This is a genomic window from Amycolatopsis dongchuanensis (assembly GCF_039542405.1).
Lineage (GTDB): Bacteria > Actinomycetota > Actinomycetes > Mycobacteriales > Pseudonocardiaceae > Amycolatopsis_E > Amycolatopsis_E sacchari.
Genome location: NZ_BAABIB010000119.1, coordinates 1 through 56846 on the forward strand (window position 1 = coordinate 1; position 56846 = coordinate 56846).

The 56846-nt window shown below is 70.4% G+C and carries 54 protein-coding genes and 2 pseudogenes (1 of these 56 running past the window's edge); 41 read left to right on the forward strand and 15 right to left on the reverse strand.

The features are described from left to right. Positions 1–231: 231 nt before the first annotated feature. Positions 232–1872, forward strand: coding sequence for a recombinase family protein (locus ABFX51_RS30225; RefSeq protein ID WP_245783323.1), 1641 nt, complete (start codon positions 232–234; stop codon positions 1870–1872). Here ABFX51_RS30225 and ABFX51_RS30230 read toward each other — a convergent pair. Then, positions 1826–2104: pseudogene (locus ABFX51_RS30230) on the reverse strand (SDR family NAD(P)-dependent oxidoreductase); the annotation flags it as partial. The gene ABFX51_RS30225 and the pseudogene ABFX51_RS30230 overlap by 47 nt on opposite strands. 215 nt (positions 2105–2319) lie before the next feature. On the opposite strand from ABFX51_RS30230, the gene ABFX51_RS30235 reads away from it, so the two are divergent. After that, the gene (locus ABFX51_RS30235) at positions 2320–3135 is read left to right on the forward strand and encodes a restriction system modified-DNA reader domain-containing protein (RefSeq protein ID WP_091514172.1); all 816 of its coding nucleotides are present in this window, start codon (positions 2320–2322) and stop codon (positions 3133–3135) included. A 42-nt stretch (positions 3136–3177) separates the two neighbouring features. Here ABFX51_RS30235 and ABFX51_RS30240 read toward each other — a convergent pair. After that, a pseudogene (locus ABFX51_RS30240) lies at positions 3178–3561 on the reverse strand (C40 family peptidase); the annotation flags it as partial. Between the two features lie 23 nt (positions 3562–3584). Between ABFX51_RS30240 and ABFX51_RS30245 the strand changes: the two are divergent. Then, on the forward strand, positions 3585–3944 hold the full coding sequence (locus ABFX51_RS30245) for a heme-binding protein (protein WP_245783324.1): 360 nt from the start codon (positions 3585–3587) through the stop codon (positions 3942–3944). Between the two features lie 149 nt (positions 3945–4093). Here the strand turns inward: ABFX51_RS30245 and ABFX51_RS30250 are convergent, their stop codons facing one another. Genes ABFX51_RS30250 through ABFX51_RS30270 form a run of 5 tightly spaced genes read right to left on the reverse strand, consistent with a single transcriptional unit; the run spans position 4094 to position 8892 of the window. Further along, on the reverse strand, positions 4094–4912 hold the full coding sequence (locus ABFX51_RS30250; RefSeq protein ID WP_091514176.1) for an IclR family transcriptional regulator: 819 nt from the start codon (positions 4910–4912) through the stop codon (positions 4094–4096). Positions 4913–4924: 12 nt separating this feature from the next. Next, the gene (locus ABFX51_RS30255) at positions 4925–5794 is read right to left on the reverse strand and encodes a bifunctional methylenetetrahydrofolate dehydrogenase/methenyltetrahydrofolate cyclohydrolase (RefSeq protein WP_091514179.1); all 870 of its coding nucleotides are present in this window, start codon (positions 5792–5794) and stop codon (positions 4925–4927) included. Continuing rightward, positions 5794–6663, reverse strand: coding sequence for a formyltetrahydrofolate deformylase (gene purU / locus ABFX51_RS30260; RefSeq protein WP_091514182.1), 870 nt, complete (start codon positions 6661–6663; stop codon positions 5794–5796). The genes ABFX51_RS30255 and purU overlap by 1 nt, the downstream gene beginning before the upstream one ends. Before the next feature lie 13 nt (positions 6664–6676). Next, positions 6677–7537, reverse strand: coding sequence for a methylenetetrahydrofolate reductase (locus ABFX51_RS30265; protein ID WP_245783325.1), 861 nt, complete (start codon positions 7535–7537; stop codon positions 6677–6679). After that, on the reverse strand, positions 7534–8892 hold the full coding sequence (locus ABFX51_RS30270; RefSeq protein WP_091514184.1) for a glycine cleavage system protein T: 1359 nt from the start codon (positions 8890–8892) through the stop codon (positions 7534–7536). Before ABFX51_RS30270 ends, ABFX51_RS30265 begins: the two co-directional genes overlap by 4 nt. A 126-nt stretch (positions 8893–9018) precedes the next feature. Here ABFX51_RS30270 and ABFX51_RS30275 point away from each other — a divergent pair, with 126 nt between their 5' ends. The 12 genes from ABFX51_RS30275 to ABFX51_RS30330 all read left to right on the forward strand — a co-directional run bounded on the left by ABFX51_RS30275 (position 9019) and on the right by ABFX51_RS30330 (position 21982). After that, complete coding sequence (locus tag ABFX51_RS30275) at positions 9019–9687, forward strand: GntR family transcriptional regulator (RefSeq protein ID WP_091514186.1); 669 nt, start codon at positions 9019–9021, stop codon at positions 9685–9687. Then, positions 9681–10646, forward strand: coding sequence for a VOC family protein (locus ABFX51_RS30280; protein ID WP_245783326.1), 966 nt, complete (start codon positions 9681–9683; stop codon positions 10644–10646). The genes ABFX51_RS30275 and ABFX51_RS30280 overlap by 7 nt, the downstream gene beginning before the upstream one ends. Positions 10647–10714: 68 nt before the next feature. Beyond that, entirely contained in the window at positions 10715–11473 is a 759-nt protein-coding gene (gene folP / locus ABFX51_RS30285) for a dihydropteroate synthase (RefSeq protein ID WP_091514189.1), read from the forward strand. 33 nt (positions 11474–11506) lie between these two features. After that, positions 11507–12823 carry an MFS transporter gene (locus ABFX51_RS30290; RefSeq protein WP_346055694.1) on the forward strand — a complete coding sequence of 439 codons (1317 nt, stop codon included), beginning with the start codon at positions 11507–11509 and terminating at the stop codon, positions 12821–12823. A gap of 9 nt (positions 12824–12832) precedes the next feature. Further along, complete coding sequence (locus tag ABFX51_RS30295) at positions 12833–14053, forward strand: ROK family transcriptional regulator (protein WP_346055695.1); 1221 nt, start codon at positions 12833–12835, stop codon at positions 14051–14053. Between the two features lie 104 nt (positions 14054–14157). Continuing rightward, positions 14158–15432: an MFS transporter gene (locus tag ABFX51_RS30300; protein ID WP_346055696.1), complete on the forward strand. Its 1275-nt coding sequence runs from the start codon at positions 14158–14160 to the stop codon at positions 15430–15432. Between the two features lie 29 nt (positions 15433–15461). Next, on the forward strand, positions 15462–17132 hold the full coding sequence (locus ABFX51_RS30305; RefSeq protein ID WP_346055698.1) for a GMC oxidoreductase: 1671 nt from the start codon (positions 15462–15464) through the stop codon (positions 17130–17132). A gap of 12 nt (positions 17133–17144) precedes the next feature. Next, entirely contained in the window at positions 17145–17609 is a 465-nt protein-coding gene (locus tag ABFX51_RS30310; RefSeq protein WP_091514201.1) for a C-glycoside deglycosidase beta subunit domain-containing protein, read from the forward strand. Next, positions 17609–18733, forward strand: a complete 1125-nt coding sequence (locus tag ABFX51_RS30315) for a sugar phosphate isomerase/epimerase family protein (protein WP_346055699.1) — start codon at positions 17609–17611, stop codon at positions 18731–18733. Before ABFX51_RS30310 ends, ABFX51_RS30315 begins: the two co-directional genes overlap by 1 nt. Continuing rightward, entirely contained in the window at positions 18730–19899 is a 1170-nt protein-coding gene (locus ABFX51_RS30320; RefSeq protein ID WP_346055700.1) for a lactonase family protein, read from the forward strand. Before ABFX51_RS30315 ends, ABFX51_RS30320 begins: the two co-directional genes overlap by 4 nt. Next, positions 19896–20978, forward strand: coding sequence for a Gfo/Idh/MocA family protein (locus ABFX51_RS30325; RefSeq protein ID WP_091514206.1), 1083 nt, complete (start codon positions 19896–19898; stop codon positions 20976–20978). The genes ABFX51_RS30320 and ABFX51_RS30325 overlap by 4 nt, the downstream gene beginning before the upstream one ends. Next, positions 20975–21982 (forward strand): sugar phosphate isomerase/epimerase family protein, encoded by a 1008-nt coding sequence (locus ABFX51_RS30330; RefSeq protein ID WP_091514208.1) that lies wholly within the window; start codon positions 20975–20977, stop codon positions 21980–21982. Before ABFX51_RS30325 ends, ABFX51_RS30330 begins: the two co-directional genes overlap by 4 nt. Positions 21983–22240: 258 nt before the next feature. Here the strand turns inward: ABFX51_RS30330 and ABFX51_RS30335 are convergent, their stop codons facing one another. Both ABFX51_RS30335 and ABFX51_RS30340 read right to left on the reverse strand, forming a co-directional pair. Further along, a complete protein-coding gene (locus ABFX51_RS30335; RefSeq protein ID WP_218153572.1) occupies positions 22241–22699 on the reverse strand; it encodes an ASCH domain-containing protein in 459 nt (152 codons plus the stop codon). Between the two features lie 106 nt (positions 22700–22805). After that, the gene (locus ABFX51_RS30340) at positions 22806–24860 is read right to left on the reverse strand and encodes a GNAT family N-acetyltransferase (RefSeq protein WP_091514212.1); all 2055 of its coding nucleotides are present in this window, start codon (positions 24858–24860) and stop codon (positions 22806–22808) included. 523 nt (positions 24861–25383) lie between these two features. Here ABFX51_RS30340 and ABFX51_RS30345 point away from each other — a divergent pair. The 4 genes from ABFX51_RS30345 to ABFX51_RS30360 all read left to right on the forward strand — a co-directional run bounded on the left by ABFX51_RS30345 (position 25384) and on the right by ABFX51_RS30360 (position 28915). After that, positions 25384–26208: an IclR family transcriptional regulator gene (locus ABFX51_RS30345; protein WP_177228924.1), complete on the forward strand. Its 825-nt coding sequence runs from the start codon at positions 25384–25386 to the stop codon at positions 26206–26208. An 81-nt stretch (positions 26209–26289) separates the two neighbouring features. Then, positions 26290–26469, forward strand: coding sequence for a hypothetical protein (locus ABFX51_RS30350; protein ID WP_346055701.1), 180 nt, complete (start codon positions 26290–26292; stop codon positions 26467–26469). A 235-nt stretch (positions 26470–26704) separates the two neighbouring features. Beyond that, positions 26705–28198 (forward strand): sugar transferase, encoded by a 1494-nt coding sequence (locus ABFX51_RS30355; RefSeq protein ID WP_346055702.1) that lies wholly within the window; start codon positions 26705–26707, stop codon positions 28196–28198. A 66-nt stretch (positions 28199–28264) separates the two neighbouring features. Continuing rightward, positions 28265–28915: a PIG-L deacetylase family protein gene (locus ABFX51_RS30360; RefSeq protein WP_177228925.1), complete on the forward strand. Its 651-nt coding sequence runs from the start codon at positions 28265–28267 to the stop codon at positions 28913–28915. Here ABFX51_RS30360 and ABFX51_RS30365 read toward each other — a convergent pair. Further along, positions 28896–29447, reverse strand: a complete 552-nt coding sequence (locus tag ABFX51_RS30365; RefSeq protein ID WP_091514219.1) for a dTDP-4-dehydrorhamnose 3,5-epimerase family protein — start codon at positions 29445–29447, stop codon at positions 28896–28898. The genes ABFX51_RS30360 and ABFX51_RS30365 overlap by 20 nt on opposite strands. A 37-nt stretch (positions 29448–29484) precedes the next feature. On the opposite strand from ABFX51_RS30365, the gene ABFX51_RS30370 reads away from it, so the two are divergent. From ABFX51_RS30370 to ABFX51_RS30415, 10 genes are all read left to right on the forward strand, one after another. Continuing rightward, entirely contained in the window at positions 29485–30579 is a 1095-nt protein-coding gene (locus tag ABFX51_RS30370) for a transferase (protein WP_346055703.1), read from the forward strand. Between the two features lie 180 nt (positions 30580–30759). After that, on the forward strand, positions 30760–32019 hold the full coding sequence (locus tag ABFX51_RS30375; RefSeq protein WP_346055704.1) for a class I SAM-dependent methyltransferase: 1260 nt from the start codon (positions 30760–30762) through the stop codon (positions 32017–32019). A gap of 4 nt (positions 32020–32023) precedes the next feature. Beyond that, positions 32024–32818, forward strand: coding sequence for a glycosyltransferase family protein (locus ABFX51_RS30380; protein ID WP_091514225.1), 795 nt, complete (start codon positions 32024–32026; stop codon positions 32816–32818). Next, positions 32815–33840 carry an NAD-dependent epimerase/dehydratase family protein gene (locus ABFX51_RS30385; protein WP_091514226.1) on the forward strand — a complete coding sequence of 342 codons (1026 nt, stop codon included), beginning with the start codon at positions 32815–32817 and terminating at the stop codon, positions 33838–33840. Before ABFX51_RS30380 ends, ABFX51_RS30385 begins: the two co-directional genes overlap by 4 nt. Before the next feature lie 64 nt (positions 33841–33904). Further along, positions 33905–34801: a glycosyltransferase family 2 protein gene (locus tag ABFX51_RS30390; protein ID WP_091514229.1), complete on the forward strand. Its 897-nt coding sequence runs from the start codon at positions 33905–33907 to the stop codon at positions 34799–34801. Beyond that, positions 34798–36966, forward strand: coding sequence for a glycosyltransferase (locus ABFX51_RS30395; protein WP_091514231.1), 2169 nt, complete (start codon positions 34798–34800; stop codon positions 36964–36966). The genes ABFX51_RS30390 and ABFX51_RS30395 overlap by 4 nt, the downstream gene beginning before the upstream one ends. A 33-nt stretch (positions 36967–36999) precedes the next feature. Next, a complete protein-coding gene (locus tag ABFX51_RS30400) occupies positions 37000–37365 on the forward strand; it encodes a hypothetical protein (protein ID WP_091514234.1) in 366 nt (121 codons plus the stop codon). Beyond that, on the forward strand, positions 37362–38627 hold the full coding sequence (locus ABFX51_RS30405) for a lipopolysaccharide biosynthesis protein (RefSeq protein ID WP_346055707.1): 1266 nt from the start codon (positions 37362–37364) through the stop codon (positions 38625–38627). The genes ABFX51_RS30400 and ABFX51_RS30405 overlap by 4 nt, the downstream gene beginning before the upstream one ends. Further along, on the forward strand, positions 38624–40612 hold the full coding sequence (locus ABFX51_RS30410) for a hypothetical protein (RefSeq protein ID WP_091514238.1): 1989 nt from the start codon (positions 38624–38626) through the stop codon (positions 40610–40612). The genes ABFX51_RS30405 and ABFX51_RS30410 overlap by 4 nt, the downstream gene beginning before the upstream one ends. Then, a complete protein-coding gene (locus ABFX51_RS30415; protein ID WP_091514239.1) occupies positions 40609–40839 on the forward strand; it encodes a hypothetical protein in 231 nt (76 codons plus the stop codon). The genes ABFX51_RS30410 and ABFX51_RS30415 overlap by 4 nt, the downstream gene beginning before the upstream one ends. 5 nt (positions 40840–40844) lie before the next feature. Here ABFX51_RS30415 and ABFX51_RS30420 read toward each other — a convergent pair whose 3' ends face one another. Further along, positions 40845–42071, reverse strand: coding sequence for a hypothetical protein (locus ABFX51_RS30420; protein WP_346055708.1), 1227 nt, complete (start codon positions 42069–42071; stop codon positions 40845–40847). 83 nt (positions 42072–42154) lie between these two features. Here ABFX51_RS30420 and ABFX51_RS30425 point away from each other — a divergent pair, with 83 nt between their 5' ends. The 5 genes from ABFX51_RS30425 (at position 42155) to ABFX51_RS30445 (ending at position 47414) form a co-directional block, all read left to right on the forward strand. Continuing rightward, positions 42155–43030, forward strand: coding sequence for a glycosyltransferase family 2 protein (locus tag ABFX51_RS30425; RefSeq protein ID WP_346055709.1), 876 nt, complete (start codon positions 42155–42157; stop codon positions 43028–43030). Positions 43031–43082: 52 nt separating this feature from the next. Next, positions 43083–43859, forward strand: a complete 777-nt coding sequence (locus ABFX51_RS30430; RefSeq protein ID WP_346055710.1) for a glycoside hydrolase family 16 protein — start codon at positions 43083–43085, stop codon at positions 43857–43859. A gap of 89 nt (positions 43860–43948) precedes the next feature. Further along, the gene (locus ABFX51_RS30435; RefSeq protein WP_346055711.1) at positions 43949–44566 is read left to right on the forward strand and encodes a malonic semialdehyde reductase; all 618 of its coding nucleotides are present in this window, start codon (positions 43949–43951) and stop codon (positions 44564–44566) included. Between the two features lie 79 nt (positions 44567–44645). Then, on the forward strand, positions 44646–46697 hold the full coding sequence (gene thrS / locus ABFX51_RS30440) for a threonine--tRNA ligase (RefSeq protein ID WP_346055712.1): 2052 nt from the start codon (positions 44646–44648) through the stop codon (positions 46695–46697). 174 nt (positions 46698–46871) lie between these two features. Continuing rightward, entirely contained in the window at positions 46872–47414 is a 543-nt protein-coding gene (locus ABFX51_RS30445; protein WP_091514251.1) for an HIT family protein, read from the forward strand. A 50-nt stretch (positions 47415–47464) separates the two neighbouring features. Here the strand turns inward: ABFX51_RS30445 and ABFX51_RS30450 are convergent, their stop codons facing one another. Then, positions 47465–48013, reverse strand: coding sequence for a YceI family protein (locus tag ABFX51_RS30450; RefSeq protein ID WP_091514253.1), 549 nt, complete (start codon positions 48011–48013; stop codon positions 47465–47467). A 91-nt stretch (positions 48014–48104) separates the two neighbouring features. Between ABFX51_RS30450 and ABFX51_RS30455 the strand changes: the two genes are divergently transcribed. From ABFX51_RS30455 to ABFX51_RS30480, 6 genes are all read left to right on the forward strand, one after another. Continuing rightward, on the forward strand, positions 48105–48614 hold the full coding sequence (locus ABFX51_RS30455; RefSeq protein ID WP_091514255.1) for a MarR family winged helix-turn-helix transcriptional regulator: 510 nt from the start codon (positions 48105–48107) through the stop codon (positions 48612–48614). Between the two features lie 137 nt (positions 48615–48751). Beyond that, positions 48752–49363 carry a phosphatidylinositol phosphate synthase gene (pgsA, locus tag ABFX51_RS30460; protein WP_091514257.1) on the forward strand — a complete coding sequence of 204 codons (612 nt, stop codon included), beginning with the start codon at positions 48752–48754 and terminating at the stop codon, positions 49361–49363. Then, the gene (locus ABFX51_RS30465; protein ID WP_091514259.1) at positions 49360–50277 is read left to right on the forward strand and encodes a phosphatidylinositol mannoside acyltransferase; all 918 of its coding nucleotides are present in this window, start codon (positions 49360–49362) and stop codon (positions 50275–50277) included. The genes pgsA and ABFX51_RS30465 overlap by 4 nt, the downstream gene beginning before the upstream one ends. Continuing rightward, positions 50274–51413, forward strand: coding sequence for a glycosyltransferase family 4 protein (locus tag ABFX51_RS30470; protein ID WP_091514261.1), 1140 nt, complete (start codon positions 50274–50276; stop codon positions 51411–51413). Before ABFX51_RS30465 ends, ABFX51_RS30470 begins: the two co-directional genes overlap by 4 nt. After that, positions 51410–51901, forward strand: coding sequence for an NUDIX hydrolase (locus ABFX51_RS30475; protein WP_091514264.1), 492 nt, complete (start codon positions 51410–51412; stop codon positions 51899–51901). The genes ABFX51_RS30470 and ABFX51_RS30475 overlap by 4 nt, the downstream gene beginning before the upstream one ends. 52 nt (positions 51902–51953) lie before the next feature. Continuing rightward, on the forward strand, positions 51954–52418 hold the full coding sequence (locus tag ABFX51_RS30480; RefSeq protein WP_091514266.1) for an XdhC family protein: 465 nt from the start codon (positions 51954–51956) through the stop codon (positions 52416–52418). 7 nt (positions 52419–52425) lie between these two features. Here the strand turns inward: ABFX51_RS30480 and ABFX51_RS30485 are convergent, their stop codons facing one another. Next, complete coding sequence (locus tag ABFX51_RS30485; protein WP_091514268.1) at positions 52426–53265, reverse strand: hypothetical protein; 840 nt, start codon at positions 53263–53265, stop codon at positions 52426–52428. Between the two features lie 70 nt (positions 53266–53335). Further along, on the reverse strand, positions 53336–55453 hold the full coding sequence (locus ABFX51_RS30490; protein ID WP_346055713.1) for an elongation factor G-like protein EF-G2: 2118 nt from the start codon (positions 55451–55453) through the stop codon (positions 53336–53338). Between the two features lie 223 nt (positions 55454–55676). On the opposite strand from ABFX51_RS30490, the gene pdxS reads away from it, so the two are divergent. After that, the gene (gene pdxS / locus ABFX51_RS30495; protein ID WP_091514274.1) at positions 55677–56585 is read left to right on the forward strand and encodes a pyridoxal 5'-phosphate synthase lyase subunit PdxS; all 909 of its coding nucleotides are present in this window, start codon (positions 55677–55679) and stop codon (positions 56583–56585) included. A 197-nt stretch (positions 56586–56782) separates the two neighbouring features. On the opposite strand, the gene ABFX51_RS30500 is transcribed toward pdxS, so the two are convergent. Further along, a protein-coding gene (locus ABFX51_RS30500; RefSeq protein ID WP_091514275.1) for a hypothetical protein crosses the window boundary here: on the reverse strand, positions 56783–56846 show its 3' end. Its footprint extends 161 nt past the window's final position; the window shows 64 of its 225 coding nt (coding positions 162–225); its start codon lies off the right edge, out of view; its stop codon occupies positions 56783–56785.

Here is a 56846-nt window from a genome sequence, read left to right on the forward strand (position 1 = left end):
CACCCTCGGAGCCGCCATCACCTGCTACAAGAAACTCACCAAGTGAGACAAGCTCTAAGTCAAAACTAGTAGTGATCTAGTAGCCGCGTAGCCGTCCTGTGGCAGCCGGACAAACGGCTACCACAGGGCACGCGGAAATGCCGAACCAAGGGGGGTCGGACAATGGCGCGATCAACAACCGCGCAACGCACCAAGAAAGCAGCGATAACCACACTCGGCGATGACGTGCGAGTGGGGATCTACGTGCGGCGCTCCACTGACGACGAGCACCAGCCCTACTCGATCGAAGCTCAAGATGCGCGCCTGGAAGCCTACATCGGCTCCCAGCCCGGTTGGCGGCTCGTGGCGCGGTTCCCTGATGACGCCTCCGGTGCCACTACCGAACGCGACGGGTTGCAACGCGCGCTCGCCGCCGCCCGTGCCGGGTTGATCGACGTGCTGTTGGTGTACCGGGTGGACCGGTTCTCCCGGAACCTGCGGGACATGGTGATGCTGCTTGACGAACTGGACTCAGCCGGGGTGGTGTTCCGCAGCGCCACGGAACCGTTCGACACCTCGACGCCGATGGGTCGGATGCTGGTGCAGATGCTCGGCATGTTCGCCCAGTTCGAGCGCGACACCATCATCGACCGGGTCATCGCCGGGATGGAACGCAAGCACGCCAAGGGCAAGTGGAAGGGCGGCAAACGCCCATTCGGCTACCAGGTGGACAAGACCTCGCACACGCTGATCGTGGACGAGCACGAAGCGGTGATCGTCAGGATGATCTTCGACCTCTACACCAAAGACCGGCTCGGGTCCCGCGCCATCGCCAAAGTGCTCAACGACCGGGGCCACCGCACCAGCTCGGGTGGCAAGTGGTCCGGCTACCAAGTCATCCGCGCCCTGAACAACCGCGTCTACCTCGGCGAACTGACGTTCCGGGAGACCACCGTGACCGACACCCACGCACCCATCATCGACCTCACCCGGTGGGAGCAGGCCCAAGCCATCCTCGACGCCCGCGGCGAATCCCACGCCCACCGGGCCGCGTCCGGCTCCGACTACGTGCTCACCGGACGCCTGCGCTGCCCCCAGTGCGGCAAAGCCATGATCGGCACCCGCGCCACCGGACGAAACCGCACCTACCGCTACTACACGTGCTGGAACCTCGCCCGCTACGACGCCAGCAAGTGCGACATGTCGCGGCTCAACGCCGACGCCGTGGACGCAGCCGTCCTGGATGCCCTGGCCACCTTCTATCGCACCCGGCACGACCTCATCGCCGACGCCATCACCCACGAACAGAAACAGCACCAGGCGGCGCACGCCGACCGGCACGCCGAACTCGCCGCCGTCGAGAACGAGATCACCAAGACCGGGCAGGCCATAGACCGGTACCTGTCCGCGTTCGAGCGCGGCACGATGGACGAAGAACTCGTCGCCGACCGGCTCACCGAACTACGCGCCAAGACCAAGCAACTCCGCATCCGCCGCGACGAACTCACCCTCGCGCTCGACGACGAGCCCACCACCCCCGAGCCCGCCACCCTGGCAGCGGTGGCCGATCACATCACCGAGATCATCACCAACGGCACCCACAACCAAACCAAGGCACTTGTCGAAGCCCTCGTCGCCAAAGTCACCATCACCGGCCCCGACCGGCTCATCCCGGTCTTCCGCATCCCCCAACCCCGCAACAACGACGGGGCAGCACCCGCCCTACCAACGGAAACGGCCCCGAACGGAGTGGTTCGCACAATGACTAAATCGGTGGGGCGTTTTCCAGGTAGAGCACCGCGTCGACGATGTCCGAGATCTCGCCCATTCGGCGGACCGGGTGCAGGCCGGCCAGCGACTCGTGCGTTTCCGGGGCGTGCATCGGGGTCTTGACGATCCCGGGGGACACCGCGTTGACGCGCACACCGCGGTCGGCGTACTCGATGGCCAGCGCCTTGGTCGCCGACTGCAGACCGCCCTTGGTGAGGGAAGCCAGGGCGGACGGGACGGTGGACAGGGCGTGGTCGACCAGGCTGGTGGTCAGGTTCACGATGTGGCCACCTCCGTTGTCCAGCAGATGCGGGATCGCGCGCCGCGTGAGGCGGAAGAACCCCTCGAGGTTCACGCCGACGTGGACGCTTCGTCACCGCCGCCGTGTCAAGTGATTGTCCAAAAAAGACCGCTGTCGGCATGGTCCCGCCATCCGTTGACAAGGATTCTCTTCCCCGTCAAGCACAATCCGGTCGAAGCAGAAAAAAATGCATAGACGGCTTGACATTCGTGCGTGTATCGAGCGTGGATGGACCCGTATCGCATTGCCATTCATCGAAGGGGGCTGCTGTGCAAGAGAATCTGGTGACTAAGCCGGCCGAGAGTCTTGTCGATCTTCGTGTGCGCGAGGGGCTGCAGCGGGAGGCGGTGGTGTTGATCGCCGACGGCGCTGCCCAGGCCGCGCCGATGGGCATGCCGCCTGGTGCGTGGGGGCTGTTGGTGACCGCTGTCGACCGATCAGCGGCCGACGGCGAGGTGCTGCTGTTCGCCGGGACGTGGTGCGAGCAGGATTTCGAGTCGACTGGCTTCGATGGGGACCTCGTGGTCCAGCTGCAGCATGCCGGTGATGGTCCTGACGACTCGGATGCTGTCGAGGTCCGCATGCTGACGGCCGAGGGCGACGGTTGGGAGGCGGTCCGGACCTGGCCTCGGCTCGACCGTACGTGGCCCGCCACGGCGGGGGCGGAGGCCGCGACCGTCCTTGCCGACGGTGTCGATTCCACACCGATCGAAGTCCGGCTGTCACCGCCGCTGTTGTCGGGTAAGGATCCGGATGCGCGCCTGAGTGTGCGGGACTTGGTCGCTGTCGGCGCGCTTGCGGTGGGCGAGGAGCTGGTGTATGAGCGACCCAGGCTCGGCCTGCACCGCACGGCACGCGTGACCAGCGACGGGAAGCTGCGTTTGGACGACGGTCAGGTGTTCGCGACCCCGTGCGGGGCGACTACTGCGCTGGGTAGTCCACACCAGAACGGGTGGTACTTCTGGTCGCGCGTGAGCGATGGTCGTCCGTTGTTCCAGATCCGCGCATGCTACGCGGAAGTCGTCTACCGTCGGCGGGCTTCGGAGTGGTGGAACGCCGACGTCGGAAGTTCGTACGCGGGCTGACGGCGCCGCAAGTCGCTGCTCGTCACGTCACACCAAGCTGCACTACCTCGACGGCCGTGTGGCGCCGACGTAGTCGTCATTCGGGTGGTGGTAGTTGTCGATCTGAACGGGACTGCCGAAGGTGGGGGCATTGATCATCTTGCTGTTGCCGAGGTAGAGCGCGACGTGGGTGATGCGGGCTGGGGTGCCGTAGAAGACGAGGTCGCCGGGTAGTAGCGGGGATCCGCCGGGAACGTGGGGTCCGGTGTGGAAGTGGGCGTGGGCGGTGCGGGGCAGAGTGATTCCGGCGGCGTCGTAGGCGGCCTTGGTCAGGCCGCTGCAGTCGAATCCGCGGTCGCCGCTGTCGGGTCCGTCGCCGCCCCAGATGTAGGGCAGTCCTCGTTGGCCGCAGGCGTAGTTGATGGCGGTCAGCGCCGCCGAGGTCGGGCCAGCTCTGCGCGTTCGTGCGGATGGACGGTGTGCCCATCCAGGCGGTCCAGATCGCGCAGGACAAGGCCTACACCGCCGCCGGGTTCGGGATGCCGACCGCCCAGTGGCACGAGTTCCTGGCCCACGGGCGGGCACTGGAGCGAGGACACCGAGGTCGCCGAAGCCGGCGCCGCCGTGCTCGCCTGACACCTCGCCGTCGGACTCGGCCCGCCCGCGGCTCGCGCTGGTCGAATCGGGGGAGATCGCGCATGCCCGCACCCGGACCTAGCCGCTCACGGCCATCGACGAGATCCTGCAAACTGGTCGCACGAGCGGGTGAACTCCGTGCCGATGTCCCCGCCGAGACGTCGCTGCCGCTCTCATCGGCATCATCACCGTAAGAGGTTCGCCCGAGCACGAAGCGATGGCAGCTCGCCTGCTGCTCCTCTCGCTGGATGTCCGGCCCGTGGTCGGAGCGAGCACTTCGGCGTTCTCTCCATCCAGGGCCGACCTCCGTCCCTGCTGAGCAGCGCGGTCCGGGAAACACCGTTCAGAGGTGGTAGGCCTGGATCTGTTTCGTCAGCTCCGCCGCGGCCTCGCGGAGTGCCTGGGCTATCCGCTCCGCCCAGCTGTCGTCCACTGTGGAGGCTGGCCCGGAGACGCCGAGACCGGCGCGGATGTCGGCTTCGGGGACCGTGCAGGCGATTCCCATGGCGAGTACGCCGGTTTCGCTTTCTCCGTGGTTGATCGCATAGCCCGTGCGGCGGATCCGGGCCGCTTCGCGGAGGAGGGCGGTCAGCGAGGAGATGGATCTGCCGGTGAGGGCTTCCGGTGGGTTGTCCGCGTAGAGCCGGCGGAGCTCGTCGTCGGTGAGTGTGGCCAGCAGTGCCTTGCCGGCGCCGGTAACGTGGGCGGGCAGGGTGCTGCCGGTGCGCAGTGCCGCGCGGATGGTGCGCCCGCTTTCCACGCCGTCGGCGAAGAGGACCTCCCGGCCGCGGGGGAGGACGAGGTGGGCGGTCATGCCGGTGGACTCGGCCAGCGTGGTGAGGATCGGGCGGGCCAGCGCACGGATGTCGAGGGTACGGGCGGCGGTGAGGCCCACGTCGATGAGCGCGGGTCCGGTGCGGAAGGACCGGTCGACCGGGCTCTGCCGGACGAAGTCGTAGTAGGTGAGCATGGCCATCAGGCGGTGCGCGCTGGAGCGGACGATGCCCAGTTCGGCGGCGACGTCGGCGAGGGTGAGGGTGCCGCGATCGCGCAGGAGCAGCAGGATGCGCAGGGTGTTGTCGACCGACGCGATCGGGTACGCCGGTGCGGCCCTGTTCTCGGGCTGGAGCAGTTCGCCCAGGTGGTCAGGCCCGGTGGTCATGGTGACAGCATCTCATCCGTGTCGATGACCGTGGGCAGCCCGTTCGGCGGCGCGGACGACGTTGGCCAGGAGCATCGCGCGGGTCATCGGGCCCACGCCGCCGGGGTTGGGGGAGCGCCAGGCGGCGAGGTCGCCGGCGGCGGGGTCGATGTCGCCCGCCACCTTGCCGTCCGGTCCGCGGCTGACGCCGACGTCGACGAGCACGGCGCCCGGCTTGACCATCTCCGGCCGGACCAGTCCAGGCACGCCGGCCGCGGCAATGACGATGTCCGCGGCCCGGACTTCGGCAGTGAGGTCCCGGGTCCCGGTGTGGCACAGCGTCACGGTCGCGTTCTCGCTGCGCCGGGTGAGCAGCAGGCCCAGTGACCGGCCGACTGTGATGCCGCGGCCGATCACGCACACCCTGGCTCCGGCGAGCGGGATGTCGTACCAGCGCAGGAGTTCCACGATCCCGGCCGGGGTGCAGGGCAGCGGTCCGTCGGCGCCGAGGACGAGCCGGCCGAGGTTGGCGGGGTGCAGGCCGTCGGCGTCCTTCGCCGGGTCGATGCGCTCGATGACCTCGAACTCGTCAAGCCCAGAGGGAAGGGGTAGCTGGACGATGTAGGCGGTGCACCGGGGATCCGCGTTGAGCTGCTCGACCGCCCTGAGCACGTCTGCGCGCGTAGCGGTGGCGGGCAGATCGAGCCGGATCGACTCGATCCCCACGTCGCGGCAGTCGCGGTGTTTGCCGTTGACGTAGAGCACACTGCCCGGGTCGTCGCCGACGAGCACCGTTCCCAACCCAGCCGTGTGCCCCCGTGCCGTCAGCGCTGCGACGCGGCCGCGGAGATCGTCTTTGATCTTCGCGGCGACCAGCTTGCCGTCGAGCAGGCCGGCGCCCATCAGAACACCACCGTGGTGTTGCCGTCACGCATGATCCGGTCTTCGCAGAAGGCCTGGACCGCGCGCGCCAGCACGAGCCGTTCGACGTCGGCGCCGCGGCGGACGAGGTCGTCGGTGGAGTCGGTGTGGCTGACGCGGACGACGTCCTGTTCGATGATCGGTCCTTCGTCGAGGTCCTCGGTGACGAAGTGGGCGGTCGCGCCGATCAGTTTCACGCCTCGTTCCTTGGCCTTGCGGTAGGGGGCGGCGCCGACGAAGGCGGGCAGGAACGAGTGGTGGATGTTGATCACCGGCACGCCCAGCGCGGCGAGGAAGTCGCCGGAGAGGATCTGCATGTACCGGGCCAGCACGACCAGGTCGACGGTGCCCTTGAGCAGGTCCAGCTGCGCGGCTTCGGCCTCGCCTTTGGCGCCCCTGGCCACGGGGATGTGGGTGAAGGGCACCTCGAACCGGTCGCCGACCCACGCCAGGTCGGTGTGGTTGGACACCACGTGGGTGATCTCCATCGGCAGGTCGCCACGGCGGTGCCGCCACAGCAGGTCGAGCAGGCAGTGGTCGAGTTTCGAGGCGAACAGCGCCACCCGTTTCGGGACCGCGGTGTCGACCAGGGACCACTGCAGCCCGAACCGTTCGCCGAGTTCGCGGTGCAGGTCCACTTCGAGCGCGGAGCGCTGGTCGGCGAGCCGGTCGAGGTGGAACACGGCCCGCTGGAAGAAGCGCCCACCGGACGGGCCGGTGGAGTGCTGGTCGAGGGAGACGATGTTGGCGCCGTGACCGGTGAGGATGGCCGAGACGGCGGCGACGATGCCGGGTCCGTCCTCGCCGGACACCAGCAGTCGCCCCTCGCCGGTGGTGGTCGTGGTTCGCATGAGGGTGCCTCCTTCAGCCGGCGTCGAGGCGGGCCAGCAGTGATCGCCGCCAGGCTTCGGCGCCGGCCAGTTCGTTGAAGGTGAACAGGTGGATGCCGGCGATGTTGACGTCCGGCGCGGCGAGGTGGGGTTCGAAGGCGCGCAGGAGCTTGTCGGGCCGGTATCCGCCGGGGCGGATCAGCTTCCAGATCGTGTTCTGCTGCTTGCGCAGGAACCGTGCCGACTGTCCCAGACCGATGCCGCCCGCGATACGCACGAGCTTCTGCCTGCTCACCGGAGCGGGCACCCCGATCACGACTTCCAGGTCCGGGTGGCCGCGGTGCACGCGGCGCGCCCAGTCCACAGTGGTCCTTGCGTCGAAGCAGATCTGGGTGATGACGTGCGTGGCCAGCGGGGCTTTCGCGGTGAGTGCGGCGTCCAGATCCTGGTCGGTGATTCTGGCGTGCCCCTCCGGGTAGCCGCCGATCCCGGTCCGTGTGAACATCCCGGTCTCGGCGAACACACGCAGCAGGTCGAGCGCCTCGGTGAACTCCCCGGCCGGGACCGGCGCGTCGCCGCCGACGACGAAGACGCGATCGATCCCAGCTTCGGTGAGTTGTGCGGCCAGGTCCTTGGCGTGCGCGGTATCCCTGACCATACGGGCCGCGACGTGCGGGGAGACCCGGTAGCCGCGCGCGGTCAGGTTCGCCGCGAGGGCGATGGTGGTCTCGATGCCCTTCGCCTCGGTGACGGTGACGGTCAGCGGCACGTCCACCGGGACGTGTTCGAGGACGGCGTCCTCGGTGCCGCGGAACGGCATGATCTCGTAGCTGATGGTGCGCAGGATGTCCCGTGTCGAGCGCGGCGCCCGCCGGCGTGTCGTTGTTTCGGTCACAGCGCGCGGTAGCTCTCGCGGGCGAACTGCACGTACGGGGCCGGTGCGACGGTGGCGCGGATCTCGACCTGCTTGTGCTGCTCCACCAGCGGTTTGGTGGAGTTGGGGTCCTCACCCCAGGCCACGGTCACCTCGGTGCCGGGCTCACTGTGTTCGATGTCCACAGTGGCCAGCGACACCATGACGTGCTCGTTGGCCAGGTAGCCGGCGTCCATGGAGATCCCGGCGAGCTTGCCCCCGGCCAGGACCTTGTCGCTCTGGTGCAGTCCGTACCGGGCCTTGGGGACCTCGATGTACTTCGCCGGCAGCCCGGGGCGGTAGAGCGAGCCGATCGCCTCGGTGACGTCGTCGCTGTTCCACACGAGCGTGACCTTTTCCCGACGGGGGTTCTTGGCGATCTCTTCGAGGGCCTCGCGGCCGACGAAGTCGTGGTCGAAGGCCACCAGCCGGCCGTATCCCACGTCGTAGGGGGTGACGTAGTAGTCCTCGATGTCCGGGGAGTCCATCGAACCGGCCAGCGAACCCATCGCGGTGGTCGGCAGCCATTCCCGGTAGGCCTTCATCTTCTCGCCGGAGAAGATGGCGGGCAGCGGCGCGGGAATCCACGCCGACTCCAGGTTCGCCGCCGAGTACGCCTTCGCGCCCACCCGAACCAACCCGAAGTCCCCTCCGGCTGCCAGGATCGCCTCGCGGACCCGGTCGCCTTCCTCCCACGGGCCGAACAGTTCGTAGCCGGGCTGGCCCGCCATGCCGTGCCGCAGGCCGCGCACGGTGCACCCGGCGATGGTGAAGGTGGCCATGTTGAAGAACTTCACGTCCGGCAACGGGCCGTCGATGACCTTCTCCATCACCGCGGATGCGGTGGGACCCTGCAGCTCGTACCGGTAGACCTTCGGCGGTCCGGAGACGCGGTCGAAGGAGTTGTCGTCCCGTTCGGTGGTCGCGTCGTAGTTCCCCGTTTCGAGGTTGAACTGCACCCAGTCCAGCACCATCGGGTGCCCGACCAGGTCGAAGTGCTGCTCCTCCAGGTGAAACAGCACCGCGTCCCCGATCAGCTGACCGTCGTGGTTCACCGCGACGTACTGCTTGGCCTTGCCCGGTGTGAACTTCGCGAAGCTGTTCACCCCCAGGTCGCTCAGCAGCCGCGAAGCGTCGGGGCCGCTGACGTAGAGGTCGGTCATGTGGTGCGACTGGTCCAGCAACGCGCACGAATCCCGCCACGCCCGCTGCTCGCTGCGCCAGTTGGTGAACTCCGCGGTCACCGGGAACGTGTGCGGGCGGATCGGGGAGTTCCGGAGCAGCTCGACCGCTCCTCCCGCGCGCTGGATCCCCTGTTCCACGGTTTCGGCACTCATCTAGGGCCACCTCTCCACTGAGACTGCTGATGTCTGTACACCAGACGCGCTGACTGCTATACAGACGCTACACGGAAGCAACATTGGCCGCAAGATTGTCAACAATGCCGGTGAGAGGAGGTGACGATGAACCTCGCTGCGAGAAGCGGAGCTGCGGGCGCCACCCATGTCCGGAACTCCCTCCGGCGGGCGATCGTGACCGGCGATCTGGTCCCGGGACAGCGGATCGTCGCCGCGGAAGTCGGCACGGCGCTGGGAGCGACCCGCAGTTGTGTCCGCCAGGCGCTGCACGAGCTGGCGGCCGAAGGACTGATCGACCGCGTGCGCGGCAGCAACGCCCGGGTACGCGCGGTGCCGATCGGGGAAGTGGTCGAGATTCTGGAGTGCCGACAGGTGCTGGACGGCCTCCTCGCCGCTCGCGCGGCGGTGCGGGCGACCGATGAGGAACACCGGCGCCTGCGCGCCGCCGGCAACCGGCTGGCTGCGGCCGCGGAACGCGGCGAGCCGGTCGAGTGCTTCCGGTTGGGCGACGAACTCCACGACCTGGTCGTCGGCCTGTCACGTCACCCGACGGCCGCCGGAATCGTCTCACGGCTCGACGCCCGCGTCGCCCGGCTGCGGTTTCGCGTGTCCCTGCGCCCCGGTCGCCTCCGGGACTCCGCGCGTGAGCACGCTGCGATCGTCCAAGCCGTAGCCGGGCGTCATCCAGTCGCCGCCGAGCGTGCCGCGCGCGAACACGTCCGATCCCTCATCGCCGCCATCGTCGGCCACCACGAGAAGGAACCCTTGTGCTGAACCGAAACCCCGCCGCCCACGACGTCGCCCACCTCGGCCATCTCCAGTTGTTCACCCCCGCCTTCGACGAGAGCGTCGAGTTCTTCACGCACTACCTCGGCATGAGGACGCACGGGTCCCAGGGCTCCTCGGTGTTCCTGCGGGCCTGGGACGACTACGAGCACCACACGATCACGCTCACCCCGCGCACCACTGCCGGAATCGGTCGCACCCATCTGCGCGCCGCCGACGAGGACGCGCTCCAGCGTCGCGTCGAGGCGATCAAGGAGGCGGGCCTCGGCATCGGCTGGACCGATGGTGAACCCGGGTACGGGCCCACCTACCTCTTCCACGACCCGGACGGGCACGAGTTCGGCCTCTACTACGAATCCGAGTGGTTCCAGCCCGAGGAGGACACCCGGCCGGCGCTGAAGAACCAGGCGGAGGCCTACCCGGGCGCCGGCGTCTGCGTCCGGCGCCTGGACCACGTCAACTTCCTCGGCGTGGACGTCGAGGCCAACCGCGACGTGCTGCGCGACCTGCTGGGCGCCAAGGTCACCGAACAGATCGTGCTCGACGACGGGTCGGTCGCCGGGAGCTGGACCACGTTCACGAACAAGGGTTACGACGCGGTGTACACCCGCGACCGGCTGGGCATCACCGGACGCTTGCACCACATCGCGTTCGCCACCGACAGCCGGGCGGACATCCTGCGCGCCGCCGACCTCGCGCTCGAACAGGATGTGTTCATCGAGACCGGCCCGCACAAGCACGCGATCCAGCAGACGTTCTTCCTCTACGTCTACGAACCCGGCGGCAACCGCATCGAGCTGTGCAACGCCGGAGCCCGCCTCGTGCTGGCCCCGGACTGGCGCACCATCGACTGGACCGAAGCCGAACGGGCCAAGGGCCAGGCGTGGGGACTGAAGACCATCGAGTCCTTCCACACCCACGGCACACCGCCGGCACCGGGCCAGTGACCACGACCGCCGCCCCCACGGACCTTGCGGCCGCTGCCGGACTGCCGTCCCGGAACCGGTGCCTGGTCATGGGCATTCTCAACGTGACCCCCAATTCCTTCTCCGACGGCGGCCGCTATCTCACGACCGGCCGGGCGATCGCACACGGCGTGGAACTCGCCGCGTCGGGGGCCGACATCGTCGACGTCGGGGGCGAATCCACCCGGCCCGGCGCCGGGCGCGTGTCCTGTGCGGAGGAGAAACGGCGGGTGCTGCCGGTGATCCGGAGGCTGGCCGCGGCGGGAGTCACGATCAGCATCGACACGACGCGGGCCGAGGTGGCCGACGCCGCGCTGGAGGCCGGCGCGGCGATCGTCAACGACGTCAGCGGGGGACTCGCCGATCCCCGCATGGCTTCCTGCGTTGCGGCGGCGGACGTCCCTTACGTCGCCATGCACTGGCGGGCGCCCAGCTCCCGGATGCACGAGCACGCCCTCTACGACGACGTGGTCGCCGAGGTCGTCGGTGAACTGTCTCAACGGGTCGACGCGCTGGTCGCCGCTGGTGTGCGCCCGGAACGGATCATCATCGACCCCGGGCTCGGGTTCGCGAAGAAACCCCGCCACAACTGGCAGCTACTGGCGGATCTGCGGGCGCTGAGCGTGCTCGGCCGCCCGGTTCTCGTCGGCGCCTCGCGCAAGTCGTTCCTCGGAATCGTGCGGGACCGCGACGCCGCCACCGCGGCGGTGTCCGCGCTCGCGGCCGCTGCGGGCGCCGCCTGCGTCCGCGTGCACGACGTGCGCCGCACCCTCACCGCCGTGCAGGTCGCGGCGGCACTGAACGTCTGACCCATCAGCGGATCGCTCAAGGAGGAGTGTCCCATGACGACAAAACCAGGACCGGGCCGGATCGCGCTCGCCAGCTACATCGGCAGCGTGATCGAGTGGTACGACTTCAACATCTACGGGCTGGCCACGGCGCTCGTGTTCAGCAAGCAGTTCTTCCCCAGCTTCTCCGAAGCCGGCGGCACTCTCGCCGCACTGGGCGCGTTCGCGGTCGGGTTCGTCGCCCGGCCCGTCGGCGCGCTGATCAGCGGTCACTTCGGCGACCGGATCGGTCGGAAGGCGATGCTGGTCGCGTCCCTGCTGACCATGGGCATCGCCACGACGCTGATCGGCCTGCTGCCGACCTACGCGAGCATCGGGGTGTGGGCGCCGATCCTGCTCGTCCTGCTCCGGCTGGTCCAGGGCATCGGAGTCGGAGGCGAATGGGGTGGCGCGGCGCTGATGGCCGTCGAACACGCGCCACCGAACCGGCGCGCGCTCTACGGCGCCTTCCCGCAGATCGGCATCCCCTCCGGGATCCTGGTCTCGCAGCTGGCGTTTCTGCTCCTGACGCAGGTTTTCTCCGCCGACGCGCTGCAGTCGTGGGCTTGGCGGCTGCCGTTCCTGTTCAGCGGGGTGCTCATCGTGGTCGGCCTGATCGTGCGGGCGTCCATCACCGAGACCGAGGAGTTCGAACGGGCGCGCGAGGCGCGCGACATCGCCCGGCTGCCGCTGGTGGAGGTCTTCCGCCGCTCTCCGCGGCAACTGCTCGCCGGAAGCCTGCTCTCCTTCGCCGGCCCCACCCTCGGCACGTTCCTGTCCGTGTACATGGTCAGCTACGGCACCAAACAGTTGCAGCTGTCGTCAGGAACAATGTTGTGGATCACGGTCGCGCTGAGCCTGCCGTGGATCGCGATGATGCTCGCCGCGGGCCGCGCCGCCGACCGGCTCGGCCGCAAACGGATGTTCGTCATCGGCAGCGGACTGGCGGCCGTGGGGGTGTTCCCGATGTTCCTGCTGGTCAACACCGCCGCCGTCCCGCTGGTGTTCGCCGGGCTCCTGCTGATGACCGCCGCGAACTCGATCATCAACGGTGCCCAGCCGGCCATGCTGACCCAGATGTTCCCCGCGGCAGTGCGCTACAGCGGCGCGTCCATCGGCTTCCAGGTCGGCTCCATCGTCGGCGGCGGCATCGTTCCCCTGGTGGCCGCGTCGTCCTACGCCCGATTCGGCACCTCCACCGCCGTCGCGATCGTGATCGGCCTCGTCTGCCTGGTGAGCATGCTGGCCGTCCTGCCGGTGAAGAAGGAACTGCTCGACGTCGGGGCGCCATCACCGCAGCGCACCGTTGACCATTCACTATCTGAACAATAAAGTCGGTGTATGGGTCGTCGGCAGGAAGCGTCCGCGTGGAGCGGAACGGGTCGCAGTGGCAGCAGGGCCCGCGTGCTGGAGGCGCTTCGCAGCGACGGGCCTTCGTCGCAGGCGGCGCTGGCCCGTCGCACCCGGCTGTCGGCGGCGACGGTCAACAACATCGTCAAGCAGTTGCGCGCTGAGGGGGCCGCGGAGATCCGCCCGGTCAACGGGCGGGAGTCGGTGGTCTCCCTGGTGTCCAGCCGTGGCGCGGTGGTGTCGGTCCAGGTGAACGTCGCGTCGCTGCATGCGGCCTTGTTCGATTTCGTCCACCGGGCCCGGTACGACGTCATGATCCCGTTCGGCGCCGGGCACGAGGGCGGCAGTCCCGCGCTGGTGACCGAGGTGGTGGGGTCGCTCGTCGCCGAGGCGGGGCTCGGGATGGCGGACCTGTCGGGCGTGGCGGTCGGCATGCAGGCGCCGATCGCCCGCCCGACCGGGGTGGTCACCTCCTGGGCGCGTCTGCAGCTGCCCCGGTGGAAGGACGTGGTCGTCGCCGATCATCTCGGTGCCGAGCTGGGAGTTCCGGTCGTGGCGGACAACGACGCCAACCTGGCCGCGCTCGCCGAGTGGACCTGGGGCGCCGGGCAGGGGACTGACACGTTCCTCTACGTCCTGTCGTCGGAGCAGGTCGGCGGCGGTTTGGTGCTCGGCGGCCGCATCCACCGCGGCGGGGACGGCCTGGCCGGCGAGATCGGGCACGCGGTTCTCGAACCCGGCGGCCCGGTGTGCTTCTGCGGCAACCGCGGTTGCCTCACGACGTTCGTGGCCGAGCGCCCGATCCTGGCGACCCTGGAAGCGGCCGCGGGCGCCCGGGCCTCCTCGCTGGCCGACGTCATCGCCGCCGCGCGGGGCGGCGATCCGGCCTGTGCCCGCGTCCTGTTCGAGGCCGGCCGTCACCTCGGGCGAGCGTTCGCCAACGCGGCCAAACTCGTGGCACCGTCCGTGATCGCCGTCGGGGGTCTGCTTGGCGAAGCCGGGGAGCTGGTGTTCGACGGCCTGAACTCTTCGGTCGAGATCAGCAACCTGCGTACGGTGGCGCCTACGCTGTCGGTCCAGCTCGCCCGGCTGGGAGCTGACGCCACTTTGCTCGGCGGGCTCGCCGCCATGATGGACCACCTCGGACAGGGTCTCAGCGTCCTTCCCGAGTGGGCGAAGACGACTTCCGCGGCTCGATCATTCAGCAACTGAACGTTTTTCGCGCTCTTTGTTGACTTCACGCTGAACGTTCTTACGATGACGTCATCTGCTTCCCCGGACAACGTTCATCGTCCGAACGGTTCAAAGGAATCTCAATGATGAGAACGTCCACGCTGCCGGCGACCACGCCGGGCAGCGGCACCAAGATCGTCTTCGCCCGCCTGACCCTCATGATGCTGCTGGAGTTCGTCGTCTTCGGCTCCTGGTTCGCCACACTGGGCCTGGTCCTGGCGACCTACCAGCTGCCGGCCATCATCGGCACCGCGTACTCGCTGGCCGCGGTCGCGGCCATCGTGTCCCCGATGTTCCTGGGCGCGATCGGGGACCGGTTCCTCGCCTCGCAGAAGAGCCTCGGCCTGGCGCACCTCGCCGGTGGCGTGGTGATGGTGTTCCTGCCGGCCGTGGTGGAGGCTGGCAACGGTGGCCTCGCCCTCGCCCTCATCTTCGTGTACTGCCTGTTCTTCCAGCCGACACTGGGCCTGACGAACGCGATCGCGTTCCGGCACCTCGGCGCCAACAACCGCTGGTTCCCCTACATCCGGGTGTTCGGCACGTTCGGCTGGGTGCTGGCCGGACTCGGCGTCGGTGCGCTCGGGCTGTCGGCCTCGGTGGGCATGTTCACCGTCACCGCGATCGTCAGCTTCGTGTTCGGTCTGTACTCGTTCACCCTGCCGGCCACGGCGCCTGCCGCGAAGGGGGTGCGGTTCTCGATCGGTGACGTGATCGGCTCGAAGGCGTTCGCGATGTTCCGGCACCGCAACTTCACTGTGCTGATCATCTGCGCCTTGCTGACGTCGATCTCACTCGGGGTCTACAACACCTACGCCTCGCCGTTCCTGGGTGCGCTGGGCATCCAGAACGTGGCCGGGGTCCTGGCCATCGGGCAGGCGGCCGAGGTGCTGTTCATCATCACGATCCCATTCGTGCTCAAGCACATCGGGATGAAGTGGGCCCTGCTGATGGGCATGGTGACGTGGGGCATCCGGTTCGGTGTGCTCATCGCCGCCGCCGGTGACCACTGGCTGGCGATCTTGGCCGTGGCGTTGCAGGGCATCTGCCAGGACTTCTTCCTGGTCCTCGCGGCGATGTACATCGGCGAGATCGCCCCGGCCGAACTCGCGAACCAGGCGCAGACGATGTTGATCGCGGTGGTGTCGGGCTTCGGGCAGCTGATCGGGGCGCTCGTGTCCGGCGAGATCTACGACTCGGTCGTGGCGTCTGATCCGTCGGCGGGCCCGTCGGCGTGGACTCCGATGTGGATCGTCCCGATCGTAAGCGCGGTGATCACCGCGATCGTCTGGGCGAGCTTCTTCCGCCACGGCCGCAAGGACAAACCCGTGCCGTTCGTTTCCGCCGCGACGGCGGGCTGAACCACGCATTCGACAAGGATCGGAACTTCATGAGCACCACATCGAACAAGCGCTATGACGCCCTCGTCGTCGGCTCCGGCGCCGCGGGCAGCATCGCGGTCAAGGAGCTCACCGAGCGCGGGATGGACGTCCTGCTGCTCGAAGCCGGACGCGACATCACCGAGGCCGACTTCGTCCCGCAACCCCCGAAACCGCCGGCGGCGATGAGCATCGACCTGGGCGCGCGCCTGCGCGCGGTGCTCAAGGGACAGTACATCCAGTCGCGGCGCGCGATGTACCAGGAACAGAAGAACCCGTTCCTCGTCAACGACCTCCAGCATCCCTACGCCACCGAAGGCGGGGACTTCCTGTGGATCCGCGGTCAGCAACTGGGCGGACGCCTGCACTCCTACGGGCGCGTCCTGCTGCGGGCCTCCGACCACGAGTTCAAGGGCGCCGGCATGGGCCTCGGTGGCGAGGACTGGCCGATCTCCTACGCCAATCTCGCGCCCTACTACGACCGGATCGAGGAGTTCATCGGCCTGTACGGGACCGACGAGGGCATCCCGAACCTACCGGACGGCAAGTACCGTGGCACGTCCTTGTTGACCGAGGCCGAAAAGCACTTCAAGAGCACGGTTGAGGCCCGCTGGCCGGGCCGGCGCGTGGTGCCCTGGCGGTACGCGGCGCCCAACCCGCACCGGGTTCCGCTGGGCATCGTGGCCGCCAGGGCGACCGGCCGACTGACCACCCGCACGGACGCGATCGTGCGTCGCGTGACGCTCGATCCGAAGACCGGGCGGGCCGACGGCGTCGTGTTCGTCGACCGGCACACCAAGAAGGAACACCGCGCCCACGCCGACGTCGTGGTGCTCTGCGCCTCCACCATCGAGTCGGTGCGGCTGCTGCTCAACTCCGCCACCGACGGCCACCCGGACGGGCTCGCGAACTCCTCAGGCCTGCTCGGCCGCTACTTCATGGACCAGACCCCGAGCCTGCTGTTCGGCCACGACCCGCACCACCCCGGCTTCGAGACGATCGACCCGGCCCCGCCGGATCCCTACTACCCGCCCGTCGGCGGCGTCTACATCCCGCGGTTCGACAATGTCGAGAAGATCACCAACCCCCGGTTCGCGCACGGCTGGGCGGTGCAGGGCACCATCGGCAGGCTGCCCGTGCCCGACGGCAATCCCGGCACAGTCGGGCTCATGGGCTTCGGCGAAATGCTGCCCTACCGGGACAACCGGATCACCCTGCATCCACGGCGCAAGGACGCCTGGGGAATTCCGATCCCGCGGATCCGGCTCGGCATCACCGACAACGAGCGCGCCCTGATGCGGGCGCAGGTCGCGGGCCTGCGCGAAATGGCCGAGGCCAGCGGCTTCCGGGTCAACTTCGCCGGATCGGCGCTGGGACTGGACTCGCGCAAGGTGTGGCCGGACGCCGACCCGCTCAGCCGGGCGATCTTCCGCCTCGGCTTCAAGAAGAGCCTGGCGATGGGCGCCGCCATCCACGAATGCGGTGGCGCGCGCATGGGTTCGGACCCGAAGACCTCGGTCCTCAACGCCTACAACCAGACCTGGGACGTGCCCAACCTGTTCGTCACCGACGCCAGCTCCTACGTCACCAACGGCGCCGTGGGCCCGACGCTGACCATCATGGCCCTCACCGCCAGGGCCTGCGAGTACATCGCCGACCAGCACGCCACCGGCGCACTGTAGAGGAGCCACCCGATGTTCGAGAACTTCCTCATCCGCGAGGACAGCCTGCGCAACGACCGCCGCGACGGCGAGGTTGTCGGCTTTTCCCTGGCCGCCCGCAACGCCAACTACCGCGGCGTGTACCTGTCCCTGCACAACGGCTACTACCTCGAGGTCGACGGCGTCGATTACCCGGTGAGCGCCCAGACCTTCGAAATCAACGGCAAACCCCCGCGCGGCTTCGACGAAATCCGCACCGCGGTGTGGGAGCACTGGGACTACGACGACGAGGGGATCCTGCACGTCGCCGCACCCGGTGGCCTGGCACCGGGGAAGCACACGATCCGGTTCCAGCAGTCTGTTCTCGCCGCCTACGGGTACCAACCCACCGACGAGGAATGGGTGAAGAACCCGCCCAAACCCGGATCCGGGGCCGGCTCGGACAAGGCGCCGCAGATCATGACCTACACCCTGACGCTGACCGAGGAGGAGCACTGATGACCATCCAGCGCGGGGTGTCGCTCTACAGCTACCAGCAGGCCCAGTTCTTCAAGGACCTCGACCTGCACGCCGAGATCCGGGAGGTCGGGCAGAACCTCGACGGCGCCGACGGCATCGAGATCGTCGACGAGATGTCCCTGCGCTACCCCGACCCGGGCGAGGAGTTCGTGCGCCAGTGGTTCGAGTGGATGCAGGCTTACGGCACGCGGCCGGTCGCGATGGACGTCGGTATGGACGTGCTGCAGTTCCGCGACCACGTGATGACCATCGAGGAGTGCGCCGACCGGCTCCGCCACGACCTCCACCTCGCCCAACGCCTCGGGTTCGGCTGCGTGCGCGTCCTGTCGGTCGTGCCGATCGACGTGCTCACCGCCGCGCTCCCGCTGGCCGAGGAGCTGAACATCCGCCTCGGCAAGGAGATCCACCAGCCCATGCCCCTGGAGGGCAAGCAGGTCGGCGAAATCCTCGACGTCATCGAGCGCACCGGCACGCGGCACCTCGGCATCGTGCCCGACCTCGGCATCTTCCAGTTCCGCCCGTCCGAGGTGCAGCTGGCCTGGTTCGGGCGCCGCGGGGCCCAGGAATCCGCCCGCGACGCGTCGGTCGAACTGGCCGAACAACTGCACCGGCACGAGGCGCCGTTCGGATTCGTCGACCTGTCCTACAGCACCGCGGGCAACCTGCGCAGCGACTTCCGCCGGTTCCTCACCACCGGCGAGTGCGACCCCGCGTTCACCGACACCTTCCACGGCCTGCGCAAGTACACCGACGAGCGCGTCGAGAACCCGCAGGAGATCGACTACGTCGTGGTCGCCGAAGCCATCATGCTCTCCGATACCAAGGCCGACACCCTGCGTGAACTCGCTCCGCACGTCACCCACGTGCACGGCAAGTTCAACAACATGTCGCCCGTCCCCGGGGAGCCCGGCCGGTTCCAGGAACTGTCCATCGACTACGAGGCGGCGATCGGCGCGCTCAAGGCCGGCGGGTTCGACGGCTACATCAACTCCGAGTACGAGGGGCAGCGCTACTTCCAGGACAGCGGCCGCGAGGACCTCGCCGACGAGGTGGACCAGGTCCGGCGGCACCAGGAAATGCTGGGAAGGTTGCTGGCGGCATGAAACTGGTGGCCTACATCGGTTCCTACCGCGACGCGTCCGGCGACGGCGGCGGCATCACCGTGCTCGACGTGAGCCGCGACGGCCGGTCCCTGACCCCGGTGAGCCAGGTGCCCGAGCCCAGGGAAGCCGGTTACCTCGCCTACCTCGACGGCACCCTGTACGCGGTCGACGAACGCAAAACCGACGGCCGGGGACCGGTCGAACCGGCGGCGAGCGTGCACGCGTTCTCCGTCGACCCGCGCGACGGCAGCCTGACCTGGCTGAACTCCCGGCTCGCGCCCGGACCCCGGCCCACCTTCCTGTGCACGGACGGGCGGGTCCTGGTCACCGCCAACCACGGCGACTTCGACCACGTCGAACACGTGGTGCGCACCCCCGACGGCGGGTGGACCGTCGAGTACCTCTACGACGACTCCACCGTCATCCTCTACGGCCTGGAGGACGACGGGCGCCTCGGCGAGATCCGGGACCTGCACGTCCTGACCGGGCACGGCAAGGACCCCAACAGTTCACCCCAGGCGGGCGGGCACGGGCAGGCCAGCCCGCACGCGCACTGCGCCGTCATCGACCCCTCCGGCCGCCACGTGCTCGTCTGCGACAAGGGCACAGACCGGATCCTGGTCTTCGCCCTCGGCGACACTCTGGAGCTGGAGTCCGCCTACGCCTTCGAGGAGGAGACCGGGCCGCGACACCTGGCCTTCGAGCCGGGCACCGGCCGGGTGTTCGTCACCTGCGAGTTCTCCTCCGAACTGGCGTCGTTCGACTTCGACGCGACGTCGGGAGCGCTGCGATTGCTGGACCGGGTGTCCACTGTGGCGTCCGGCTACCAGGGCCGCAACGAACCGGCTGAGGTCCGTGTCCACCCCAGCGGGGGCTATGTCTACGTCAACAACCGCGGCGAGGATTCACTGGCCTGGTTCCGCGCCGACCACGAGGGACGACTGCTCCGGCTCGGGCACGTGCCACTGGCACGCTCGGTCCACCCCGGTCTCGCGGCGCGCAGCTTCGCCTTCGACCCCACCGGAAGTTTCCTGCTGCTGGCCGACCGTCCCGCGGGACTCGTCCGCTCCTTCGCCGTCGACGCCGACGACGGCCAAGTCTGTCCACTCACGACGGTGGCCGTCGCCGAGCCGTCGTTCGTCGTCTTCGCGGAGGTGAGCGGATGAACGTGGTCATCCTGGGAACCGGAATGATCGGGGAGGTCCACCGCCGGGCGGCCGTCCTGGCGGGCGCGCGGATCATCGGCGCGATGGCCTCCACACCACGGCGTTCGGCGGAGGTCGCGCTGCGGTGGGGGACCGAACCGGTCCGTTCCCTCGACCAGCTGGCCCGGCTGGCACCCGATGTCGTGCACGTGTGCAGCCCCAACAGCCTGCACGCCGAGCACGTCGAAGCGGCCCTCGACGCCGGCGCGCACGTCATCTGCGAGAAGCCGCTCGCCGTCGGCAGGTCGCTCACCGAGCGCCTCGCCCGGTTGGCCGAGGAACGCGGCAAGGTCGCGACGGTGCCCTTCGTGTACCGGTTCCACCCCCTGGTGCGGGAGATCCGGGCGCGGGTCGTCGCGGGCGAGTTCGGGCGCTGGCAGCTGCTGCACGGCAGCTACCTGCAGGACTGGCTGCTGTCCCCTGAGGCCACCAGCTGGCGCGTCGACTCCGCGGCCGGCGGACCGTCCCGCGCCTTCGCCGACATCGGCTCGCATTGGTGCGACCTGATGGAGTTCGTGACCGGCGAACGCATCGCGACCGTCCTCGCGGCCATGACCACCACGGTGCCCGAACGCCCGATCCGGGGCTCGGTGCGCGCAGTGGACACCGAGGACGCGGCGACCGTGCTGTTCACCACCCACTCGGGTGTCCTCGGCTCCGTGACGGTCTCGCAGGTGTCCGCGGGCCGGAAGAACCGGCTGTGGTTCGAGTTCGACGGGCAGCACCGATCGGCGGTCTTCGACCAGGAGAACCCGGAGACCGTCTGGCTCGGCTCGGAAGCCTCGGCGGAAGTCCTCGCGCGGGGCGCCGATTCCGCCTCGGCCGAGCACCGCAGGCTGTCGACGTTGCCACCCGGCCACCCGCAGGGCTACGCGCAGTGCTTCGACAACTTCGTCGCCGACACCTACGCCACCATCCGCGGTGAGAAGCGCGACGGCCTGCCCACCTTCGCCGACGGCAACCGCTCGGCACACATCGTCGACGCCGTCGTCGAATCGGCACGAACCGGGCAGTGGACCCCGGTGCGGGAGGAATCATGAACCAGCCGGTCACGCTGTTCACGGGGCAATGGGCTGACCTGCCGCTGGAGGAGGTGGCGAAGCTCGCCGCAGGATGGGGCTACGACGGTCTCGAACTCGCCTGCTCCGGCGACCACCTCGACGTCTGGCGCGCCGCCGAGGACACGGACTACCTGGACAGCCGGCGCCGCATCCTCGACCAGCACGGGCTGAAACTGTTCGCCATCTCCAACCACCTCACCGGACAGGCCGTCTGCGACGACCCCATCGACTTCCGGCACGAAGCCATCGTCCGGCCGCGCGTGTGGGGGGACGGGAACGCCGAAGGCGTCCGGCGGCGGGCCGCGGAGGAGATGCGGCTGACCGCACAGGTAGCCCGCAAACTCGGCGTCGACACCGTCGTCGGATTCACCGGCTCGAAGATCTGGCCCTACGTCGCGATGTTCCCGCCCGTCCCGGAGTCCGTCATCGACGCCGGCTACGAGGACTTCGCTCGACGCTGGAACCCCATCCTCGACGTGTTCGACAGCGAGGGCGTCCGCTTCGCCCACGAAGTCCACCCCAGCGAAATCGCCTACGACTACTGGTCCAGTGTGCGCACCCTCGACGCCATCGACCACCGCGCCGCCTTCGGGTTCAACTGGGACCCCTCGCACATGATGTGGCAGAACATCGACCCGGTCGGCTTCATCTGGGACTTCCGCGACCGCATTTACCACGTCGACTGCAAGGACACCCGTCTCCGCCCACCCCACGGCCGCGCCGGTGTCCTCGGTTCACACCTGCCCTGGGGCGACCCGCGCCGCGGGTGGGACTTCGTCTCCACCGGCCACGGCGACGTCCCCTGGGAGGACGCGTTCCGGACCCTGCGCGCCATCGGATACACCGGCCCGATCTCCGTCGAATGGGAAGACGCCGGCATGGACCGCCTCCAGGGCGCCGCCGAAGCGGTCGGCTTCGTGCGCTCACTGTTGTGGCAGCCCCCGTCCGCGCGCTTCGACGCGGCCTTCGATCAGCGCCAGTAAGGTTGATCAGCGGTTGGTACTCGCTGGCTACCGCCAACGGCGGGTGAGAGGTGAGGTCACCCCGACGAATTCCTGGGAGTCCTCGACCCCGGCAGCCCTCTTCGTGGACGGCGCATGAGCACCACTGAGCATGGTAGCCCGATCGAATGCACCGAGCCCGTTACGCGGGTTCGCGGTTCGTGTTCCAGATAGAGCTGCGCAGCTGGACCGACGTCGGGCGTTCGAACGCGACACTCCGCGCGGTGGCGATCTGGCGATTCACGCGCCCGTGGCGACGAGGGTGTGAAGTGGTTCGGGGTCGTGCTCGGCGAGGTAGCGGTAGCTCTGCGGCGGCCGAAATGCAGCGTAGTCGCGGAGCCAGGCGAGTTCGTATGGCGTGTGGAGGCGCTGTGGTGAGTCGAGGGTCAGGCAAGTGCCGGCTTCGACGCCGGCGAGGTAGTTGTCGAACTCGGCGCGTGACAGTGCGAGGTTCTTCCGATGGCGCCGCCACAGTCGGGTGGGGGTGTCGGTGTGTACCGAGGTGAGCCGGGCGACGCCGACGACCGACATGATCGGGGCGCTGGCGTAGATGATGATGGTGGTACCGGGTTGGGCCGAGACCCGGGTTCGGCGGAGTTCCACGGTCTTGCTGCCGTCGAGGATGGCCTGGGCGAAGCGTGGGCGGAGCGACATGAGCAGTGGTCGTTCGTCGGTGCGCTCTGAGGCCTGCTTCGTCACAGCCGGTGACCTTACCGGGAGGGGAAGCGGTAGCTGACCCCTGGTGCGACCGGACATGAGGGGAACACTAGTTCGATTGATCGACATTGTCACGGGGCCGCGGCTGCTACTGCGTGCCGGTTCCCTCCCGGTAGATCTTGCCGAAGAGCTTGGCCGGGATGCGCCGGGTGCTCATGAACGCCGTGGGCCCTTCGCCCACTTGCTCGCGGTAGCGGTGGTAACGGCGCAGTGATACGGGTGCCCGGAAGATCTCCGTGTTGGAGATGCGGAGGGCTTCGGCTTGCTGGCGACCTCGTGCTGCGCGGGTGACCGCGGCCAGGTCGAACACGCCGTAGTAGGACAGCGCCGCATGCAGATTCTCCGGGCTGTCGATCATCAGCCCATCGAGCTGTGAGGCGGCGAAGAAGTGCCCGCTGCCGGTGCCCTTGCCTGTCGAGAGCCAGAGGACGCGTCCGGGCTCGGCGAGGGGGCTGTTGCCGACGCTGTGGTAATAGACGTGTTCCCGTCCCAGGGACAGTTGTGGGTCGCGGGGCACGATGCCGTCGGGGTACCCGAACAGCTCGTGCGCGTACCCGCTTCTGATCGGAACGACGAAGCAGGGCAGCTCGCTGTCCAGCAGTTTGGCTGGCCACCAGGCGTGCTCGAGCCTCGCCGCCGCGTGAGCGGTCAGGGCAGGGTTCAGGAGTGGCGCGGCACCGAGACCGGCGGCCCGGAGGGCGCCGTTGGCCGCGCTCACCACCTCGCGTGCAGTGCCGCAGACGTCGACGACGGGTGCGTACCAACGGCCGTCCACGTGGGTCATCAACTCGAAGTCGGCCGCTTGCTCGACCCGCAGTGCCAGGTGGGGGTCGGCGATCTCGACGAGGTTGGCCCCCGCCTCCCGTGCTTGTTGCTTGAACAGCCAGAGGAGGTGCCTGGCGAGCGTGTCGCCCATAGGGTGGTCGGCTACCCGCAGGAGGGGCACGGACCAGCGCTTGCCTTCGAGGTAGCCGCAGTACAGGGCGATCGCGCGACCGTCGTCGCCGTGAACCAGCCACGGTCCTTGTCCGCCTTGGATCAGTTGCTCAACACGTTCTTGCAGGTCGCGCTTGCGTTCGCCGCCGGTTTTCGCGAGGAAGGCCGCGAGTTCGCGTCTGAGTCCGGCCCCAGCTCGGGCGTGGCTGAAGCTGCTACCGGACAAGGCTACCTGGCGAAACGCTTCGGCGTTGGCGAGTTCGTCCAGGTGGAGGACCACGTAGGTCGGGGTCATGATCTTCATGCCGGTGAGGTTCCGGATGGCAGGGGCGAGGAGCTTGATCAGGCCCTCGTCCCACGTGAGGAACACGCTGAGGCCGGCAGCCGCCGCATGCGACACCTGCAACAAGTCGCTGCGGTCCTGCTCGGTTGCCGGGTATCCGGGCTCATCCGCGCGAATGACTTCCAGCAGCTGATCGTGCAGCGATTCTGCTGCGGCGCGGTCGGCATGGATCGTTGGGTAGGTGTCGATCGCTTGTACCAGGGGTTGCCGGCCGTCGCGGCTGGTGCGATCGAGCTCGGCGTGCATACCCGAGGTGATCACCAGCTGAAGCCGTCCCGCGAGATGGTCGGCGATGAGGAAGTCCGAGCGGTGCCGTCGTGCCGCAGGGGCGGCCAGATCGCGGACGATGTTGAGGTCAACCGCCGCCCGTAGCTCGACCGGCTGCTCGAACTCGGTGAAGAGGTCCGGATGACCGTGGTCCTTCCACCACACGGTCATGGGGGCTCGGTCGCGCCCCCGGCCTGTGGTTCGTGCCCGGGCTTTGAAGCCCAGGCTGGACCACGTCTGCTCGAGCCCGTAGTCGTCACGGCACTTGGCGCGAACGCCCAGCCGATCCTGGTGGCGGCGCGTGATCTCGTCGACGAGAGCACGAGCGACGCCGGTGCCACGTGCGTCCGGCTCGACGCACAGGTGGGTCAAGGAGACCTCGTTGCGGGGGAGGCGGTACAGGGCATATCCGATCAACGCACCGGCCCGCTCGTCGCGTGCAATGAGCAACCGCGATTGCTCCGCGGCCTCTTCGAACGCGGCGTAGGGCAACTGCCCCAGCCGGCCGATGAACCGGTTGCCGAGATCGATGACGGCCTGATAGCCGTCTCGATCCTCGGGCGCAAGTGGCACTACCTGGACCTGCGAATCGCCCATGAGGTTCAAGCATGGACGATCAGCGGCGCCGCGGAGCCAGAACAGTGATCAACCACCCAGTTGGCATAGTGAGTGAAGCGGGCCGGTTAGGCTGTCCAGCCGTTCTCGAACCGCGGATTCGTTCGCGCAATGCGCCGTGGGGAGCACGGTGGGGGAGCACCTTGGGAGCAGCCTTGCGTGCCGAGCGGACCGGAACGGTCCTCAACCGACCTGAACCAACCGCGCTGACCTGCAGGAGTCAGATTTCCGCAGGTCAGCGCGGTAGCGCGTACATAGTTCACACCGAAGAGGTCACTGGTTCGATCCCAGTATCGCCCACCCCCCGAACCCCGGGTTCGGAGTCCGAGTGACATCGGGTTCCAACCCGGGGTTTCGTCGTTTTGTTTCCCCCTTCGAAGTTCCTCACACGGTCGGGTGAGGCGGCCGTGGCGGAGCGGCCTGTTCGGCGGCCCTTTTCCGGTATGCCCCAGGGCGCTACTATTCGAAACGCTTACTCTGCCCACTGAAACGAGGTGTGTGAGTCTTGTCGGCCGACCCCAACCTCGATCCCGAAGAAGGCGCCGGCGACGGGCCCCTCGCCGAAGATCGCGACTACTCGCTGCGTGCCGTGGACCGCGTCTGCGCGATCCTCGACCTGCTGCAGCAGTCCGTCGACGGTATCAGCCTGAACACGGTCGTCGAAGCCACCGGGATGCCCAAGTCCTCGGCCTACCGCTACCTGTGGACGCTGGAGGCCCACCGCTACGTCGAACGGGACGAGGAGACCGGCCTGTGCCGGCTGGGCCTGGGCTTCCTCGGGATGCAGTCCCGCCACCTCGAACTGCTGCGCGAGGTCGCGCGCCCGTGGCTGGAGAAGCTGCGTGACGAGTTCGGCGAGACCGCGAACCTGGGTGTGCTCGACAGCGACCGCATCATCTACGTCGACATCATCGAAAGCCGCCGCGGCGTGCGGCTCGCCGCGTCCCGGGGCGACCGGGACCCGTTGCACGCCACGGCACTGGGCAAGGCGATCGCCGCCCACCTGTCCGAGGAGCGGGTGCGGGACATCCTCGCCCGCTCGGGCATGCCCCGCCGCTCGGCCAACACCATCACCTCGGTGGAGGACTACCTCACCGAGCTGGAAACCGTCCGTAGCCTCGGCTACGCGGTGGACAACCTGGAGAACGAGGCCGACGGCCGCTGCGTGGCCGTGCCGCTGCTGGGCACCAGCGTGCCCGCCGCGATCAGCCTGAGCGCTCCCGCCGCGCGCTTCCCCGCGAAGGACGTCGGCCGGGCCGCCAAGGCTTTGCAGGACGTCGCGACGCGGATCATCTCGCGACCCCGCGCCCGCAGCAACGGCGCTGCCTGAACACCCCCTGAACAGGGAGGAACCCCGGCGCTCGGGGAGGGCGGATACTCGCGCCGGGGTTCCGGCCGGCTGCGCTGGTCAATGGCTGAAGAAGCGCACGCACCCGGCGGTTTTCCTATTCACGACCAGCTCTCGCTGACGGGTTCCATCGTCGTTGCCGCGCGTGCGCGGCACAATGCTCCATTCGGGTTAAATCGAAACGGTGGTTTCAGCTACCGGCACTCACTCGATCGTGGTGGATTTACCGGCTACCTTGCGTGATTGTTCGCCGGTGGGTAACGGCTGCGCCGAACGGCGGGGTGCGGGGGCGACCGTTGGGTGAGAAGCCGGATCTTGCTGGGGTTGACGCTGTAACGCGTGCCCGATCACCGCCGACTCCCGGGCTGATGGAACGCCGGGAAGCGGAACGTCACAGGCAATCTGGTTACTGAGCGTGACTAATTCGGGGACGAGCGGGACGCGGTGCGGTCCCCGCTGCCGGATGGCGGGAGGTCGGATGGAAGAGCCGGTGGGCAAGCGGGTTCCGGGTACCCGAGGGGTGGCCCGGCTGCGGTTGCCACCCGCGTCCGCCGCCGGGACGGCGGAGGACGCACGGCCGCGCGCGGCCGGCACGTCCTGGGAGCGCCGGTACTCCGCCTTCGTGATCGGCGGGGACGTCGTCGCGACGCTGGTGGTGATCGCCTCCGCCGTGCTGGTGCTGGTCGAGCTCACCGGGCGGCCGTACCTGCTGCACGCGTCGGGCACCACGGCCGCGGTCCTGTGCGCGCTGCCGTTCAACCGCGCGTGGAGCAGGCACGTGCTCGGCGAGGGGGCCGAGGAGTTCCGCAGGCTCGGCCGCGCCCTGCTCATGGCGGGCGTCGTCGTGGCGCTCGCCGGGCTGCTGTTCGGCGCGCTCGACGTGCAGCCGTGGGTGTTCGCGGTCGTGCCGCTGGTCGGGCTCGTGACGATGGTCCAGCGGTACACCCTGCGCCAGGTGCTGCACCACGCCCGCCACGTCCACGGCACGTGCATGCTGCCGGTGCTCGCGGCCGGTGCCCCCGGCAGCGTGCGGGACCTGATCGAGCGCACCCGCGCCGGCGCGCACGTCGGCTGGCGCGTCGAGGCGGTGTGCACCGACAGCGGCACGGGTGAGGTCGGCGGGGTGGCGGTCGCGGGGCGGCTGGACGAGGTCGCCGAACAGGTGTGCCGCGGGGGCTACCGCGTGGTCGCCGTGACCTCCGACCCGTACTGGACGCCGAAGCGGCTGCAGCGGCTCGCGTGGGACCTCGAAGGCACGGGGGCCGAACTCGTCGTCGCGCCGGTGCTGATGGAGGTCGCGGGGCCGCGGCTCAACGTGTCCGGGGTGCTGGGCATGCCGCTGCTGCGGGTCAGCGCCCCCGCCTTCACCGGCGTCCGCCGCGTGGTGAAGGAGATCTTCGACCGCGCCACGGCCGTCGCGGGGCTGCTGCTCATCTCGCCGGTCCTGCTGCTGATCGCGGTGCTGATCAAGCTCAACGACCGGGGCCCGGTGTTCTACCGGCAGCGCCGCGTCGGCCGGGACGGGCGCACCTTCATGATGATCAAGTTTCGCACCATGGTCGTCGGCGCGGACCGGATCCGCGACGAGCTGCTGACCGCGAACGAGGGTGCGGGCCCGCTGTTCAAGCTCCGCCGCGACCCCCGGGTGACGCGGGTGGGAGCGGTGCTGCGCCGGTACTCGCTCGACGAGCTGCCGCAGCTGTTCAACGTCCTCGGCGGCTCGATGTCGCTCGTCGGGCCGCGGCCGCCGCTGCCCGAGGAGACCGTGAGCTACGAACGCGCCGCGCGCCGCCGCCTGCTGGTCAAGCCGGGGCTCACCGGGCTGTGGCAGGTCAGCGGGCGCAGCGACCTGAGCTGGGACGAGAGCGTGCGGCTGGACCTGCGGTACGTCGAGGACTGGTCGCTGGCGCTGGACATGGTGATCCTCTGGAAGACGGCGAGGGCCGTCGTGAGCGGGCGGGGCGCCTACTAGGGCCAGCCGCTTCCCCACCACCACCCTCAACGGACACGCTCCGCGTGGCTTGCCTAATCTCAGCTGGTGCTTTCGCTCACCGCTCCCGAAATCCGGCACGTCGCGCTTCTCGGCGCGCACTGCGACGACCTGGCGATCGGCGCCGGGGGCAGCCTGCTGACGTTGTGCGAGGGGCGGCCGGAGCTGACCGTGCACGCGCTCGTGCTCAGCGGCGGGGGCACCGTGCGGGAGGACGAGGAACGCGCCGCGCTGGCCGACTTCTGCGCCCCGGCCCGCGTGGAGCTGACCGTGCTGTCCTTCCCCGACGGGCGGATGCCGGCGCACTGGCTGGAGGTCAAGCAGGCGGTGGCAGGGCTGCGGGAACGGGTCACCCCGGACCTCGTGTTCGCGCCGCACCGCGGCGACCGGCACCAGGACCACCGCCTGGTCGCCGAGCTGGTCCCGCAGGTGTTCCGCGACCAGCTCGTGCTCGGCTACGAGATCCTCAAGTGGGACGGGGATCTCGGGCAGCCCGCGGTCTTCCAGCCGCTGACCGGGGAGATCGCGCGCCGCAAGGCCGACCTGCTGGCCAAGCACTACCCGTCGCAGCACGGCAAGGACTGGTACGACGAGGACGCCTTCCTCGGCCTGGCCCGGCTTCGCGGGGTGCAGCAGCACACCCGCTACGCCGAGGGCTTCCACGTGGAAAAGCTCGCGCTCACGCTCGGCCGAGGCTGACCAGCAGGTCGCGCCACGACGGCGCCCGCGCGTCGCGCTCGCTGACGACGGTCACCGGCAGCGGCCACGCGATCGCCAGGTCCGGGTCGTCGTAACGCACCGCGATGTCCTCCGACGGGTCGTGCGGCCGGTCGATCCGGTAGCACACGTCGGCGGTCTCGGTGAGCGCCTGGAAGCCGTGCAGCATGCCCGGCGGGACGTAGAGGTGCGCGAACTCCGTGTCGTCGAGCCGGAATTCGAGGCGCCGCCCGAAGGTCGGGGAGTCCGGGCGGATGTCGACGACCGTGTCGAGCACCGCCCCGTGGGCGCACCGCACGAGCTTCGCCTCGCCGCGCCCCGAGCGCCCGTGCAGGCCGCGGACGACCCCGCGCCGCGAGCGGGACTGCGAGTCCTGTGCACGCTCGCCCAGTTCGATCCCGTGTTCCCTGGCGATCGCGGCGTCGAAGGTCCTGGTGAAGAATCCCCGCTCGTCGTGGTGGGGTCGCGGGCGCAACAAGTAGACTCCCGCGATCTCGGTCTCGCTCACCTGCACGGCTGAGTTGCTCCTGTCCGTCGTTCCGGAAATTCTCGTGAGGGGAAAGCTGGTGCCATCTTGCCGGGCCTGTGGCGCGGTCGTCGGCGACGTCGTACTCGACCTCGGCGAGCAGCCACCGTGCGACCTGTTCCCGCCCGCCGCTGATCCCGGCCCCGATCCGGTGTTCCCGCTGCGGATGTGGTTGTGCGGGCGGTGTTCGCTCGCGCAGCTCGTCGAGGACCCGGGTACCGCGGAGGAACCCGCCGGGGTGGAGCCGAGGGCGTTGACCGAGCAGGCCGCCGACGCCGTCCGCGTGCTCACCGAGGCCGGGCTGGTGCGGCCCGGCGCCACCGTCGCCGAGCACGGCAGCCCGCACGGCGGTTCGTGGCTCCCCCTGCTGCGCGCGGCCGGCATGCGCGAGGCGGCGCCGGGGGAGCGGGCGGATCTGGTCGTCGACTGCTTCGGGCTGATGCACGAACCCGTGCAGGACAAGGCGATGGCGGAGCGCGCGGAGCGGCTGGCGCCGGGCGGGGCGCTCGTCGCGCAGTTCCACTCGCTCGCCTCGATCCTCGCGCAGGGGCAGTGGAACGCCTTGCGGCACGGGCATTTCGCGTACTACTCGCTGCCCGCGATGACCGCGCTCGCGCGGACGGCGGGGCTGGCGCCCTGCCGCAGCTGGTCGTTCCCGCTCTACGGCGGGACCGTGCTGCTGGAGCTGCGGCCCGGCGCCCGGCCGGACCCGGAGACCCAACGCCGCGAACGGGCCGAGCTGGCCGCGGGGGTGACCGACGCCGCCACCGTCGCCGGCCTGGGCCGGGCGGCGGCCGACGGTGCCGCGCGGCTGCGGCGGGAGCTGGCGGAGCGGGCGCGCGGCGGAAAACGCGTGCTCGGCTACGGTGCCGCCTCGCGGGCGATCGCGCTGCTGAACCGGGCCGGAATCGATCATGAGCTCCTCCCGGCCATTGTGGACATTTCTACCGGCAAGCACGGGCGCAGAATGCCGGGGTGCAGAATTCCGATCACCGGGCCGGCCACCCTGAGGGGTGATCTTCCCGACGTCGTGGTGTTGTTCGTGCCGGACCTGTTGAGCGAGGTGAGAGAGTCCTTCCCCGAGCTGAAGGCCCAGGACACGGAATGGCTCCTGGCCTGACGTGGGGCCGTTCGGGTGACGAGTGGTCCTGTGCTGGTTACGCAGAGCTTCAACTTTCAGCCAATTGGCCGTCTGTCTTCACCCGGTTGCCTGTAACGCTGCCGGCAGACATACCTATAGTCATGTTGACAAAAGTCCGGGCGCAGCCTGGGGGAGAGCGACGAGGAGTGCGCAGCGACCATGCTGAGGGGCGAGGGGCCGTCGTGCCGCCTGTGCGGGGCACGGGATCTGGAGAGCGTGGTCGACCTGGGTGCCAGCCCGCCGTGTGAGTCGTTCCTCACCGGGGCGCAGCTGGACGCCCCCGAATTGACGCACCCGCTGCATTTGCGGGTTTGCCCGAATTGTTTCCTCGTGCAGCTGCCGCCGTTGATCGACCCTGCGGAAACATTCACCGAATACGCCTATTTCTCGTCCTTTTCCCACTCGTGGCTCAAGCACGCCGAGGCGTTCGTCGGCACGGCGGTCGACCGGCTGGGGCTCACGGACTCGTCGTTCGTGGTGGAGGTCGCCAGCAACGACGGCTACCTGCTGCGCAACGTCGTCGACCGCGGCCTGCGGTGCCTGGGCATCGAGCCGTCCGTCAACGTCGGCGCCGCGGCGCGGGAGAAGGGCGTGCCGACGCTCACCGCGTTCCTCGACGCGGAGACCGGCGCGGCGGTCCGGCGTGAGCACGGGCCCGCGGACCTGGTGGTGGCCAACAACGTCTACGCGCACATCCCCGACGTGCTCGGCTTCACGCGGGGCCTGCGCGCGCTCGTCGCCGACGACGGCTGGCTGTCGATCGAGGTGCAGCACCTGCTCAGCCTCATCGAGCTGACCCAGTACGACACGATCTACCACGAGCACTTCCAGTACTACACGGTCGCCACCGCGCAGCGGGCGCTCGCGACCGCCGGCCTGGCGGTCGTCGACGTCGAGAAGCTGCCCACGCACGGCGGGTCGATCCGGCTGTGGGCCCGCCCCGAAGCCGTCGCGGGCGAGCCGAGCGAGCGCATGCGCGCCGTGCTGGCCGAGGAGGAGGCCGCCGGGCTGCACGAGCTGCGGGGCTACCGGGACTTCGCCGGCCGGGTCGAACAGGTCCGCCTCGCGCTGCTGGAGTTCCTGATCCAGGCGAAGCGGCGCGGGCAGCGCGTCGTGGGCTACGGCGCGCCCGGCAAGGGCAACACCCTGCTCAACCACTGCGGCATCCGGCCCGACCTGCTGCCGTACACAGTGGACCGCAACCCCTACAAGCACGGGCGCTACACGCCCGGCACCCGCATCCCGATCTCCGAGCCGGAGCGGATCGCGCGGGACCGCCCCGACTACGTGCTCGTGCTGCCGTGGAACCTGCGGGCCGAGCTGACCGAGCAGCTGCGGTACGTCGCGGAGTGGGGCGGCAGGCTGGTCTTCCCGATCCCGGAACTGGAGATCGTCACCCCCGAGGAGAAGGTGAACTGACATCATGAAGGTGGTGCTGTTCTGCGGTGGCTACGGCATGCGCATGCGCAACGGTCCCGCGGACGACGTGCCCAAGCCGATGCAGCTCGTCGGCCCGCGCCCGCTGCTGTGGCACGTGATGCGCTACTACGCCCATTTCGGGCACAAGGACTTCGTGCTGTGCCTCGGTTACGGCGCCCGGCACATCAAGGACTTCTTCCTGACCTACACCGAGACCGCGTCGAACGACTTCGTGCTGCGCGACGGCCGGGTCGAGCTGCTCTCCACCGACATCAGCGACTGGTCGATCACCTTCGTGCACACGGGCACCGAGTCTTCGATCGGGGAGCGGCTGCGCCGCGTGCGTGAGCACGTCGCCGACGAGGAGATCTTCCTCGCCAACTACGCCGACGTGCTCTCCGACGCCCCGCTGGACGAGATGATCGCGAACTTCCGGGCCGCCGACGCCGGTGCCTCGATGATGGTCGTGCCCCCGCAGTCCACGTTCCACTGCGTGGAGCTGGAGGGCACCAAGGTGCGCACGATCAGCTCCGCGGCGAGCCTGCCGGTGTGGGAGAACGCCGGGTTCTTCGTGCTGCGGCAGGAGATTTTCGACCACATTCCCGAAAACGGCGACCTCGTGGAGGACGCCTGTGGCACCCTCGCGGGCAAGGGCAGGCTCGTGGCCTACCCGTACCGCGGGTTCTGGCAGCCCGCCGACACGTTCAAGGAACGGGCCGCGCTGGACGCCGCGTACGAAAGCGGCGAGCGGCCGTGGATGCTCTGGGAGAAGAAGGCACCCGTGGGGGCGAGCGCGTGAAGGTACTGCTGACCGGACACCAGGGTTACCTCGGCACGGTGATGGCGCCCGTGCTGCGGGAGGCCGGGCACGAGGTCTTCGGGCTGGACTCGGGTCTGTTCGCCGAGTGCGTGCTGGGCCCGGAACCGGACGACCCGCCCGGCGAACCCGTGGACCTGCGGGACGTGACCGCCGACCGGCTCGCCGGGGCCGACGCGGTGATCCACCTCGCCGCCCTGTCCAACGACCCGCTGGGCTCGCTCAAGCCCGAGCTGACCTACGACATCAACCACGCCGCCTCCGTGCGGCTGGCGCGCCTGGCCAAGGACGCGGGCGTGCGCCGGTTCCTCTACGCCTCGACGTGCTCGGTGTACGGCGCGGCGGGGGAGGAGCTCGTCACCGAGGATGCCCCGCTGCGGCCGGTGACCCCGTACGCCGAGTCGAAGGTGCGCGTCGAGGACGACCTGCACGAGCTCGCCGACTCCGGGTTCAGCCCCGTGTACCTGCGCAACGCGACCGCCTTCGGCTTCTCGCCGCGGCTGCGGGCCGACATCGTGCTCAACAACCTCGTCGGGCACGCCGTGCTCACCGGCGAGGTGCGCGTGCTGTCCGACGGCACGCCGTGGCGGCCGCTGGTGCACGCGCTCGACATCGCCGCCGCGTTCCGGGAAGCGCTTTCCGCCCCTGTCGACGCGGTGCACGACCAGGCGTTCAACGTGGGCACCGAGGTCAACAACCTCACGGTGCGCCAGATCGCGGAGGCCGTGACCGAGGCGGTCCCCGACGCGAAGCTCGTCATCACCGGGGAAGCGGGTCCCGACCCCCGCTCCTACCGGGTCGACTTCTCCCGCATCCGCGCGGCGCTGCCGGGCTTCACCGCGGCGTGGAGCGTCCCGGACGGCGCGCGCGAGCTCGCCGACGCGTACACCCGCCACGGGCTCACACCCAACACGTTCGAGCAGCGTTTCACCCGATTGGCATGGCTGCGTGAACAGCGGGAACGGCAGCTGCTGGGAGATGATCTGCGGCGTCGCCGAACCTGAGCCGCCGCCAGGCGTCCGAGAAAATGTCTTCCCCGATAACCCCCGCCCGTGAGGAAACCAGCGCGTGACGACCATCGACTCCCCGCGTCCCGTCACCGGCGCCCCCCGGCCCGAGTACGAGAACCTCGGCGACGCGATCGCCCTGGCCGCCCGGCACACCCCGAAACGCCGTCTCGAACCCGCCGTGACCGTCGTCGTCCCTGCCAAGAACGAGGCAGCCAACCTGCGTGTGGTGCTGCCCGAGCTGCCCGAGGTGCACGAGGTCCTCGTCGTCGACGGGCACTCCGACGACGACACCGCCCGCGTCGCGCACGAGGTGCGGCCGGGCGTGCGGGTCATCCAGCAGACCCGGCGCGGCAAGGGCAACGCGCTCGCGTGCGGCTTCCTCGCGGCCACCGGCGACGTCATCGTCATGTTCGACGCCGACGGCTCCGCCGACCCCGCCGAGATCCCCCGCTTCGTGGACGCGCTCGTCGGCGGCGCCGACTTCGCCAAGGGCAGCCGGTTCGCGCCCGGCGGCGGCAGCCACGACATCACGGCGCTGCGCGCGGCCGGCAACTCGGGCCTCAACCGGCTGAGCAACACGCTGTTCAGCGGCGCCTTCACCGACCTGTGCTACGGCTACAACGCCTTCTGGCGGGACCTGGTGCCGCTCCTGGCGCTGCCGCCGGTGTTCGCCCCCGACGGGCCCGCGATGCGCTGGGGCGACGGGTTCGAGATCGAGACCGTGATCAACTGCCGGGTCGCCGCACTGGGGCTGTGGATCACCGAGGTGCCCAGCGTCGAGCGCGCGCGCATCCACGGCGAGACGAACCTGCGCACCTTCAGCGACGGCGGCCGGGTGCTGCGCACGCTCGTCGCCGAGTGGCAGCGGGTCGGCAAGCAGCGCCGCAGCCGCCGCTTCGGCACCTTCAACCCGTTGCCGCTGCCCGCCACCGAGAACGTGGGCGAGCCGGTATGAGTCCCACCGAACCCGCGCCGACCGTCGTCCTGTGCGCCTACACCGAGCGCCGCTGGGACGACCTGGTGGCGGGGCTGTCGTCGCTGCGGGCGCAGACCGTGCGGCCGGGCGAGATCATCCTCGTCGTCGACCACAACCCCGAGCTGGAGCGGCGGGCGGCGGCGGAGTTCCCCGACGTCCTCGTCGTGCCCAACGCGGGGCGGCGCGGCCTGTCCGGTGCCCGCAACACCGCGATCGAGCTGGCCAAGGGTGAGGTCGTCGCGTTCCTCGACGACGACGCGGTGCCCGAACCGGACTGGCTCGAGCAGCTGCTCGCCGGGTACCGGGATCCGCGCGTGCTCGCGGTCGGCGGCTCCGCGCGGCCGGTGTGGCCGGACGGCGAACGCAGCCCGCTGCTGCCCGCGGGCGGCGACGGCACGGGGGAGCTGGACTGGGTCGTCGGCTGCACCTACACCGGGCAGCCGACCTCGGAGACGCCGGTGCGGAACCTGATGGGCTGCAACATGTCCTTCCGCCGCGAGGCGTTCCAGCTCGCCGGGCTGTTCACCGAGGACCTCGGCCGCGTCGGGCGGACCCCGCTCGGCTGCGAGGAGACCGAGCTGTGCATCCGGCTGCACCAGGCCTCGCCCGGTTCGGTCGTGTTGTTCCGCCCGGAGGCCGTCGTGCGGCACCGCGTCACCCCCGACCGGCTCACGTGGGGCTACCTGCGCCGCCGGGGCTGGGGCGAGGGCGTGTCGAAGGCGCTGGTCTCGCGGTCCGTCGGCGCCGACGCGGCGCTGGCGACGGAACGGGACTACCTCAGCCGGGTCATCCCGGCCGCCCTGCTGCGGGAGCTGGGCCGCCTGCTGCGCGGGCGCGGCTCCGGCGCGCTGGGCGTGCTCGCGCTCTGCCTGGTCGTGGGCTCGACCGCCGCGGGTTACGCGCGCGGGAAGCTGTCGCGCCGCCGGCTGAAGCTGGGTGCGCCGCCCAAGCTCGTGCACGGGCCCATCCACGTGGCCACTGTGGACATCAACCGGATGCCGGCACAGCTGCCGGTGCCCGCCCGCGCGGTGGGGCACTACCGCGCCGCGCAGGTGCTCGTGCGGGACGGGGACCGGACCTTAGACGTGGTGCTGCTGCCGGTGCGCCGCGGGGTGGTGCGGCTGGACCTGCTCGGCTTCGGCACGCCCGCCGCGCCGGCCCCCAAGCCCGACTTCGAGCGGCCGCTGATCAGCGTCGTGATCCCGACGGCGCACCGCAAGCAGCAGGCGGTCGCGAGCGTGCGCGCCGCGCTGGCGGCGGGGTACCCGCGGCTGGAGATCCTGGTCGTGGACAACCTGCCCGACGGCGAACCCTGGCTGCGCGAGGAGGTGGAGGCGCTCGGCGCGCGGTACCTGGTGGAGCCGCGCAAGGGCGTGAGCGTCGCCCGCAACACCGGCGCCCGCGAAAGCAAGGGCGAGTTCATCGCGTTCGTCGACGAGAACATCAGGGTCGAACCGGGCTGGTTCGACGCCGTGGCCGAGGAGTTCGTCGCCGACCCGCAGGTCGGCTGCGTCACCTCCATGGTGCTGCCGGCGAGCCTGGAGACCGACGCCGAGGTGCTGTTCGAGCGGCTTAAGGGGTACAGCCAGCACGTGCGCCGCCAGCGGCTCGACCGCGAGACCGTGCGCGAGGACCCGCTGTACCCGCTGTCGCTCGCGCGTTACGGTCCCGGCAGCTGCACCACGTGGCGCCGTTCGACGTTCGAGAGCCTGGGCGGGTACGACCCGCTGCTGGGCGCGGGCACGCCCGCGATGGCGGGGGAGGACCTCGACCTGTTCGTGCGGCTGGCCCGCGCCGACGGCACCGTCGTCTACACGCCCCACGCCGTGGCGCGGCACACCCACCGCGCCGACTGGCTGGAGCTGCGGGAGCAGATGCGCGGCTACGGCGTCGGGCTCACCGCGATGCTGCTGCTGTCCGTGCTGCGCCGGCCGATCGGGGTGTTCTCGATCCTGCGGCGGATCCCGCGTGGTGCGGCCCGCCTCGCCGCCCGCACGCCCGAGCTGCCGCTGTCCGACCGCGCCGCGCGCTCGCGGCTGCGCCAGCTGCGCCGCGACGAGCGCTCCGGCATGCTCAGCGGGCCGGTCGCGCTGGCGAAGGCGTGGCGGCGGTACCGGTTCGGGGCCCGGTCGGGCCATCGGTAACCATAGGCAGGGGCAGGAGAGAAGAGGCGGCGGGTGCTCGAGCAACTGAGGAACCGGCGGATCACCGCCTATTGCCTGCTCGGCGTCTGCCTGCTGACCGTGCTGTTCGTCGTCACCGGGCTGACCACCCCCGTGCGCACGCTGCTGGTGCTGGTGTTCGTCACCACCGCGCCCGGCTGGGCGCTGATCTCCTACGTCAACGTGCGGCACGTGTCGGTGACGTGGATCAGCGCGGTCGGCCTGTCGCTCGCGCTCACCCTCGTGGTGGCGCAGATGCTGGTGCTCACCCACGCCTGGCACCCGGAGGCGGCGGTCGTCGTGCTGGCGGTGCTGACGTCGGCGCTGCTGGCGCACCACGTCGTGCGCAGCAGGCCACCCCGTGAGGCCGGTGCCCGGTGACCCGCTGGCCCCGCCTGCGCACGCGCCCGCAGGCCCCGCTCGATGCCGCGCGCTCCGGACGGGGCATGCTCGCCGACGGGCTCGCGCTGTCGGCCAGCGCGGCGATCAGCGCGGTCGCCGGGATGGTGGGCTGGATCCTCGCCGCGTGGCTGCTGCCCGCGGCCGACGTCGGGCACACCTCCGCGTTCGTCTCCGGGATCCTGCTGGTCGCCGGCATCGCCGAACTGGGGCTCGGGCCCGCGGTGCTGCGGTGGCTGCCGCGCTCGGGCGCGCAGCGGCCGGTGCTGCTCAAGCGCACGTACCTGCTGGTGCTCGCGGGCGGGCTGGTGGGGGCGGTCGTGTTCGTCCTCGTGCCCGCCGGCGGTGAGGTCGCCGGGCACGTCACCGGGGGCTGGTGGCTGTTCCTGGTCGCCGCGACCGCGTGGACGGTGTTCCAGTTCCAGGACGCGGTGCTCACCGGGGTGGGCAGGGCGCGCTGGGTGCCCGTCGAGAACGGGCTGTTCGCGCTGGCCAGGCTGGTCGTGCTGGTGGTGCTCGCGCCGCTGGTGGGCGGGCTCGGGCTCGTGTTGTCCTGGCTGGTGCCGACCGTGCTGACGGTGCTCGTGGTGACGGCGCTGGTGTTCCGCCGGCTGCGCCCACAGGAGGAGCCGGGAGTGCTGCCGGACCGCCGTGAGGTGGTGCGGCTGCTCGGGCCGACGTACCCGGGGACGGTGTGCGTCGTCGTGCTCTACAACCTCGTCCCGCTGATCATGCTGCACCGCTTCGGCGCCGACGCGAACGCGGTGTTCTTCGTGGTCTGGACCGCGATCAACGCGCTGGACCTGGCGGCGACGATGTTCGTCAACCCGCTGGTGGTGCGCCTGTCCGCCGAGCCGGAGCACGCCCGTGAGCTGGTGCGCGGCACGGCGGCGCGGCTGGCCGCGGTGTTCGTGCCGCTCCTGCTGCTCGGCGGTCTGCTGGCCGGGGTGGCGCTGATGATCTTCGGGCCGGAGTACACCTCGGGCACCGGGCTGTTGCGGACGCTGCTCGCGGCGCAGGCGCCCCGCCTGGTCGTGCTCGTCGCGATCGCGGTGCACCTCGGGCAGGGGCGGGGGTCGGGCGTGGCGGTGCTGCACGCGCTCACCGCGGCGCTGGCCGTCGTGTTCGCGCTGGTGCTGCCGACGACCGCGGCGTTCGGGATCGGGCTGCTGGCCGGGCAGTGCGGGCTGGCCGCCGTCGTGCTGCTCGACCTGCGCCGCCGCCTGCGGGAGGCGCGCGCGTGAGCGTCGCGACCCGGTTCCTGCGGCCGTTCCGCCCGGACCGGCCGGTGCGCCGGTACCCGGGCACGAACCGGCCGATGCACTACCCGTCGCCGGGTGACCAGACCCGCTACATCCCGTCGACCGGCAGCCTGACCCCGCCCGAGGAGATGCCCGTCCGGCCACGCGCGGTGCGGCCACGGCCGGGCCCGGGGCCGGGAAAGCCGGCCATCCTGGCGGACCCGTTCTTCGGGCCGGGGCTCGCCGGTGTCTCGGTGATCCTCTGGGTGGTGGGCCTGCACCCGGTGCCGCCGTCGGCGATCGGGCCGATCGGGCTGATCGCGAACCTGTCGGTCCCCACCCTGCTCGCGTACCCGCTGCTGGTCGCCGCGGTGGTGCTGGAACTGCTCCGGTACCAGCCGCGCACGTGGTTCATGTCGGGCTACACGCTGCTCGGCGTCGTGTTCGTCTACGGCGTGCAGCCCGCCGTCGAGGAGATCGCCCGGCTGCCGACCGCGTGGCTGCACTCCGGTTTCGCCGAGTACATCGCGAACCACGGTGAGGTGCTGCAGGGCTACGACGCCCGCTTCTCCTGGGCCGGGTTCTTCTCGCTGGTCGCGATGATCACCAAGGCGGCCGGGATCCCGAACGCGCTGCCGCTGCTGAACTGGGCCCCGGTCGTGTTCGCCGGCCTGATGGTGCTCGGCGTGCGCGCGCTCGCGGTGTCGGCGCTGGGCAACCGGCGGGCCTCGTGGTTCGCGCCGTGGCTGTTCCTGGCGGGGAACTGGACCGAGCAGGACTACTTCTCCCCGCAGGCCACCGCCATGGTGCTGATGCTGGCCGCGCTCACCCTCACGTTCCGGCACCTCGTGCGGCCGCGGCTCACCGAACCGGTGAAGGCCCGGCTGCGCGTGCGGCTGGCCCCCCGGTCGAGCCCCAAGGCGCGGCTCGTCGCGCAGGGCGCGGTCGTGCTGATCGCGCTCGGGCTCGCGCCGACCCACCAGCTCACCCCGTTCGTGCTGGCCGGGATGCTGCTGTTGCTGCTGCTGTTCGGGCGGCTGTGGCCGGCGTGGCTGCCGTTCGTGGTGTTCGGCGCCGCCGTCGTGTGGTTCTCGCTCGGGGCGACGGACTTCTGGAGCGGGCAGCTCATCCAGATGATCCTCAGCCCGCTCGGCGACGTCAGCTCGTCCGTGGACCAGGGGATCTTCAGCAGGCTGTCCGGCGACGTCGGGCACCTGGTCGTGCTGCTCATCCGCATCGCGGCCAGCGGCTACGTCGCCGCGCTGGCGTTGCTGGGCATCCTCGCCATGCGCCGGGACAACCTGAAGTCGTGGCTGCTGCCCACGCTGTGCGCCGCGCCGTTCGGGCTCGCGCTCGTGCAGTCCTACGGCGGCGAGGTGTTCATGCGCTGCTTCCTGTTCGCCCTGCCGATCATGGCGCTGCCCGGCGCGATCCTGCTGGAGCGGGCGCTGACCGAGGCGCGGCGGCTGCGCTGGCGCAACCGCCCGCGGCGCACGATGGCGGTCGCCGCGATCCCGTGGCTCGCGCTCACGGTGCTGGCAGGCATGACGCTGGTCGCGCGCGGCGGCAACGACGCGTACACGTCCATGAGCAGGCAGGACTTCGCCGCCGCCTCGTGGGCGGTCGGCCAGGCGCAGCCGGGGCAGCGGGTGGACTCGCTGGTCAACGCCGTGCCGAGCGCGTTCGCCAGGGTCGGCGAGGTGGAGCAGTCCGAGGCGGACATCTACTGCGCCGACCTCGTGCACGTGCCCGCCGCCGTCGAGTGCCTGCAGGAGAAGGGGCCCGACTACCTTGTGCTCACCGGGCCGCAGTTCGCGTACCTGGAGATCCTGAACGCGGCGGCCCCGGGCTACGAGCAGCAGCTGCTGCAGGGCCTGCAGGCGAGCAGGCTCTACCGGGTCGTGTTCAACGACGACGGGGCGCTGGTCCTGGGCAGGGCCAACGAGGCCATGCCGAACCCCCAGCCCGCGGAGGGAGGAACGGGATGAGCGCGGGGGACGTGCTGACGCTGCTCACCGCGGTCTGCGGGGTGGCGCTGCTGGTGGTGCTGGTGGTGCGCACCGTGCTGAAGGAGATCGCCGTCGGGCGCCGCTCGACGGACTCGGCGAGCGCGCGCACCTCCCGCATCAGGACGCTCGACTTCGTCGCGGTCGGCCTGACGGTGTTCACCGTGGCCGGGGCGATCGCGCGGATCGTGGTGGGCCTGACGGGATGAGCGCGTCAGCCGAGGGTGACGGCGAACGGCGGGAGGCTTTCGGTCACCCCGTCGAGGTGGAGCAGCTGCGCGGAGGCCGACAGGTTCACCGTGAGGGTCTGCCCCGCGTCGACGAACCGGAGCAGCGCCTGCGGCACGTCCCGCACGATCTGGACGACGCCCGCCCGCAGCCGCGGCACCAGCCAGCTCCACGCCTTCGTCAGGCTCGTCGGGCAGATCGGGCCGTCCGCCGGGTCGGTCCACAGTGCACCGTAGGGCAGGTCGGCCTCGGCCTGCGGCTGCCACAGCAGCATCGCGGAGGCGCCGCCCTCGGCGGCCCGCGCGACCGCGTCGAGCGTGGCGGCGGCCCTGGCCTCGTCCGTGTTGTCGGCCGCGTCCGGGTAGAACTCCGCCCACCACACCGGCAGCCCGGTCAGCTTGCAGACCCAGCGGGTGGCGTCGGTGTAGAAAGCGCTCGCAGCGCCTGGCGAGGTGATCAGCCCCTGGTCCCAGGTCCGCGTGGAGCCGTCGACGGCCACGAAGTCGGCGCCGTGCTTGTGCGTGTTCCAGTACCGGTAGAACGACAGCACGCGCTCGTCGACGCGCCCGTAGGGGCCCGCGATCGCGGAGCCGGTGTTGCCCATCGCGAACAGCGTGAGCACCGCGTACGGACCGCCGATCTCCGCGTCGGGACGCACCTTCTTCACCGCGTCGTAGACCTGGTTGTAGAACTCGGTGAACCCCTCCGCGTCCCACGTGTTGCCCGCGGTGTCCCAGAACCCCTTGAGCTCGTTCCACACCTGGAAGTAGTGCACCTGCGGGTAGCGCTCGGCGACGCGGGCGGCGAGCTCGGCGAAGTCGGCGTAGTGCGCGGGCAGCGGCGCGTCGGTCAGCCGGTTCCAGTCCGTGCTGCCCGCTTTCCCGCCTTTCATCCAGTCCGGCGAGCAGCACAGCGTCAGCACCGGGGTGCCGCCGGTGCGCTCGATCAGGTCCATCCGACTGTCCAGACTGGACCAGTCGTATTCGCCGGGGGCAGGCTCGGGGTTGAGCGCGCCGAAGCCCATGATGTGCTGGTTCTGCAGCATGGGGGCGGAGCTGAGGATCTGCTCCCCGGCGGCGCGGTCCTCCTCCGGGAGCCACGAGCCGAGGCTGTGCTGACCGTGCGTGACGCCGAGCATCATCTGCACGGGCTGGTCCGGTCCGGCCACCAGGGGCAGGAACGACCCGATACCGGTCAGCACGGTCGCTACCAACGCAAAACCTTTCACATATCCGAGTCTGAGCGAGCGCCGGCGACGGCGCCTTCCGAAAATTCCGCCCAGAGGGGGAAAGTGTGGTGAAAAATCCCGAAGTCTCGGTCTGTGTCCCGGCATACCAGGCCGAACGATACCTGGCGGGGACCCTCCGCAGCGTGCTCGCGCAGAGTTTCCGGAACTTCGAGCTCGTCGTGGTGGACAACGCCAGCACCGACCGGACCGCCGAGATCCTCCGCCAGTTCGACGACCCCCGCCTGCGGGTGGTGCGCAACCGCGCCGTGCTGCCGGTGGCGGACAACTGGAACCGGGCGGTCGCCGAGTCGCGGGCGCCGCTGGTGAAGCTGCTGTGTGCCGACGACCTGCTCCACCCGCGCTGCCTGGAGTGGCAGCACGCCGTGCTCACGCGGGATCCCGGGCTCGCGCTGGTGTGCGGGCGGCGCACGATGGTCAACGAGGAGTCCCATCCGATGAGCCGCAACCGCGGCCTGCGCGGGCTGCTGGGCAGGCACGCGAGCGAGGACGTGGTGCGGCGGGTCGTCCGCCACGGGGGCAACCCGCTGGGGGAACCGGCGGCGGCGCTGTTCCGCAGGCTGGACTTCGACGCGGTGGGCGGGTTCGACGGGCGCTGGAAGTTCCCGATGGACCTCGCGCTGTGGGTGCGGCTGCTGGAACGCGGCGACTTCTACGGCATGCGGCAGTCGGTGGCGGCCTTCCGGATCAGCCGGGGTTCGCTGTCCGACGCGCTCGACGACACCGGGTACGCCGAGCAGCGGAGGCTGACCGGCGAGATCGCGGGCACGCCGGAGTGGCGGGTGCGCAAGCGGGACCGGCTGGTCGGCGCGGCGAAGGCGCCCAGCGCGCGGCTGCGGCGGCAGGCGTTGTTCGTGGTCGCCAGGGCGCAGGGGCGGCGCACTGATCGTGATGTGACGGCCACCGCAGATCACCCAGAAGAGTGAGGTAGGTTTCACGGCCGTGAAGCGACGGACTACTCCCCTGATCCTGTGTGCCGTGCTGATCGTCGCTGCGGTGGCGGCGTTCGTCCTCACGACGCAACGCTTCGGCAGCGATGACAGCGGGGAGCGGGCCGAGCAGGGGAGTCCCGGGGTCGCGGGAGCGCCCCCGCCGCAGCCCGCGTCGACCGAGGCCGCCGTGCTCAACGGCTGGCAGCTGGTCGCGGGCGACGACTTCAACGGCACCAAGATCGACACCAAGCGGTGGGACGTCTACGACGGCGCCAACTCGGTCGGCGAGACCTGGAGCAGGAAGCAGTGCACCGTGTCCGGGGGCGTGCTGACCCTGGCCGGCAGGGCCGACGACGCGGGGACGACGTGCGGGCTGTCCTGGAAGGGGGACCAGACCTTCGGCCGGTGGGAGGTGCGGGCGCGGCTGCCGGTGCCCGCCGACGCCAACTACGCCCCGACGTTCCTGCTCTGGGGCGCCGACGACCTGAACTTCCCCGAGGCGGGGGAGATCGACTTCTCCGAGACGTGGAACCCCGAGCGGCAGTTCGCCGAGAGCTGGCTGCACGGGCCGGGCAACCTCAAGGGCCCGTACATCAAGAGCAACCCGGTGGACCTGACCCAGTGGCACAACTTCGGGGTCGACTGGCAGTCGGACAAGATCACCCTCTACCTGGACGGGCAGGTGTGGGGCGTCTACGACGACCCGAAGTACATCCCCCAGACGCCCATGCACCTGGTGCTGCAGCTGAGCTTCGTACGCAAGCACCCGGGCACGCCGGTCGCGACGACCGCGCAGGTCGACTGGGCGCGGGTGTACCGGTAGGAGTGAGCACGGCCACAGCGGCGAGGCGAAATAGTCAAGCGCTCAACTAGGTTGGTCGGGGTGGATCCTTTCCCGACCGAAGGAGAGACATGACCTCGACCGCCAGCCTGGCCGACGCACTGCACCTGCCCCAGGACGTGCAGGACCTGCTGTTCCGCGAAGCCCGCACGGCGAACACCTTCAGCGACGAGCCGGTCTCCGACGAGCAGATCCAGGCGATCTACGACCTCGTCAAGTGGGCGCCGACGTCGATGAACACCCAGCCGCTGCGCGCGCTCGTGGTCCGCACCCCCGAGGGCAAGGAGCGCCTGCTGCCGCACATGGCCGAGGGCAACCGCGCCAAGACCGCCGCGGCGCCGGTGACCGTCGTGCTCGCCGCCGACACCGACTTCCACGAGAACCTGCCGAAGACCTTCCCGCACAAGCCGGACGCGAAGGACATGTTCGCGGGCAGCGAGGAGGCCCGCGCCGAGTTCGCGAAGCTGAACTCGCTGCTGCAGGTCGGCTACTTCATCATCGGCGTGCGTGCCGCCGGCCTCGCCGCGGGCCCGATGACCGGGTTCGACGCCGCGGGCATCGACAAGGAGTTCTTCGCCGACCGCAAGTGGCACTCCCTCGTCGTGGTGAACGTGGGCAAGCCGGGGGAGAACCCGTGGTTCGACCGCCTGCCGCGGCTGGACTACGACGAGGTCGTCGAGGCCGTCTGATCTGCCTGGCCTGGCCGAAACCGGGTGGCGGACGGCGGATAGCATCGAAGGGTCGTCACTTCCGCAGAAGGAGCCCATCGTGAACCAGCCGTCGTCCGCCGCAACCGCCCCCGCCGCGAGCGTGGTGGTGCCGGCCGGGACCACGGCCGGCACCGCGATCAGGGAGGCGGGGCTGCCGACCAAGGGGCCGGAGACCATCGTCGTCGTCCGCGACCCGGAAGGCCGGCTGCGTGACCTCTCGTGGGCCCCCGAGGCCGACACCGAGGTCGAGCCGGTCGCCGCGAACACCGAGGACGGCCGCAGCGTCATCCGCCACTCCGCGGCCCACGTGCTCGCGCAGGCGGTGCAGCAGCAGTTCCCGGAGGCCAAGCTCGGCATCGGCCCGCCCGTCAAGGACGGGTTCTACTACGACTTCCAGGTCGAGACCCCGTTCACCCCGGAGGACCTGCAGGCGCTGGAGAAGCGCATGAAGCAGATCATCAAGGGGGCGCAGCAGTTCTCCCGCCGCCGCTTCGACTCCCCGGAGCAGGCGCGCGAGGAGCTGGCGGACGAGCCGTTCAAACTGGAGCTCATCGACCTCAAGTCCGATGTGGACACCTCCGAGGTGATGGAGGTCGGCGGCGGCGAGCTGACCATCTACGACAACCTCGACCCGCGCACCAAGGAGCGCGTGTGGAGCGACCTGTGCCGCGGCCCGCACGTGCCCACCACCAAGTTCATCCCGGCGTTCAAGCTGACCCGCGTGGCCGCCGCGTACTGGCGCGGGAACGAGAAGAACCCGCAGCTGCAGCGCATCTACGGCACCGCGTGGGAGTCCCAGGAGGCGCAGGACGCGTACCTGGAGATGCTCGCCGAGGCCGAGCGGCGCGACCACCGCAAGCTGGGCGCCGAGCTGGACCTGTTCTCCTTCCCCGACGAGATCGGCTCGGGGCTGCCGGTGTTCCACCCCAAGGGCGGGATCATCCGGCAGGAGATGGAGAACTACTCGCGGCAGCGGCACGTCGAGGCGGGCTACGAGTTCGTCTACTCGCCGCACATCACCAAGGGCACGCTGTTCGAGATCTCCGGGCACCTCGGCTGGTACCGCGACGGCATGTACCCGCCGATGCACCTCGACGCCGAGTACGACGAGGACGGCAAGGTCCGCAAGCCGGGGCAGGACTACTACCTCAAGCCGATGAACTGCCCGTTCCACGACCTGATCTTCGCCTCGCGCGGCCGGTCGTACCGGGACCTGCCGATGCGGCTGTTCGAGTTCGGCACCGTGTACCGGTACGAGAAGTCGGGCGTGATCCACGGCCTGACCCGTGCCCGCGGCTTCACCCAGGACGACGCGCACATCTTCTGCACCCAGGAGCAGGTGGGCGACGAGCTGAAGTCGCTGCTGGACTTCGTGCTGAACCTGCTGCGCGACTACGGGCTCAACGACTTCTACCTCGAGCTGTCCACCCGCAACGACGAGAAGTACGTCGGCTCGGACGAGGTGTGGGCCGAGGCCACCGAGGTGCTGCGCGCCGCGGCGGAGTCCTCCGGGCTGGAGCTGGTGCCGGACCCGGGCGGCGCGGCGTTCTACGGGCCGAAGATCTCGGTGCAGGCCAAGGACGCGCTGGGCCGGTCGTGGCAGATGTCGACCATCCAGCTGGACTTCAACCTGCCGGAGCTGTTCAAGCTGGAGTACACCGCGGCCGACGGTTCGCGGCAGCGGCCGGTGATGATCCACCGCGCGTTGTTCGGGTCGATCGAACGGTTCTTCGGCGTGCTGACCGAGCACTACGCGGGCGCGTTCCCGGCGTGGCTCGCGCCGGTGCAGGTGGTCGGCATCCCGATCGCCGACGACCACGTCGAGCACCTGCGGGGTGTGGAGAAGGCGTTGCGCGCCAAGGGGATCCGGGTCGAGGTCGACACCAGTGACGACCGGATGCAGAAGAAGATCCGCACCCACACCACGCAGAAGGTGCCGTTCCTGCTGCTGGCGGGTGCGAAGGACGTCGAGGCGGGTGCCGTGTCGTTCCGGTTCCGCGACGGCAGCCAGATCAACGGCGTCCCGGTGGCCGACGCGGTCGAGGCGATCACGGGCTGGGTCGCCCGGCGGGAGAACACCTCGCCGAGCGCTGAGGTGTTCAAGGCGTGAGCGAAGCTTGCGAGCGAACCATGGGCACCACGCTGGCCGACGTTGTGTGGCTGCCGGGGCTTGCCGCGTCCGTTGAGGAGGCCGCGTGAGCGAAGCTTGCGAGCGAACCATGGGCGCCACGCTGGCCGACGTTGTGTGGTTGCCGCGGCTTGCCGCGTCCGTTGAGGAGGCCGCGTGAGCGAACCCGAGCTGGTGCCCCAGGACGGGGTGGGCGTCCCGGACGCGCTGCAGCGGCTGTGGACGCCGCACCGGCTGGCGTACGTGCAGGGGCAGGACAAGCCCGAGGGGGACGAGCCCGAGGGCTGCCCGTTCTGCCGCCTGCTCGGCCTGCCCGACGAGCAGGCGCTGATCGTCGCGCGTGGCGAGCACGTGTGGGCGGTGCTGAACCTCTACCCGTACAACCCGGGCCACCTGATGGTGCTGCCGTACCGGCACGTGGCGGACTACCCGGAGCTGACCGCGGAGGAGACGGCCGAGCTGGCGTCGTTCACGCAGCACGCGATGACGGTGATCCGCTCGGTGTCGGGGGCGCACGGGTTCAACATCGGCATGAACCAGGGCGAGATCGCGGGCGCGGGCATCGCCGCGCACCTGCACCAGCACGTCGTGCCCCGCTGGGGCGGCGACGCGAACTTCATGCCGGTGATCGGCCACACCAAGGTGCTGCCGCAGCTCCTCGGCGAGACCAGGGCGCTGCTCGCGAACGCCTGGAAGTGACCACGGAAAAGCCCCCTCCGCGCACGGAGGGGGCTTTCTCGCGGACGGGCTCAGGCCTGCAGGCCGGCCTCGATGTCCAGCTCGATCTTGACCTTGTCGCTGACGACGGCGCCCGGGATGGAGCCGCCGACGCCGAAGTCGCCGCGGCTGACCTCGGTCGAGGCCGAGATGCCCAGCACCTTGCTGCCCGGCGCCATGCCGTCGCCGAAGCCGCCCAGGTCGGCCTTCAGGGTGACGGGCTTGGTGACGCCGTGGATGGTCAGGTCACCGTCGATGAAGAAGTCGCCGTCCTCGACGCGGATGCCGGTCGAGGTGAAGGTGATGGTCGGGAACTTCTCGACGTCCAGGAAGTCCTCGCCGCGCACGTGCGCGTCGCGCTGCTCGTTGTTGGTGTCGATGCTCGCGGCCTGGATGGTCGTGGTCACCGTCGAGTCGAGCACGTTCTCCGCGGTCACGATCGTGGTCTCGACCTGGTCGAAGCGGCCGCGGACCTTCGACACGCCGAGGTGGCGCACGGTGAAGGTCACGTCGGAGTGCGTGGCGTCGATCTTCCAGGTGCCGGCGACGTAGCCGGGGATCTCGGTCGCGGGTGCGCTCATGGGAATCTCCTCGGTGGATCAGGTCTTGGGATGTCCGGAACGAACTCTAGCAACTCTAGTTGAGGGCTCAACTAAGGGTAGGATTGTCCGTATGGCGGGAACCCGATGGCTCGACGACGAGGAACAACGCGTGTGGCGGAACTTCCTCGTAGCCGTGGACATGGTGCAGGGCCACGTCGACGGGCAGCTCCAGCGCGACTCGGGCATGCCGCGCACCTACTACGAGGTCCTGGTCGTGCTGTCCGAGGCGCCCGGCCGCACGCTGCGCATGAGCGAGCTCGCCGAGCGCTGCCGCTCCTCCCGCAGCAGGCTCTCGCACGCCGTCGCGCGGCTGGAGGACAACGGCTGGGTCCGCAGGGACAACTGCGCCACCGACAAGCGGGGCGCCTTCGCGATCCTGACCAAGGAGGGTCTCGCCGCGATCGAGGCCGCCGCGCCGGGGCACGTCACGGCCGTCCGCGAGGCCCTGTTCGACGCGCTCACGCCCGAGCAGGTGCGGGCGCTCGGCGAGATCAGCCTCGCGATCCGTAACCGCCTGACTCCGCGCTGTGCCGCCGCGCGGGCCGCCTGCGAGGCCGAAGAGGCCTCTCCCGCGCACTGATCGCCACAGTTGGGCGCGCCGGGGCGTTATCCCCTGGTGGCGGGTCGATAGGCTGCGGGCGAACCACTCCTCTCACGCAGCCAGGTGACGTAGACAGCGATGAGCCAGCAGGCCGAAAACCTTCCCCCGCAGATCCGATGCTGAACATCTTCGCGCGCGCCTCCGTCTCCCGCGCACTCGATCCGCTCGCCCGCGTGCTGCTGCGCGCGGGCGTCACGCCCAACGTCATGACCGTCGTCGGCACCGCGGGTGCCATCGCGTGCGCGCTCGGCTTCTTCCCCAACGGGCTGCTGCTGTGGGGCACGTTCACGGTCTGGGGCTTCGCGATGCTCGACCTGCTCGACGGCGCCATCGCCCGCGCCCGCGGGCACGGCACCCCGTTCGGCGCCACGCTCGACGCGACGTGCGACCGGCTCGTCGACGGCGCGTTGTTCGGCGCCATCGCGTGGTGGTGCTTCGTGGACAACGGCAACCTGCGCGCGGCGGGGGCGGCGCTGGTGAGCCTCGTGCTCGGGCAGGTGATCTCCTACGTCAAGGCGCGGGCGGAGGCGTCCGGCCTGAGCGCCGACGGGGGGCTGATCGAACGCGCCGAGCGGCTGATCATCGCGCTCGTCGGCACCGGGCTGGAGGGCTTCCACGTGCCCTACGCCGTCGAGGTCACCCAGTGGCTGCTCGCGGTGCTGTCCGCGGTGACGCTGGGGCAGCGGATGGTCGCGCTCGCCGCGTCCGCCCGGGAGGCCCATCCGTGACCCGGTTCTCCCAGCGTGTGAGCGATCTCGGGTACGCCGCCGGCTGGCGGCTGGTCCGGCGGGTGCCCCAGGGGCTCGCCGACGCCGCGTTCACGCTGGGGGCCGATTTCGCGGTGCGGCGGCGGGGTGCCGGGGTCGTGCAGCTGCGGCGCAACCTCGCGCGCGTCGTGCCCCAGGCGGGGCCCGCGGAGCTGGACGAGCTGACACGCCGGGCCATGCGGTCCTACGCCCGGTACTGGGAGGAGACGTTCCGGCTGCCCGCGATGGACCTCGACGTGGTCCGGCAGCGGTTCTCGATCACCGGCGTGGAGAACATCGAGGCCGCGCTCGCCGAGGGCAACGGCGCGGTGATCGTGTTGCCGCACATGGGGAACTGGGACATCGCCGGGGTGTGGCTGGTCGGCTACGCGGGCTCGTTCACCACCGTCGTCGAGCGGTTGCGGCCCGAGTCGGTGTACCGCCGGTTCGTCGAGTACCGCGAGTCGCTGGGCTTCGAGATCCTGCCCGCGAGCGGGGGCACCGGCTCGTTCCGGCTGCTGCTGCAACGGCTGCGGGAGAACAAGCTCGTGTGCCTGGTGGGGGACCGCGACCTGTCGGGCTCCGGCGTGCCGGTCACGTTCTTCGGCGAGCGCACCAGGATGCCCGCGGGGGCGGCGCGGCTCGCGGTCAGCACCGGGGCAGCGCTGCTGCCGGTGGGTTCGTGGTTCACCGAGGACGGCTGGTCCGCGCGCGTGCACCCGCGGATCCGTGTCACCGCCCGCGCGGAGATCCCCGCCGCGGTGCAGGCGACCGCCGACATCTTCGCCGGGGACATCGCCGCGCACCCCGCCGACTGGCACATGCTGCAGAAGTTCTGGACCGCCGATCTCGGCGAGAGCGAGCCCGAACCCGCGGAGGAGGCGGCGGCCGGGTGAAGATCGGCATCGTCTGTCCCTACTCGTTCGACGTCCCCGGCGGAGTGCAGGGGCACGTCGTGGACCTCGCGCGGGCCCTGATCGCCCGCGGCCACGAGGTGTCCGTGCTCGCGCCCGCCGACGACGACTCCGACGTGCCGGAGTTCGTGCAGCCCGCGGGCAAGGCGCTCGCGATCCCGTACAACGGCTCGGTGGCGCGGCTGCAGTTCGGGCCGGTGTCCTACGCCCGCGTGCGAAGGTGGCTGCGCGAGGGGAACTTCGACGTGCTGCACCTGCACGAACCGGCCGCGCCGAGCCTGTCGCTGCTGGCGCTGAAGGTCGCGGACGGGCCGATCGTCGCCACCTTCCACACCTCGACCCCGCGCTCGCGCACGCTTTCGGCCTTCCAGCCGGTGCTGCGCCCGCTGCTGGAGAAGATCACCGCGCGGATCGCGGTGTCGGCGCTGGCCCGGCGGGTGCAGGTGGAGCACTCGGGCGGGGACGCGGTGGAGATCCCCAACGGCGTGGACGCGGAGTTCTTCGCGCGGGCGTCCCCTTTGGACGGTTACCCGCGCGCGGGCGGCACGCTCGGTTTCGTCGGCCGGTTCACCGAGCCGCGCAAGGGGATGGACGTGCTGCTGGAGGCCGCGCGCCGGCTCCTGCCGGAGTACCCGGAGCTGAAGCTGCTCGTCGTCGGCCGGGGGGACGCCGACGAGCTGCGGCGGATGGCGGGCCCGCACCTCGCCCCGCACCTGGAGCTGCTCGGCCAGGTCGACGACGCGACGAAGGCCCGCGCGCTGCGCAGCGTGGACGTCTACTGCGCGCCCAACCTCGGCGGCGAGAGCTTCGGGATGATCCTCACCGAGGCGATGGCGGCGGGCACGCCCGTCGTCGCGAGCGCGCTCGACTCGTTCCGGCGGGTGCTCGACGACGGCCGCGCGGGGGTGCTGACCCCGCCCGGTGACGCGGGCGCGCTGGCCGACGCGCTGCGCGAACTGCTGGGCGATCCGGCCCGGCGGAGTTCGCTGGCGGCCGCGGCGGGGGAGCGGGTGACGATCTTCGACTGGTCGGTCGTGGTGGCGCAGGTGCTGCGTGTCTACGAGACCGCCGTCGCCGCCGACCCCCGCCGGGTCAGCGCCGAGGAGGCGGTGCAGTGAGCTGGCTCGTGGTGCTGCTCGCGGTCGTCGCCGCGGTGATCGTGCTCGGCGGGTTGTTCCTGGTGGCGACCGCGAACCGGCTCGACCGCCTGCACGTCCGGCTCGACGCGGGCTGGGCGGCGCTCGACGCGGCGCTGGCCCGGCGCGCCGTCGTCGCGCGCACGGTCGCGGCGGGTGCCCTGACCGGGGCGGAGGCGCTGGCGGTGGTGCAGGCCGCGGACGCGGCGGAAGCCGCCCCCCGCAGCGAGCGCGAGGACGCCGAAAACGAGCTGACGAAACGGCTTTCCGCCGTGGACCGCACGAGCCTGCCGCCCCGGCTCGCCGAGGAACTGGCCGACGCCGAACAACGCGTCGTCATCGCCCGCCGCGTGCACAACGACGCCGTGCGCGACACGCTCGCCCTGCGGCGGCGGCGCAAGGTGCGGTACTTCAAACTCGCGGGCACCGCCCCCCAGCCGCAGTACTTCGAAATCGTGGATCCAGCGTAGGCCGGCCCCTCGCCCGACCACCACGGAGCGCTTCGCGCGCTAGCTTTACTGCATGACGGACCCCAACTGCGCGGTGGCCCACGGCGAAGCCGAGCCGGAGACCGAGACCCGCACGCTCGTCGCCGTGTTCGCCACCCCGGTCGCCGAGTACCTCCTCAAGTACGGCAGCGATCTGGGCTACCACACGGTCCAGTACGACCCGCGCGAGAATTCCCTGCCGACGCTGGACGGCACGGCCGACGTCGTCGTGACCGACCACCACCGGCCCGAGCTGGGCGAGGTGCTGCGGGACGTGCTCGCCCACCCCGTGCGCTGGGTGGGCGTGATGGGCAACCCGCGCCACCCCGGCCCGCACGTCGAGGCGCTCAAGCAGCTCGGCGTGCCACCCGAGCAGATCGACCGCGTGCACCGGCCGATCGGGCTGAACATCGGCTCCCGCACGCCGCCGGAGATCGCGATCGCGACCCTCGCGGGCCTGCTCGCCGACCGCAACGGGCGCTCCGGCGGGTTCTTCTGACCCTGCCTCAGCCCTGCCAGATCCAGTCGCGGCGCTCGTAGCGCACCTCGAACCCCAGCCGCAGCATGTTGTGCAGGGACGGGTTGTGCGTGCCCGGATCCTCGGCTCCCGTCTCGGCGACCAGCCAGGTGCAGCCGAGCGACGCGGCCAGCTCCGCGCGGGCGGCGAGCAGCGCGGTCTGCCCGCCGCGCTTGCGTGCGCGGGGCAGGGTGGCACCGCCGAAGAACTGGGCCACGCCCGCGCGCACGTGAAGCGCGCCGGTGCCCACGAGCTCGTCGCCGTCCCAGGTGCCGAAGGCGTGCCAGCCCTCCCGGCCGACCACGCTCGCGGACAGCGCGACCAGGTCCCCCTCGGGCTCCCCGAACCCGCGCACCTGCGCCGAACCCCAGGCCGTCGCGTCCTGCGGCGACACCGGAGCGACCCGCAAGTCGGTGGCCGGCCGGTGCTCGGTGATCCGGGCCAGCGCGATCTCCGTGCGGCAGACCAGTTTCACGCTCGTGCCGCCGGCCGAGAGGCCGGTCTTCTCGCAGATCTCCGGCCAGTCCCCGGGAAGGGCCTCGGGTGCCAGCTGGAACCTCGCGTGCCCCACGTGCTGGGCGGAGTAGAAGGCGCCGATCTCGTCGACCAGATCCGCCGTGACCGGCTCCGCGAAGCCGAGCCCGAGCGCCACGCTCCAGTGGTCCATCGAGTCGTGCCGCATCGCGAGCGCGACACCACCACCGATCCGCGCCGCCGCGATACCGAGCGCAGACCGGACCTCCGCCGGTGCTCCCGTCTCGAAGGAGAGCAGCATCTCGGCCTCGGACGCTTCCGCCTCCGAGGCCGGCAGGATGGCGGGCGAGCTCATCGCGGTCCTCACTTCCGTCAGGACCGCAACCTATCGCCGTTCCGCGGCGGGCCTCCGCCGGACTGCCCCGTCAGACCCCGGTCCTGACCCCCTCCGGCATCGGGTCGAAGCGGGCGTGGCGCCGGGTGAAGCTCGCCGTGCCCGAGGTCAGCGAGCGCAGGTCCGTGGCGTACCGCAGCAGCTCCGTCGCGGGCACCTCGGCGCGGACGAGCGTGCGCCCGCCGTGCGCGGCCTCCGTGCCGAGCACGCGGCCCCGCCGGGACGACAGGTCGCCCAGCACCGCGCCCAGGTGCTCGTCCGGCAGCAGCACGGTCACCTCGTCGAGCGGTTCGAGCAGCACGATCCGGCTGTTCGCGGCCGCGTCCTTGAGCGCCAGCGCCCCGGCGGTCTGGAACGCCGCGTCGGAGGAGTCGACGCTGTGCGCCTTGCCGTCCACCAGCGTCACGCGCACGTCCACCACCGGGTTGCCCGTCGCCAGCCCGCGCCGCAGCTGCGCCCGCACCCCCTTCTCCACGCTCGGGATGAACTGGTGCGGCACCGCGCCGCCGACGATGCGGTCCACGAACTCGAACCCGGCCCCGCGCTCCAGCGGCTGGACCTCGATGTCGCACACCGCGTACTGCCCGTGCCCGCCGGACTGCTTGACGTGCCGCCCGTGCCCCTTCGCCGGGCTCGCGAACGTCTCGCGCAGGCTGACCTTCACCGGCTCGGTGTCGACCTCGGCGCCGCCCGCGCGCAGGCGTGACAGCACGACGTCCGCGTGCGCCTCGCCCATGCACCACAGCACCAGCTGCCCGGTCTCGGCGTTGCGTTCCAGCCGGAGTGTGGGATCGCCCGCGACGAGCCGGGAAAGGTTGCGCGACAACGTGTCCTCGTCGCTGCGGTTGTGCGCCACGATCGCCACCGGCAGCAGCGGCTCCGGCATCGTCCACGGCTCCACGAGCAGCGGGTGGTCCGGCGCCGACACGGTGTCGCCCGTCTCGGCCGAGCCGATCTTGGTCAGCGCACACAGGTCCCCGGCGACGCAGTACGGCACCTCGCGCAGGTTCGAGCCCAGCGGGGAATACACATGCGCCACGCGCTCGTCGGCGTCATGGTCCTCGTGCCCGCGCTCGGCGAGCCCGTGCCCGGAGACGTGCACCGGCCGTTCCGGCCGCAGGGTGCCGGAGAAGACGCGGACCAGCGAGACCCGGCCGACGTAGGAGTCCACCGCCGTGCGCACGACCTCCGCCGCGAGCGGCCCGTCCGGGTCGGCGCGCAGTTCCTCGTGGGCACCGCCGTCGAGCCCGGTGACCTCGGGCAGCGGGTGCTCCAGCGGGGACGGGAAGGCGCGGGCGATCCCGTCCAGCACCTCCGCGAGGCCCAGCCCGCTCGTCGCGCACACGGGGATGACGGGGTGGAACGCGCCCCGCGCGACCGCCTTCTCCAGGTCGGAGATCAGCACGTCCTCGCTGATCTCCTCGCCGGCGAGGTAGCGGTCCATCAGGCCCTCGTCCTCGCTTTCGGCGATGATGCCCTCGATCAGCTCGTTGCGGGCCTCGGTCATGCGGTCGAGGTCGGCGGGGTCGGGCTGACCGAGCTTGGGCGGGTAGCCGTCGGAGTAGTCGTACAGCTGCTGCGTGATCAGCCCGACGAGCCCCGGCCGGTTGCTCGCGGGCAGGTACAGCGGGAGCACCCCGGCGCCGAACGCCTCCTGGCACGCGGCGATCTCACCCGCGATGTCGGCGCGCTGGTGGTCGGTGCGGGCGATGATCACCGCGCGCGGCATGCCGACGGCGGCGCACTCCTCCCACAGCGAGACGGTGGCGGGGTCGACCCCCTCGGCGGCGCCCACGACGAACAACGCCGCGTCGGCGGCCCGCAACCCGGCTCTCAGCTCACCGACGAAGTCCGCGTAACCGGGGGTGTCGATCAGGTTGATCTTGACCCCGCCGTGCAGGACGGGGGCGACGGCGAGCCCGACGGACCGCTGCTGGCGCACCGCGGCCGGGTCGTGGTCGCACACCGTCGTGCCCTCGGTGACGGAACCGGCCCTGCTGACCGTGCCGGACACGGCGAGCAGGGCCTCGGTGAGGGTGGTCTTGCCCGATCCGGAGGGGCCGACCAGGACGACGTTGCGCAGGTTGCGGGGGTCGTCCACAGCGACCGCGGCCCCGGCGTCACCGTTGCGGGGTTGCTTCTCGGCCATGGCAGGCCTCCCGGACTTCGATGTCGGTAACGGGTGTGCCCCCGATCACACACCCGTCGGACACGCCCCGGCAACCCCGTGTCCACCAGGCCACCCGTCTGCCCCCGCCGAGGGGAAAAGTGGCCTTCCGGAATCGTGGCTTATTGGCCTTAATGAGCGGTCCACCTCGACCTAGACTGGACGTCGCAAGCCCTTCCCCCGTGCTTTCGAAAGGCGATTTCCCGTGTCCGAAACTGCTTCCTCCCCGGTGCCCGAGCGCGGTACGGCGCGTGTCAAGCGCGGTATGGCCGAGATGCTCAAGGGCGGCGTGATCATGGACGTGGTCACCGCCGAGCAGGCCAAGATCGCCGAGGACGCGGGCGCGGTCGCCGTGATGGCACTGGAGCGCGTGCCCGCCGACATCCGGGCGCAGGGCGGCGTGGCGCGCATGAGCGACCCCGACCTCATCGACGGCATCATCGAGGCGGTGTCGATCCCGGTGATGGCGAAGGCCCGCATCGGCCACTTCGTCGAGGCGCAGGTGCTGCAGTCGCTCGGGGTGGACTACATCGACGAGTCCGAGGTGCTCACGCCGGCCGACTACGCCAACCACATCGACAAGTGGGCGTTCACCGTGCCGTTCGTGTGCGGGGCGACGAACCTGGGCGAGGCGCTGCGCCGCATCAACGAGGGCGCGGCGATGATCCGCTCGAAGGGCGAGGCCGGCACGGGCGACGTCTCGAACGCGACCACCCACATGCGCAAGATCCGCGGGGAGATCAAGCGGCTGACGTCCCTGCCGGAGGACGAGCTGTACGTCGCGGCCAAGGAGCTGCAGGCGCCGTACGAGCTGGTGCGCGAGGTGGCGGAGCGCGGCAAGCTGCCGGTCGTGCTGTTCACGGCGGGCGGTATCGCGACGCCGGCCGACGCGGCGATGATGATGCAGCTGGGCGCGGAGGGCGTGTTCGTCGGCTCGGGCATCTTCAAGTCGGGCGACCCGGCGAAGCGCGCCGCGGCGATCGTCAAGGCCGTCACCTTCCACGACGACCCGGACGTGATCGCGAAGGTGTCGCGCGGCCTCGGCGAGGCGATGGTCGGCATCAACGTCGACGACGTCCCGGAGCCGCACCGCCTCGCCGAGCGCGGCTGGTAGGCCCTCAGGCGGGGTACAGCTCGACGGCGGCGGAGCGCTGGGGCCCGTTGATCGGGAGCGGGTGCAGGCGCCGGGGGGAGGCGATCGGTCGCTCCGGCCGGAAACCGGGCCGGGCACTCCGCCTCGACGGCCACGTCAGTCCTTCCCGGTGAGCACCGCCAGGGCCGCGGACGCGTCCAGGACGAAGCGTGCGCCGCTCATCCGGCGTTGTCCCGGTCCTCGCGGATGGCGGCGACGATCAGATGGCCAGGAACTCCGCCA

Excerpts from the sequence above, each read along its gene's own strand:
- ABFX51_RS30245 (WP_245783324.1), top strand. The coding sequence starts at position 3,585 with ATGGACGGTGTGCCCATCCAGGCGGTCCAGATCGCGCAGGACAAGGCC.
- ABFX51_RS30250 (WP_091514176.1), bottom strand. The coding sequence starts at position 4,912 with ATGACCACCGGGCCTGACCACCTGGGCGAACTGCTCCAGCCCGAGAAC.
- ABFX51_RS30255 (WP_091514179.1), bottom strand. The coding sequence starts at position 5,794 with ATGGGCGCCGGCCTGCTCGACGGCAAGCTGGTCGCCGCGAAGATCAAA.
- purU (WP_091514182.1), bottom strand. The coding sequence starts at position 6,663 with ATGCGAACCACGACCACCACCGGCGAGGGGCGACTGCTGGTGTCCGGC.
- ABFX51_RS30270 (WP_091514184.1), bottom strand. The coding sequence starts at position 8,892 with ATGAGTGCCGAAACCGTGGAACAGGGGATCCAGCGCGCGGGAGGAGCG.
- ABFX51_RS30275 (WP_091514186.1), top strand. The coding sequence starts at position 9,019 with ATGAACCTCGCTGCGAGAAGCGGAGCTGCGGGCGCCACCCATGTCCGG.
- folP (WP_091514189.1), top strand. The coding sequence starts at position 10,715 with ATGGGCATTCTCAACGTGACCCCCAATTCCTTCTCCGACGGCGGCCGC.
- ABFX51_RS30290 (WP_346055694.1), top strand. The coding sequence starts at position 11,507 with ATGACGACAAAACCAGGACCGGGCCGGATCGCGCTCGCCAGCTACATC.
- ABFX51_RS30295 (WP_346055695.1), top strand. The coding sequence starts at position 12,833 with ATGGGTCGTCGGCAGGAAGCGTCCGCGTGGAGCGGAACGGGTCGCAGT.
- ABFX51_RS30300 (WP_346055696.1), top strand. The coding sequence starts at position 14,158 with ATGATGAGAACGTCCACGCTGCCGGCGACCACGCCGGGCAGCGGCACC.
- ABFX51_RS30305 (WP_346055698.1), top strand. The coding sequence starts at position 15,462 with ATGAGCACCACATCGAACAAGCGCTATGACGCCCTCGTCGTCGGCTCC.
- ABFX51_RS30310 (WP_091514201.1), top strand. The coding sequence starts at position 17,145 with ATGTTCGAGAACTTCCTCATCCGCGAGGACAGCCTGCGCAACGACCGC.
- ABFX51_RS30315 (WP_346055699.1), top strand. The coding sequence starts at position 17,609 with ATGACCATCCAGCGCGGGGTGTCGCTCTACAGCTACCAGCAGGCCCAG.
- ABFX51_RS30320 (WP_346055700.1), top strand. The coding sequence starts at position 18,730 with ATGAAACTGGTGGCCTACATCGGTTCCTACCGCGACGCGTCCGGCGAC.
- ABFX51_RS30325 (WP_091514206.1), top strand. The coding sequence starts at position 19,896 with ATGAACGTGGTCATCCTGGGAACCGGAATGATCGGGGAGGTCCACCGC.
- ABFX51_RS30330 (WP_091514208.1), top strand. The coding sequence starts at position 20,975 with ATGAACCAGCCGGTCACGCTGTTCACGGGGCAATGGGCTGACCTGCCG.
- ABFX51_RS30340 (WP_091514212.1), bottom strand. The coding sequence starts at position 24,860 with ATGGGCGATTCGCAGGTCCAGGTAGTGCCACTTGCGCCCGAGGATCGA.
- ABFX51_RS30350 (WP_346055701.1), top strand. The coding sequence starts at position 26,290 with ATGGCTGAAGAAGCGCACGCACCCGGCGGTTTTCCTATTCACGACCAG.
- ABFX51_RS30355 (WP_346055702.1), top strand. The coding sequence starts at position 26,705 with ATGGAAGAGCCGGTGGGCAAGCGGGTTCCGGGTACCCGAGGGGTGGCC.
- ABFX51_RS30375 (WP_346055704.1), top strand. The coding sequence starts at position 30,760 with ATGCTGAGGGGCGAGGGGCCGTCGTGCCGCCTGTGCGGGGCACGGGAT.
- ABFX51_RS30380 (WP_091514225.1), top strand. The coding sequence starts at position 32,024 with ATGAAGGTGGTGCTGTTCTGCGGTGGCTACGGCATGCGCATGCGCAAC.
- ABFX51_RS30395 (WP_091514231.1), top strand. The coding sequence starts at position 34,798 with ATGAGTCCCACCGAACCCGCGCCGACCGTCGTCCTGTGCGCCTACACC.
- ABFX51_RS30415 (WP_091514239.1), top strand. The coding sequence starts at position 40,609 with ATGAGCGCGGGGGACGTGCTGACGCTGCTCACCGCGGTCTGCGGGGTG.
- ABFX51_RS30435 (WP_346055711.1), top strand. The coding sequence starts at position 43,949 with ATGACCTCGACCGCCAGCCTGGCCGACGCACTGCACCTGCCCCAGGAC.
- ABFX51_RS30450 (WP_091514253.1), bottom strand. The coding sequence starts at position 48,013 with ATGAGCGCACCCGCGACCGAGATCCCCGGCTACGTCGCCGGCACCTGG.
- ABFX51_RS30455 (WP_091514255.1), top strand. The coding sequence starts at position 48,105 with ATGGCGGGAACCCGATGGCTCGACGACGAGGAACAACGCGTGTGGCGG.
- pgsA (WP_091514257.1), top strand. The coding sequence starts at position 48,752 with ATGCTGAACATCTTCGCGCGCGCCTCCGTCTCCCGCGCACTCGATCCG.
- ABFX51_RS30480 (WP_091514266.1), top strand. The coding sequence starts at position 51,954 with ATGACGGACCCCAACTGCGCGGTGGCCCACGGCGAAGCCGAGCCGGAG.
- ABFX51_RS30485 (WP_091514268.1), bottom strand. The coding sequence starts at position 53,265 with ATGAGCTCGCCCGCCATCCTGCCGGCCTCGGAGGCGGAAGCGTCCGAG.
- ABFX51_RS30490 (WP_346055713.1), bottom strand. The coding sequence starts at position 55,453 with ATGGCCGAGAAGCAACCCCGCAACGGTGACGCCGGGGCCGCGGTCGCT.